General features: G+C 66.6%; 43 protein-coding genes, 4 tRNA genes and 1 pseudogene. 10 read left to right on the top strand and 38 right to left on the bottom strand.

Annotated elements, in window-relative coordinates:
* Nucleotides 1-305 precede the first annotated feature (305 nt).
* The 8 genes from FK527_RS14360 to FK527_RS14395 form a co-directional block, all read right to left on the bottom strand.
* Nucleotides 306-381 (bottom strand) — tRNA-His (locus tag FK527_RS14360).
* A 67-nt stretch (nucleotides 382-448) separates the two neighbouring features.
* Nucleotides 449-2,365, bottom strand: a complete 1,917-nt coding sequence (locus FK527_RS14365; protein ID WP_144735213.1) for a SurA N-terminal domain-containing protein — start codon at nucleotides 2,363-2,365, stop codon at nucleotides 449-451.
* Nucleotides 2,366-2,526: 161 nt separating this feature from the next.
* Nucleotides 2,527-2,602: transfer RNA gene (locus FK527_RS14370), tRNA-Val, on the bottom strand.
* A 61-nt stretch (nucleotides 2,603-2,663) separates the two neighbouring features.
* Nucleotides 2,664-2,936: an HU family DNA-binding protein gene (locus tag FK527_RS14375; RefSeq protein ID WP_144735215.1), complete on the bottom strand. Its 273-nt coding sequence runs from the start codon at nucleotides 2,934-2,936 to the stop codon at nucleotides 2,664-2,666.
* Nucleotides 2,937-3,222: 286 nt separating this feature from the next.
* Nucleotides 3,223-4,326: a tartrate dehydrogenase gene (locus tag FK527_RS14380; protein ID WP_144735218.1), complete on the bottom strand. Its 1,104-nt coding sequence runs from the start codon at nucleotides 4,324-4,326 to the stop codon at nucleotides 3,223-3,225.
* 69 nt (nucleotides 4,327-4,395) lie between these two features.
* Nucleotides 4,396-4,962: a CDP-diacylglycerol--glycerol-3-phosphate 3-phosphatidyltransferase gene (gene pgsA / locus FK527_RS14385; protein WP_144735220.1), complete on the bottom strand. Its 567-nt coding sequence runs from the start codon at nucleotides 4,960-4,962 to the stop codon at nucleotides 4,396-4,398.
* Nucleotides 4,963-5,053: 91 nt separating this feature from the next.
* Nucleotides 5,054-7,150: an excinuclease ABC subunit UvrC gene (gene uvrC / locus FK527_RS14390; protein WP_144735222.1), complete on the bottom strand. Its 2,097-nt coding sequence runs from the start codon at nucleotides 7,148-7,150 to the stop codon at nucleotides 5,054-5,056.
* Between the two features lie 52 nt (nucleotides 7,151-7,202).
* On the bottom strand, nucleotides 7,203-9,671 hold the full coding sequence (locus FK527_RS14395) for a YgiQ family radical SAM protein (RefSeq protein ID WP_144735224.1): 2,469 nt from the start codon (nucleotides 9,669-9,671) through the stop codon (nucleotides 7,203-7,205).
* Between the two features lie 256 nt (nucleotides 9,672-9,927).
* Here FK527_RS14395 and earP point away from each other — a divergent pair, with 256 nt between their 5' ends.
* The gene (gene earP, locus FK527_RS14400; RefSeq protein WP_144735226.1) at nucleotides 9,928-11,283 is read left to right on the top strand and encodes an elongation factor P maturation arginine rhamnosyltransferase EarP; all 1,356 of its coding nucleotides are present in this window, start codon (nucleotides 9,928-9,930) and stop codon (nucleotides 11,281-11,283) included.
* A 604-nt stretch (nucleotides 11,284-11,887) separates the two neighbouring features.
* On the opposite strand, the gene FK527_RS14405 is transcribed toward earP, so the two are convergent.
* The 4 genes from FK527_RS14405 to FK527_RS14420 form a co-directional block, all read right to left on the bottom strand.
* Entirely contained in the window at nucleotides 11,888-12,847 is a 960-nt protein-coding gene (locus FK527_RS14405; RefSeq protein WP_144735228.1) for an alpha-E domain-containing protein, read from the bottom strand.
* A complete protein-coding gene (locus FK527_RS17815) occupies nucleotides 12,841-12,996 on the bottom strand; it encodes an alpha-E domain-containing protein (RefSeq protein ID WP_144735230.1) in 156 nt (51 codons plus the stop codon). Before FK527_RS17815 ends, FK527_RS14405 begins: the two co-directional genes overlap by 7 nt.
* Nucleotides 12,990-14,456 carry a circularly permuted type 2 ATP-grasp protein gene (locus FK527_RS14415; RefSeq protein WP_144735231.1) on the bottom strand — a complete coding sequence of 489 codons (1,467 nt, stop codon included), beginning with the start codon at nucleotides 14,454-14,456 and terminating at the stop codon, nucleotides 12,990-12,992. The genes FK527_RS17815 and FK527_RS14415 overlap by 7 nt, the downstream gene beginning before the upstream one ends.
* Before the next feature lie 136 nt (nucleotides 14,457-14,592).
* A complete protein-coding gene (locus tag FK527_RS14420) occupies nucleotides 14,593-17,196 on the bottom strand; it encodes a DNA internalization-related competence protein ComEC/Rec2 (RefSeq protein WP_144735233.1) in 2,604 nt (867 codons plus the stop codon).
* A gap of 119 nt (nucleotides 17,197-17,315) precedes the next feature.
* On the opposite strand from FK527_RS14420, the gene FK527_RS14425 reads away from it, so the two are divergent.
* Nucleotides 17,316-17,774: a RidA family protein gene (locus FK527_RS14425; protein WP_144735235.1), complete on the top strand. Its 459-nt coding sequence runs from the start codon at nucleotides 17,316-17,318 to the stop codon at nucleotides 17,772-17,774.
* 51 nt (nucleotides 17,775-17,825) lie between these two features.
* Here FK527_RS14425 and FK527_RS14430 read toward each other — a convergent pair whose 3' ends face one another.
* Together FK527_RS14430 and pgeF are read right to left on the bottom strand one after the other, a co-directional pair.
* Nucleotides 17,826-19,526 (bottom strand): PHA/PHB synthase family protein, encoded by a 1,701-nt coding sequence (locus tag FK527_RS14430; RefSeq protein WP_144735237.1) that lies wholly within the window; start codon nucleotides 19,524-19,526, stop codon nucleotides 17,826-17,828.
* Nucleotides 19,527-19,791: 265 nt separating this feature from the next.
* Nucleotides 19,792-20,721, bottom strand: coding sequence for a peptidoglycan editing factor PgeF (gene pgeF, locus FK527_RS14435; protein ID WP_144735239.1), 930 nt, complete (start codon nucleotides 20,719-20,721; stop codon nucleotides 19,792-19,794).
* Nucleotides 20,722-20,850: 129 nt separating this feature from the next.
* Between pgeF and FK527_RS14440 the strand changes: the two genes are divergently transcribed.
* The 3 genes from FK527_RS14440 to FK527_RS14450 all read left to right on the top strand — a co-directional run bounded on the left by FK527_RS14440 (nucleotide 20,851) and on the right by FK527_RS14450 (nucleotide 25,212).
* Nucleotides 20,851-21,549 carry a fumarylacetoacetate hydrolase family protein gene (locus FK527_RS14440; RefSeq protein WP_144735240.1) on the top strand — a complete coding sequence of 233 codons (699 nt, stop codon included), beginning with the start codon at nucleotides 20,851-20,853 and terminating at the stop codon, nucleotides 21,547-21,549.
* A 76-nt stretch (nucleotides 21,550-21,625) separates the two neighbouring features.
* Nucleotides 21,626-22,177 (top strand): NUDIX hydrolase, encoded by a 552-nt coding sequence (locus FK527_RS14445; protein WP_144735242.1) that lies wholly within the window; start codon nucleotides 21,626-21,628, stop codon nucleotides 22,175-22,177.
* Between the two features lie 182 nt (nucleotides 22,178-22,359).
* The gene (locus FK527_RS14450) at nucleotides 22,360-25,212 is read left to right on the top strand and encodes a chemotaxis protein CheW (RefSeq protein WP_144735244.1); all 2,853 of its coding nucleotides are present in this window, start codon (nucleotides 22,360-22,362) and stop codon (nucleotides 25,210-25,212) included.
* A 29-nt stretch (nucleotides 25,213-25,241) separates the two neighbouring features.
* Here the strand turns inward: FK527_RS14450 and FK527_RS14455 are convergent, their stop codons facing one another.
* The 6 genes from FK527_RS14455 to FK527_RS14480 form a co-directional block, all read right to left on the bottom strand.
* Complete coding sequence (locus tag FK527_RS14455; protein ID WP_144735246.1) at nucleotides 25,242-26,069, bottom strand: SDR family NAD(P)-dependent oxidoreductase; 828 nt, start codon at nucleotides 26,067-26,069, stop codon at nucleotides 25,242-25,244.
* A 23-nt stretch (nucleotides 26,070-26,092) separates the two neighbouring features.
* Complete coding sequence (locus FK527_RS14460) at nucleotides 26,093-27,073, bottom strand: aldo/keto reductase (protein WP_144735248.1); 981 nt, start codon at nucleotides 27,071-27,073, stop codon at nucleotides 26,093-26,095.
* Between the two features lie 12 nt (nucleotides 27,074-27,085).
* Nucleotides 27,086-28,099, bottom strand: coding sequence for an NADPH-dependent aldehyde reductase Ahr (ahr, locus tag FK527_RS14465; RefSeq protein ID WP_144735250.1), 1,014 nt, complete (start codon nucleotides 28,097-28,099; stop codon nucleotides 27,086-27,088).
* 301 nt (nucleotides 28,100-28,400) lie between these two features.
* Nucleotides 28,401-29,246, bottom strand: a complete 846-nt coding sequence (locus tag FK527_RS14470; RefSeq protein WP_144735252.1) for an HDOD domain-containing protein — start codon at nucleotides 29,244-29,246, stop codon at nucleotides 28,401-28,403.
* Nucleotides 29,247-29,262: 16 nt separating this feature from the next.
* Nucleotides 29,263-31,710 (bottom strand): Tex family protein, encoded by a 2,448-nt coding sequence (locus FK527_RS14475; protein WP_144735254.1) that lies wholly within the window; start codon nucleotides 31,708-31,710, stop codon nucleotides 29,263-29,265.
* A gap of 144 nt (nucleotides 31,711-31,854) precedes the next feature.
* A complete protein-coding gene (locus FK527_RS14480; protein ID WP_425460453.1) occupies nucleotides 31,855-33,363 on the bottom strand; it encodes an MFS transporter in 1,509 nt (502 codons plus the stop codon).
* 203 nt (nucleotides 33,364-33,566) lie between these two features.
* Between FK527_RS14480 and FK527_RS17620 the strand changes: the two genes are divergently transcribed.
* Nucleotides 33,567-35,264: an NAD(P)H-hydrate dehydratase gene (locus FK527_RS17620; RefSeq protein WP_246072830.1), complete on the top strand. Its 1,698-nt coding sequence runs from the start codon at nucleotides 33,567-33,569 to the stop codon at nucleotides 35,262-35,264.
* 21 nt (nucleotides 35,265-35,285) lie between these two features.
* Here the strand turns inward: FK527_RS17620 and rnr are convergent, their stop codons facing one another.
* Entirely contained in the window at nucleotides 35,286-37,637 is a 2,352-nt protein-coding gene (gene rnr / locus FK527_RS14495) for a ribonuclease R (protein WP_425460454.1), read from the bottom strand.
* 19 nt (nucleotides 37,638-37,656) lie between these two features.
* Between rnr and FK527_RS14500 the strand changes: the two genes are divergently transcribed.
* Nucleotides 37,657-37,741 (top strand) — tRNA-Leu (locus tag FK527_RS14500).
* A 759-nt stretch (nucleotides 37,742-38,500) separates the two neighbouring features.
* Here FK527_RS14500 and FK527_RS17710 read toward each other — a convergent pair.
* The 14 genes from FK527_RS17710 to infA form a co-directional block, all read right to left on the bottom strand.
* Nucleotides 38,501-38,629 carry a hypothetical protein gene (locus FK527_RS17710; protein ID WP_281287835.1) on the bottom strand — a complete coding sequence of 43 codons (129 nt, stop codon included), beginning with the start codon at nucleotides 38,627-38,629 and terminating at the stop codon, nucleotides 38,501-38,503.
* Nucleotides 38,630-39,638: 1,009 nt separating this feature from the next.
* Complete coding sequence (locus tag FK527_RS14505; protein ID WP_144735258.1) at nucleotides 39,639-42,542, bottom strand: DUF927 domain-containing protein; 2,904 nt, start codon at nucleotides 42,540-42,542, stop codon at nucleotides 39,639-39,641.
* 15 nt (nucleotides 42,543-42,557) lie between these two features.
* Nucleotides 42,558-42,839 (bottom strand): hypothetical protein, encoded by a 282-nt coding sequence (locus FK527_RS14510; RefSeq protein WP_144735260.1) that lies wholly within the window; start codon nucleotides 42,837-42,839, stop codon nucleotides 42,558-42,560.
* Nucleotides 42,836-43,057: a helix-turn-helix transcriptional regulator gene (locus tag FK527_RS14515; protein WP_222116163.1), complete on the bottom strand. Its 222-nt coding sequence runs from the start codon at nucleotides 43,055-43,057 to the stop codon at nucleotides 42,836-42,838. The genes FK527_RS14510 and FK527_RS14515 overlap by 4 nt, the downstream gene beginning before the upstream one ends.
* A 228-nt stretch (nucleotides 43,058-43,285) precedes the next feature.
* Nucleotides 43,286-44,209, bottom strand: a complete 924-nt coding sequence (locus FK527_RS14520; RefSeq protein ID WP_144735262.1) for a hypothetical protein — start codon at nucleotides 44,207-44,209, stop codon at nucleotides 43,286-43,288.
* A 41-nt stretch (nucleotides 44,210-44,250) separates the two neighbouring features.
* Nucleotides 44,251-44,565, bottom strand: a complete 315-nt coding sequence (locus FK527_RS14525; RefSeq protein WP_144735264.1) for a hypothetical protein — start codon at nucleotides 44,563-44,565, stop codon at nucleotides 44,251-44,253.
* Nucleotides 44,566-44,592: 27 nt separating this feature from the next.
* Nucleotides 44,593-44,871 carry a hypothetical protein gene (locus FK527_RS14530; RefSeq protein ID WP_144735266.1) on the bottom strand — a complete coding sequence of 93 codons (279 nt, stop codon included), beginning with the start codon at nucleotides 44,869-44,871 and terminating at the stop codon, nucleotides 44,593-44,595.
* A 521-nt stretch (nucleotides 44,872-45,392) separates the two neighbouring features.
* Nucleotides 45,393-45,785 carry a hypothetical protein gene (locus FK527_RS14535; RefSeq protein WP_144735268.1) on the bottom strand — a complete coding sequence of 131 codons (393 nt, stop codon included), beginning with the start codon at nucleotides 45,783-45,785 and terminating at the stop codon, nucleotides 45,393-45,395.
* A gap of 64 nt (nucleotides 45,786-45,849) precedes the next feature.
* Nucleotides 45,850-46,185 (bottom strand): HigA family addiction module antitoxin, encoded by a 336-nt coding sequence (locus tag FK527_RS14540; protein ID WP_144735269.1) that lies wholly within the window; start codon nucleotides 46,183-46,185, stop codon nucleotides 45,850-45,852.
* 274 nt (nucleotides 46,186-46,459) lie between these two features.
* The gene (locus FK527_RS14545; RefSeq protein ID WP_144735271.1) at nucleotides 46,460-46,657 is read right to left on the bottom strand and encodes a hypothetical protein; all 198 of its coding nucleotides are present in this window, start codon (nucleotides 46,655-46,657) and stop codon (nucleotides 46,460-46,462) included.
* A 32-nt stretch (nucleotides 46,658-46,689) separates the two neighbouring features.
* Nucleotides 46,690-47,310, bottom strand: a complete 621-nt coding sequence (locus tag FK527_RS14550; protein WP_144735273.1) for a DNA-binding protein — start codon at nucleotides 47,308-47,310, stop codon at nucleotides 46,690-46,692.
* A 582-nt stretch (nucleotides 47,311-47,892) separates the two neighbouring features.
* On the bottom strand, nucleotides 47,893-49,107 hold the full coding sequence (locus tag FK527_RS14555; protein WP_144735275.1) for a tyrosine-type recombinase/integrase: 1,215 nt from the start codon (nucleotides 49,105-49,107) through the stop codon (nucleotides 47,893-47,895).
* Nucleotides 49,108-49,456: 349 nt separating this feature from the next.
* Nucleotides 49,457-49,533 (bottom strand) — tRNA-Pro (locus FK527_RS14560).
* A 60-nt stretch (nucleotides 49,534-49,593) separates the two neighbouring features.
* Nucleotides 49,594-49,857 carry a translation initiation factor IF-1 gene (gene infA, locus FK527_RS14565; RefSeq protein ID WP_144735293.1) on the bottom strand — a complete coding sequence of 88 codons (264 nt, stop codon included), beginning with the start codon at nucleotides 49,855-49,857 and terminating at the stop codon, nucleotides 49,594-49,596.
* A 361-nt stretch (nucleotides 49,858-50,218) separates the two neighbouring features.
* Between infA and asd the strand changes: the two genes are divergently transcribed.
* The gene (gene asd / locus FK527_RS14570; protein WP_144735277.1) at nucleotides 50,219-51,079 is read left to right on the top strand and encodes an archaetidylserine decarboxylase; all 861 of its coding nucleotides are present in this window, start codon (nucleotides 50,219-50,221) and stop codon (nucleotides 51,077-51,079) included.
* Between the two features lie 39 nt (nucleotides 51,080-51,118).
* On the opposite strand, the gene FK527_RS14575 is transcribed toward asd, so the two are convergent.
* Together FK527_RS14575 and FK527_RS14580 are read right to left on the bottom strand one after the other, a co-directional pair.
* Nucleotides 51,119-51,760: a CoA transferase subunit B gene (locus tag FK527_RS14575; protein WP_144735279.1), complete on the bottom strand. Its 642-nt coding sequence runs from the start codon at nucleotides 51,758-51,760 to the stop codon at nucleotides 51,119-51,121.
* A gap of 11 nt (nucleotides 51,761-51,771) precedes the next feature.
* Nucleotides 51,772-52,473, bottom strand: coding sequence for a CoA transferase subunit A (locus FK527_RS14580; RefSeq protein ID WP_144735281.1), 702 nt, complete (start codon nucleotides 52,471-52,473; stop codon nucleotides 51,772-51,774).
* Between the two features lie 73 nt (nucleotides 52,474-52,546).
* Between FK527_RS14580 and FK527_RS14585 the strand changes: the two genes are divergently transcribed.
* Nucleotides 52,547-53,101 (top strand): LuxR C-terminal-related transcriptional regulator, encoded by a 555-nt coding sequence (locus FK527_RS14585; protein WP_144735283.1) that lies wholly within the window; start codon nucleotides 52,547-52,549, stop codon nucleotides 53,099-53,101.
* Nucleotides 53,102-53,213: 112 nt separating this feature from the next.
* Nucleotides 53,214-53,801: a peroxidase-related enzyme gene (locus tag FK527_RS14590; protein WP_144735285.1), complete on the top strand. Its 588-nt coding sequence runs from the start codon at nucleotides 53,214-53,216 to the stop codon at nucleotides 53,799-53,801.
* Between the two features lie 4 nt (nucleotides 53,802-53,805).
* On the opposite strand, the pseudogene FK527_RS14595 reads toward FK527_RS14590, so the two are convergent.
* Nucleotides 53,806-54,129 (bottom strand): annotated as a pseudogene (locus tag FK527_RS14595) (transposase); the annotation flags it as partial.
* Nucleotides 54,130-54,247: the final 118 nt, after the last annotated feature.

The following is a 54,247-nucleotide window of genomic DNA, read 5'->3' on the forward strand; positions in this document are numbered from 1 at the left end:
CGAGCTCAAGGCGCGCATCTTGAAAGGCATCGATGAAATGAACGCAGCCCCAGTCGTCTTCCGCTGGAAGAAGTTCGATCTGGAACTCGCATGATTCGTAAGCATATTAACGGAACGATCTACTAGTCTACTTTTGCTACAGCCACTCAGTGGCTGGGAGGCTAGAGACCTCGTATCACTGTAGGAAACGCCACCCGGTGGCCACCTACTTGCCACGAAGAAAGCCAGCCAAGAGGCAACTTATCCCCCGCCTATCCCCAGAAATGAATCAAGGCCCGTAGGGCCTTGATTTTGAAGGGAAATTTTGGGGTGGCTGATGGGACTCGAACCCACGACGACAGGAATCACAATCCTGGACTCTACCAACTGAGCTACAGCCACCGTAGCCGCGCATTATAGCCCGCCGCGGCCGCCATGAGCACATTGCGGCGGCGTTTCCTGCGAATTTTCAGCCTTGCGAGAACGTCTCGGGGCGTGGCGCCTTGATTTGCACCTTGAATTTTGTCTTGAGCCATTCGTAGTAGGCCATGCCTTCGGCGCTGCCCCACCATTGGGTGAATTGCGCAAGGAGTTGGCGCGCGGCTTGCGCATCGGCTGGCTCGGGCGGTTTGACCGCGTTGATCTTGACGATCGCGTAGCCTTGCGCCCCCAGAGCTACACCGACCCACGCCGGCAAGGATTCGGCACGCGCGCTGAATATGGCGTCGACGATGGCCTGTGGCTGGTTTTGCGGCTGCTCGCGCGACAGCAGCATGGGTTCGCTTAAACCCGTGGCACCATCGGGCTTGGCTTTCCAGGCGGCAAGGCGGGCCTCCCCTTCCTTGCGAGCGAGTTCGGCCGCCTTGTCGGCGATGTAGCGTTTTTGCACCTGGACGCGCACCTGTTCGAAAGGCAAGGTCTGCGCAGGCGTGTATGTCTGGATGCGGCCCGCAGCGAGCTGGCTCGGGCCGACTTCTATGGCTTCGGTGTTGTGCTTTTTCTCGATCGCGTCCGCAGAGAACAAGGCCGCGAGGAACTTGGCATTCGCGAGCGGTCCGCTCGCACCTGCGGCAGGAGTGCGGCTCAGGCCCGTGGCAGTCTGTATCTTGAGCTTGAGTTTGTCGGCCACCGCTTGCAGGCTGTCGGGTTGTTCATAGACAGTGTTGCTGAAGGTCTCGGCCACTTCGGCGAATTTGCGCTGGGCTTGTTGTTGGCGCAGCTCGGCTTCCAGCTTGGGGCGCAACTCGTCGAAGCTCGGCACCTTGGAAGGTTTGACGTCGGCAAGCTCGATGATGTGGTAGCCGAAGTCGGACTCGACGACGCCACTGATCTCGCCTTTTTTCAGCGCGAAGACAGCATCTTCAAAGGGTTTGACCATGGCGCCACGCGCGAAATAGCCCAGGTCGCCTCCGTTGGCAGCGGAGCTCTTGTCGTCGGAATACTTTTTCGCCAGTTCGGCAAAACCCGCCGGGTTTTGGCGCAGCTGGGCGAGCAGTTCCTCGGCGCGGGCCTTGGCTTTGGCACGCTCGGCTGGCGGTGCGTCCTTGGGCGCCTGGAGCAGGATGTGGCGCGCGCGGCGCTCTTCCTTGCTGCCCAGGCGCGCCAGGTTTTCCTGGTAATAGCTGCGCAGATCGTCTTCGCTGACGCTGATGCTGGAGGCCACGCTGTCGAGGTCCAGCACCACATACTCCACGCTGGCCTGCTCGGGCTGCTGGAATTGGCTGGCGTGCGCTTTGTAGTACGCCTGCAAGTCGGCGTCGCTGGGCGTGACGCGGCTGGCGAAATCGGCGGCGTCTAGGTGCGCGATTTGCACTTCGCGGCGCTGCAGGAGCGCGTCGAGCGCTGGCTTGGCCTGCGCAGGCGTGGCAAAGGCCGATCCCATGACGCCGGCCATCACCTGGTTGACCGAGAGGTCGCGCCGCACCATGGCCTCGAAGCCCTCGGGCGTCATGCCTTGCGCGCCGACCAGGGCACGGTAGGCGGCGGCGTCCAGGCTGCCATCAGGGCGCTTGAGCGCGGCGATCGCGGGGATTTCCTGCAGGCTGCGTGCAAGACGGCTGTCGCTCGTGACCAAGTGCATTTGCTGCGCTGCGGCCTGCAGCACGCGCTCGCGCACAAGGCGCTCGAGCGTGGCATAGCGCGCTTGCGGCGAGTCGAGCAGCTTGGGGTCTAGCGAGGGGGCCTGCGCGCGGATACGGTCGGTTTCGATCTTGTGCGCGTTGTCCCAGTCGGCCTGCGTGATGTCGTGGCCATCGACGCGCGCCACCGCGGGGCTTTTTTCGGAAAAGTAGTCGCGGTTGACGCCCACCAACACGAACGAGGGAATGATCAGCAAGAACAGCAAGAGCATCACGATTTTGGAGTGCTTGCGGATGGCTTCGAGCATGATCGATCTTTCCTGGGGACGCAGCTAAGGAGCAGTGGGGGGTGTGGGCCGGCGCACTGCGCATCTGCGCCCTGTGCTGTTGGCGTGACGGAGCGGGTGCAAACGAAAGGCGAACCCGTGTTCGCCTTTTGCCTGAGGTGGGAGAGGACAGGGGGTTGAAGTGGTGGGTGCTGACGGGCTCGAACCGCCGACCTACGCCTTGTAAGGGCGCCGCTCTACCAACTGAGCTAAGCACCCCACTTGAACCTTGAAACCTTGCGCGCCATGCACGCGCGCGCCGGGTGAAGAACCGTGGCAATCAGTTGATGGCGTCCTTCAACGCCTTGCCTGGACGGAACTTGGGAACCTTGGCGGCTTTGATTTTAATCTCAGCGCCGGTACGCGGATTGCGCCCGATGCGCGCGGCGCGTTTGCCCACGGAAAAGGTGCCGAACCCGACCAGAGACACCGAGCCGCCCTTTTTCAGGGTTTGTTTGACTGCTTCGATCGCCGACTCGAGCGCACGGGTGGCTTCGGCCTTGGAAATATCGGCATCGTTGGCGATGTGATCAATCAGTTCGGTTTTGTTCACGAAAAACCTCTTGCAGAAGATGGGAGAAATGTCCTGTAGCTGGGGAAGCGCCCGGGGCTCGCACAAAGTGTCTTGCGCCACCGGGAAACCGCCCAGACCATCCGGCAGCGCTTACCGGTATTGGATTAAAGCCAGCGATCCACCCAGTGTCAATAAGCAGCCGCTGGCCCGGCTTCACGACCATCGCTCAGGCTTGGGGCGCGATTTTAGTCGCATTTACGGCGGCAAAACGCTGCGGCGGCTCGGCCCGCCGCGGGGCCGCGCATGGGCAAACCCGGATTGACACTCAAGCCAAACCACCGTCAGCAAGCTGCTCGGCAATCGCACGACCCAGGTCTTGCGTGCGGTCCTGGCCGCCGAGGTCGGGGGTGCGCGGGCCGCCGCTGCGCGGGTCGAGCACGGCCTCGATGGCGGCGAGGATGGCGTCGTGCGCGGCGCGGTAGCCGAGAAAGTCGAGCATCAGCGCGCCGCTCCAGATCTGCCCGATCGGGTTTGCGATGCCCTTGCCCGCGATGTCGGGCGCCGAGCCGTGCACGGGCTCGAACAGCGAGGGCGCGGCGCGCGTGGGGTTGAGGTTGGCGCTGGGCGCGATGCCTATGGTGCCGGTGCAGGCCGGCCCGAGGTCGGAGAGGATGTCGCCAAACAGGTTGCTCGCCACGACGACGTCGAAAAAGTCGGGCCGCTGCACGAAGTGCGCGGTCAGGATGTCGATGTGGAATTTGTCCACGCGCACCTCAGGGTAGGCCTTGGCCATTTCGGCCACGCGCTCGTCCCAGTAGGGCATGGTGATGGCGATGCCGTTGGACTTGGTGGCGCTGGTCAGGTGCTTTTTCGGGCGCGACTGCGCGAGCTCGAACGCATAGCGCAACACGCGATCGACGCCGAAGCGGCTCATCACGGTCTCCTGCATGACGATTTCGCGCTCGGTGCCCTCGAACATGCGCCCGCCTATGCTCGAGTATTCGCCCTCGGTGTTTTCGCGCACGATGAGCATGTCGATCTCGCCCGGCAGCCGCGCGCTGCCGTCGCGGCGCACCACGGGGGCGGTGATGCCGGGCATGAGGCGCGCGGGGCGCAGGTTGACGTATTGGTCGAACTCGCGCCGAAACAACAGCAGCGAGCCCCACAGCGAGATGTGGTCGGGAATCTTCTCGGGCCAGCCCACGGCGCCGAAGTAGATCGCTTCGTGGCCGCCGATTTGCTCCTTCCAGTCAGTGGGCAGCATCTGGCCGTGCTTTTCGTAATAGTCCCAGCTAGCAAAATCGAAATGGTCCAGGCGCAGATCGATGCCGAACTTGCGCGCCGCCACGTCGAGCACGCGCAGCCCTTCGGGCATGACTTCTTTGCCTATGCCGTCGCCGGCGATCACGGCAATGCGATGGGTGGGCATGGATACTCCTTGAAAGATAGCTGCTTGTGCAGAACAAATAAGCGCAAACGCGCGAAAAGGCTTGAACCCTTAGCGCACGCGCGCGCGGATTTCGGGCAGGGCTTTTTGCAGGTAATGGACCATGGACCAGACCGTGAGCACGACTGCAAGCCACAGCAGCCAGTGGCCCCATACGCGCGTGTCCAGGCCGCCGGGCAGCGTGCCGTCGTAGAGCAGGAACGGCAGCGCGACCATCTGCACGGCCGTCTTGACCTTGCCCAGCATGTGCACGGCCACGCTCTTGCTCGCGCCGATTTGCGCCATCCACTCGCGCAGCGCCGAGATGGCGATCTCGCGCCCGATGATGATGAGCGCGGCGAAAACGTCGGCGCGCTGCAGATGCACGAGCACGAGCAGCGAGGCGCAAACCAGGAATTTGTCCGCCACCGGATCGAGAAACGCCCCAAACGCCGACACCTGCCCCAATTTGCGCGCGAGGTAGCCGTCCAGCCAGTCGGTGATGGCGAACACGATGAACAGCACGGTGGCGATGAGATTGCGCGTGGCCGGCTCGATGGGCACGTAAAAAACCCCCACGATCAAGGGAATCGCGACGATGCGCGTCCAGGTCATGAGGGTGGGCATGGTCCAGAACATGGCGCCGATTGTGGCATGGCACCATGGCCGCCGCAGCCTGCCCGGGGCCGCATCTGCGTGCGTCAGGCATGGCGGGTTCGTGCGCGCCTTCTCAGCGCAGCGCGTGGTAAATCGTTTCGGCCAGCGCGCGCGAGATCCCCTCGACGGTGCAAAGGTCTGCGACGCTGGCCTCGGCCACACCGCGCACGCCGCCGAAGCGCTGCAGCAGGCGCGCACGTTTTTTCGGGCCCACGCCGGGGATTTCTTCGAGCCGGCCGCCACCCACGCGCACCTTGGCGCGCGCGGCGCGCATGCCGGTGATGGCGAAGCGGTGCGCCTCGTCGCGGATTTGCGCGACCAGCAGCAGCGCCGCCGAATCGTGCCCGAGCGCCACTTTCTCGCGCCCGTCGGCAAACACCAGTTCTTCGAGGCCAACCTTGCGGCCCTCGCCCTTTTCGACGCCGACGATGCGCGCAATGTCGAGCCCCAGCGCCGTGAACACCTCGCGCGCGACGCCGACCTGGCCCTTGCCGCCGTCGATCAGCACCAGATCGGGCAGGCGTGCGCGGGATTTTCCGGGCGCCCCGCCCTGCCCCGCCTCCACGGCGGGCGCGCCCGCAGCGCCTTCTGCCGATGCTTGCGCTGCCGCGCGCATGGCCTCGGCGAGCTTGCCGTAGCGACGCTGCAGCACCTGGCGCATGGCGGCGTAGTCGTCGCCGCCAGTGATGCCTTCGATGCGGTAGCGCCGGTATTCGCTGGGCTGCATCTTGTGGTGCTGGAACACCACGCACGAAGCCTGCGTGGCCTCGCCCGCGGTGTGCGAAATGTCGAAGCATTCGATCGTGAGCGCGTCGAGGTCTTCCGCGGTGAGGTCCAGCGCCTCGGCGAGCGCGCGCGTGCGCGCCTGCTGCGAGCCTTCTTCGGCGAGCAGGCGCGCGAGCTGCAGGTCGGCGTTTTTTTGCGCCATTTCGAGCCAGACGCGGCGCTGCTCGCGTGGCTGGTGCACGGCGTGCACGCGCGTGCCGCTTTGCTCAGCCAGCGCCTGCAAGAGCTGCGCCGAGATGGGTTCGCTGGTCACGAGCACGGGCGGCACGGGCACGCCCAGGTAGTGCTGGGCGATGAAGGCTTCGAGCACCTGCGCCTCGATGGTGTGTGCGGCCTGCTGCGCCGCGCCGCCCTGCCCTGGCGCAGCGGCCTGCGCCGTGGCTTCGGTGACATCTGCATCCTCCGCGGACTCCACGGCTTCCGTCGATTCCCACAGCGCCGCGGCATCTTCGACATGCTGGGGAAAGTAGGCGCGGTCGCCGAGGTGGCGGCCGCCGCGCACCATGGCCAGGTTCACGCAGGCGCGCCCGCCCTGCACGCGCACGGCGAGGATGTCCACGTCCTGGTCGGGCGCCGTTTCCACGGCCTGCTGGTGCAGCACGCGCGCCAGGGCCGTGATCTGGTTGCGCAGTTCGGCGGCCTGTTCGAATTCGAGCTTGTCGGCGTGCGCGAGCATGCGCGCTTCGAGTTCTTGCAGCAATTGCTGCGTCTGGCCGCGCAGCAGCGCCTCGGCGTGCTGCACGTCCTGCGCGTAGGCCGCGGGCGTGATCGCGCCCACGCAGGGGCCCGAGCAGCGCTTGATCTGGTAGAGCAGGCAGGGCCGCGTGCGGTTGGCAAACACCGTGTCTTCACAGGTGCGCAGGCGAAACACCTTTTGCAGCAGCTGGATCGTCTCTTTCACGGCCCAGCCGTTCGGGTAGGGGCCGAAGTAGCGGTGCTTTTTGTCGATGGCGCCGCGGTAGTACGCGAGGCGCGGAAACTGCTGCTCGGGCGCCTGCGCCGGCGCGTCCGCACCTGCCGCAGCCGCCTCGCGCGCCACGCCCGTGAGCTGCAAAAAAGGGTAGCTCTTGTCGTCGCGAAACAGGATGTTGTAGCGCGGGTGCTGCGTCTTGATGAGGTTGTTTTCGAGCAGCAGCGCCTCGGCCTCGGAGCGCACCACGGTCGTCTCCATGCGGGCGATCTTGCCCACCATGTGGCCGATGCGCGTGCCGTCGTGGCTGCGGCTGAAGTAGCTCGTGACGCGATTTTTCAGGTTGCGCGCCTTGCCCACGTAGAGCAGCGCGCCGCCCGCGTCGAAGTAGCGGTACACGCCCGGCAACTCGGGCAGCGCGGCGGCCTGGCTTTGCAGCTGGGCAAACAGTTCTTCGGCAGGCGTGGCTGACATGAAAGGTCAAGCAGTGGCAGTGGCAGTGGCAGTGGCAGTGGCGCCAGGCACGTCAGGGCTTGCCGCGGCGCGGCGCACGCGCGCTCTTGAATGGGCTCTTGCGGGCATCGTCCGAGTTCTTTTGCGAACTCCCCTGCGCGCGCGGCGGCAGCCCCGTATGTTGGGTCAAAATGCGCCCATGTGCAGGAACAGACTGCGCTAGCAGCTTCTTTTTCGGGAGCGCATTCGATGCCGACGCCGGGGCCTGCGCCCCAGCACCCGGCGGCGTCGAATTTTTGCGCCGCGCGCTCTGGTAGCCGCCTTCGGTGGCGGGCTGCCAGGTCGGGATCAGGTGCTGCTTGCCGTTGCCTATCAGGTCGGCGCGGCCCATCTCCTTGAGCGCCTCGCGCAAGAGTGGCCAGTTGTTCGGGTCGTGCCAGCGCAAAAAGGCTTTGTGCAGACGGCGGCGGCGCTCGCCCTTCACGGTATCGACGCGCTCGGCGCGGGCGTCGCGATGCACGCCTTTGAGCGTGTTGAGCCCCGTGTGGTACATGGCCGTGGCGCTGGCCATGGGGCTGGGGTAGAACGCCTGCACCTGGTCGGCGCGAAAGCCGTTTTTCTTGAGCCACAGCGCCAAGTTGAGCATATCCTCGTCGGTGGTGCCGGGGTGCGCGGCGATGAAGTACGGGATCAGGTACTGCTCTTTGCCGGCCTCGCGGCTGTATTGGTCAAAGAGCTGCTTGAAGCGGTCGTAGCTGCCCATGCCGGGCTTCATCATCTTGGACAGCGGCCCCGGCTCGGTGTGCTCGGGCGCGATCTTGAGGTAGCCGCCCACATGGTGCTGCACGAGCTCCTTCACGTATTCGGGCGAACGCACCGCCAGGTCGTAACGCAGGCCCGAGCCGATCAGCACTTTCTTGATGCCCGGCAGCTGGCGCGCGCGGCGGTAGATGCGGATCAGCGGGCCGTGGTCGGTACCGAGGTTCTGGCAGATGTCAGGATAGACGCAGCTCGGCTTGCGGCACGCGGCCTCGATCTCTGGGCTCTTGCAGCCCAGGCGGTACATGTTGGCCGTGGGCCCGCCCAGGTCGGAGATGGTGCCGGTAAAGCCCTGCACCTTGTCGCGCACCTCTTCGATCTCGTGGATGATCGAATCTTCCGAGCGGCTTTGGATGATGCGCCCCTCGTGCTCGGTGATGCTGCAAAAGGTGCAGCCGCCAAAGCAGCCGCGCATGATGTTGACGGAAAAGCGGATCATCTCCCACGCGGGGATTTTGCTTGCACCATCAAAGCGCCCGCGCTCGTCGGCGTAGGCCGGGTGCGGGCTGCGCGCGTAGGGCAGGCCGAACACCCAGTCCATCTCGGCCGTGGTGAGCGGAATCGGCGGCGGGTTGATCCACACGTCGCGCGCCGTGGCGCCCTCGCCGTGCGCCTGCACCAAGGCGCGCGCGTTGCCGGGGTTGGTTTCGAGGTGCAGCACGCGGCTGGCGTGCGCGTAGAGCACGGGGTCGGCCTTGACCTGCTCGTAGCTGGGCAGGCGGATCACGCAGCGCTCACGCGGCACTGCGGACTGGGCGCGCGGCACGAAGCGCAGGGGCTGCTCCTGGGTTTCAGTGTCAAATCGGCCTCTAGCGCTTGCTGTATCAGCATTAGCGGCTATATTTTCAGAAGCATCTGCACCCTGCTCCTTCTCTGAATCCTGCAGCGCCGCGCAAGAAGCCCCTTGCAGCGCCGCCTGCTCGGCCGTGGTCAGGTAAGGATTCAGGTGCGCGTCGATACGGCCGGGCTGATCGACCTCGGTCGAGTCGATCTCGAACCAGCCGGGCTCGCCTGCAAGGGCCGACTGGCGGCGCACGAAGGCCGTGCCGCGCACGTCGGTGATGCGCTCCACGGGCTCGCGCCGCGCCAGGCGGTGCGCCACCTCGACCAGCGCGCGCTCGGCGTTGCCGTACAACAGCAGGTCGCACTTGCTGTCCACGACGATGGAGCGGCGTACCTTGTCGCTCCAATAATCGTAGTGCGCGATGCGCCGCAGGCTGCCTTCTATGCCGCCCAGGATGATGGGCACGTCTTTGTACGCCTCGCGGCAGCGCTGGCTATAGACGATGGCCGCGCGGTCGGGCCGCCGGCCCGCGACGTTGCCCGGCGTGTAGGCGTCGTCGCTGCGGATTTTGCGATCGGCCGTGTAGCGGTTGATCATCGAATCCATGTTGCCCGCCGTCACGCCCCAAAACAGATTGGGCCGCCCGAGCACTTTGAACGGCTCGCAGCTATGCCAATCGGGCTGCGCGATGATGCCCACGCGAAAGCCCTGCGCCTCGAGCACGCGCCCGATCACGGCCATGCCAAAGCTCGGGTGATCGACGTAGGCGTCGCCCGTCACCAGGATCACGTCGCACGAATCCCAGCCGAGCGCGTCCATCTCGGCCCGGCTCATGGGCAGAAAAGGCGCGGTGCCAAAGCGCTTGGCCCAGTACGGCTTGTAGCTGGTCAGCGGCTTGGCCGGGCGCGGGAAAAAGGAGACGTCGATGGGCGCGTTCATGGGGGCAAGATGGGGACGGCGGGGCTGCGGGCAATGGCGGCGCGGGCCACTGCACGCGCGCAAAAAGCGCGCCGCGCACGCAGCCGCTGCGGCGCAGAGGGCGCGAGTGTAAGGTTTTGCCCCTGCCCACGGCGCGGCTGTGGGCTTGCGCGCCCGCCGGGGCCCATCCCTGCTGCCGTCCGCGCGCAAGCATGCCGCCCCCAGCGCATGCAACCCGCTCGGCGCCACGCTGCCGCTGCGGCTACCATCGCCCGCCATGCCAAGCCCCAGCTCCGCCCATTCCACCCCACCCACCCCACCCGCCCTGCAATGGGACATCTTCTGCCGCGTGATCGACAACTGGGGCGACATCGGCGTGTGCTGGCGGCTCGCGGCGCAGCTGGCCGGGCGCGGGCAGCGCGTGCGCCTGTGGGTGGATGACGCCTCGGCGCTCGCGTGGCTGGCGCCCGAGGGCTGCCCTGGCGTGCAGGTGCGCCGCTGGGGGACGCCACCGCCCACGCCAAACGAGCCACCACCCGACGTGCTCGTCGAAGCCTTTGGCTGCGAGATTGATCCTGAATTCATAGCTTATTGTGCACGTGTATCAATGGATAGAGGCCAAAATGACCATGAATCACGCGCCCCAGTGTGGATCAACCTCGAATACCTTTCGGCGCAAAGCTACGTGGCACGCAACCACGGCCTGCCCTCGCCCATCCTGCACGGCCCTGCGGCAGGCTGGACGCGCTGGTTTTTCTACCCCGGCTTCACGCCCGCGACCGGCGGCTTGCTGCGCGAGCCCGATCTACTGCAGCGCCAGGCGCGCTTCGACCGCGCCGCCTGGCGCGCTGCGCAAGCGCCCGATTTGACGCCGGCGCAACGCGACGCGCGGCTGTGGATTTCGCTGTTTTGCTACGAGCCGCCCGCGCTCGCGCAGCTGCTCGCGCAATGCGCGGAGCGCCAAGAGCCGGCCACGCAGCTGCTCGTGACGCCCGGGCGTGCCAGCGCCGCGGTGCGGGCTGCGCTGCAAAATATGCATCAAAATTCCCATGAAGGCGCATCCAGCAAGCGTGGGCAGCTATCGATTCAATACCTCCCGCCGCGCCCGCAAGCCGCGTTCGACGAAATGCTCTGGGCCTGCGACCTGAACCTCGTGCGCGGCGAGGATTCGCTCGTGCGCGCGCTCTGGGCCGGCGAGGCCTTCGTGTGGCAAATCTACCCGCAGCACGACGACGCGCACCACGGCAAGCTGTACGCCTTTTTGGATTGGCTCGACGCCCCGCCCACGCTGCGGCGTTTTCATGCGGGCTGGAACGGCATCGCCGGCACAGACAGCGCGCCACTGCAATTGCCCGACGCGAAGACGCTCGCCGAATGGCGCGCCTGCACCCAAGCCGCACGCGCACGCCTGCTAGGAGCCTGTCGGACTTTGGGCGTCGAAAGCGAGAATGCGCCACGGCGAGGCCAGTTTTTGCCGGATTCGCCGCCTCATAGTGGTGCTATGGGGCAAGAAGACGGTAAAAAATGGGCCGCTGCGGCGCATTCGCAGCCGACGATTCCAAAGTCCGACAGGCTCCTAGAACAGGACGACTTGGTGACGCAGCTCTTGCGCTTCGTGCAGGAAAAACGATAAAAAGGCAGTGGGTAGCATGATTCAGGCGCCAACTATCTTGACTTGCCCCGGTGTCCCATCCTGTGGCGCTCGCGAGGCCAGACCCGGAAACCGCGCCAACACAGGGGGAACGGGCAAAAAAATCCCAACCGATGAGGATTGGGATTTTGGATATTGGTGGCGGACGGTTGACCACGTGCCGGCTGGCCTTCCGAGCTTATGAGCACTTATGCGGGTTGCTTCGAAATGAAGCAAAAATCCCAGTATGAACGCCTTGACCACCTCGCGTTGACTTAAGACCGTCCCTCTTTTGCTCCTGCCAAAAATTCAGCAGTCACCTGATACGCCCTGGTCAGTTTTGAACCCAGATTGTCCATTAGGACACGGGACGATGGCGGCACCTAACTTTTGATGGGGTTTTGCAGGATTTCCCTAATGGACAATCTGGGTTGAAGCGGCACTCACACCTTCAGATGGTCATTTTTCGATCGGCGCCAACAAAGTTGTTGATTTTGTAGTGGATTTTTTGGCAGTTATTGGTTTCCCATCAGCCGCCCAAAATCTCTTCAAACGCCCTCTACGCGGTTGTTTTCATAGGAAAATCAACAAGTTAATCAGACCGCAATCAATCGGCTTCGAGCACCAGAAAGTCCTGGCTGATGCGCGCGCCGAGCTCGTTCACGCGGTCGAGGAACTGCGTCAGAAAGGCATGCAGGCCCGTGGCCAGGATTTCGTCTATGCGCCCATAGCGCAGGTCGGACAGCAGGCGCCCGGCGCGGCGCTGGGTTTCGTCCGATTGCGCGTTGGCGACCGCGGCCAGGTTGTCCACCACCTCGCGCATGCTCGCGTGCAGCGAACGCGGCATGTCGCGGCGCAAGATGAGCAGGTCGGCCACGCGCCCCGGCGTGATCACGTCGCGGTACACCTTGCGGTACACCTCGAAGGCCGAGACGCTGCGCAGCACGGCGCTCCAGTGGTAGAAGTCGCTTTCGAGGTTGCGCTCGCTCGCGCGTCCGAAAAAGTCCTTGGCCGCGGCGTGGAACTTCACGTCGAGCAAGCGCGCCGTGTTGTCGCTGCGCTCCAAAAAAGTGCCCAGGCGCAGAAAATGAAACGCCTCGTCCTGCAGCATGGTGCCCAGCGTGACGCCGCGCGAGAGGTGCGAGCGGTACTTGACCCACTCGAAGAACTGCCCCGGGTCGCGCTCGAGCGCGCCGTCTTCGAGGTGGCGCCGCAGCTCCAGCCAGGTCTGGTTTTGCGTCTCCCAGATTTCGGTGGTGAGCGCGCCGCGCACCGCACGTGCGTTCTCGCGCGCGGCGCGCAGGCACGAGAAGATCGACGAGGGGTTGTCACCATCGCGCACCATGAATTCCAGCACCCTGGCGGGCGTGACTTCGCCGTGCTTTTGCGTGTAGGCCGGCATCAGCTCGCTGATCGAGAGCAGCCCCTGCCAGCCCGCCTGCGCCTCGGCGGCGGACTGCGGCAGCAGCGAAGTTTCGTAGCTCACGCTGAGCATGCGTGCGGTGTTCTCTGCCCGTTCTGTATATCGGGACATCCAGAAAAGATGGTCGGCAGTGCGGCTCAGCATAGGGCCTCCTGTGCAAGGGCGGGCAGAGAACCCCGCACGCGCTGCGCGCGCCGGCGGTATTCTGATGCAAGCCCGCCGGTGGCGGCCTTGTCTGCCCGCTCTGTATATCGGGACATCCAGAAAAGGTGATCGGCAGTGCAGCTCAGCATGGTGCGCCCTCCTGTTCATCTCCGAGCACCCAGGTGTCCTTGGTGCCGCCTCCTTGCGACGAATTGACCACGAGCGAGCCCTCCTTGAGCGCGACGCGCGTGAGGCCGCCGGCCACCATCTGCACCTCGCGGCCGCTCAGCACGAAGGGGCGCAAGTCTATGTGGCGCGGCGCAATGCCGCTGTCGACGAAGGTCGGGCAGCTCGAGAGGCTCAGCGTGGGCTGGGCGATGTAGCGTGCCGGGTCGGCTTGCAGCGCGCGGCGAAAGTCCTCGATCTCGGCTTGGGTGGCCGCGGGGCCGATCAGCATGCCGTAGCCGCCCGCGCCGTGCACCTCTTTCACTACGAGCTCGGGCAGGTGCGCGAGCACGTAGCGCAGGTCTTCGGGGTTGCGGCAGATCCAGGTCGGAACGTTGTTCAAAATGGGCTCTTCCCCGAGGTAAAAGCGCACCATTTCGGGCACGTAGGGGTACACCGATTTGTCGTCGGCAACGCCCGTGCCCACGGCATTGCAGATGCTCACGTGGCCGGCCTGGTAAGCCTCCATGAGCCCCGCGCAACCGAGGATGGAGTCGCTGCGGAACACGCGCGGGTCGAGAAAATCGTCATCGACACGCCGGTAGATCACGTGCACGCGCTGCAGGCCGCGCGTGGTGCGCATGTAGACGAAGCTGTCCTTGACCACCAGGTCTTGCCCCTCGACCAGCTCCACGCCCATTTGTTGCGCGAGGAAGGCGTGCTCGAAGTAGGCGCTGTTGTGCATGCCCGGCGTCAGCACCACGACGGTGGGCTCGGCCGAGGTCGTGGGTGCGCACGCGCGCAGGGTTTCGAGCAACAAATCGGGGTAGTGCGCCACCGGGGCGACCGCGTGCGCGTTGAACAGGCCCGGAAACAGCCGCATCATCATCTTGCGGTTTTCGAGCATGTAGGACACGCCCGAGGGCACGCGCAGGTTGTCTTCGAGCACGTAATACACGCCCTCGCCCTGCGCATTGGCCGCGCGCACGATGTCTATGCCGGCGATGTGCGCATACACGTCGCGCGGCACCTGCAGGCCGATCATCTCGCGCCGGAACTGCACGTTGTTCAGCACCAGGTCGGCGGGCACGACGCCCGCGCGCAGGATTTCCTGCGTGTGATAGACGTCGCGAATGAAGCGGTTGAGCGCCGTCACGCGCTGCACCAGGCCGCGCTGCATGTGCGCCCATTCCTGCGCGGGGATGATGCGCGGGATCAGGTCGAAAGGGATCAAGCGCTCGTTGCCCGCGCCGTCTTCGTCTTTGGCGCCATACACCGCAAAGGTGATGCCCACGCGGCGAAAGATCATCTCGGCCTCGGCACGGCGCGCCTGCATGAGATCCATGGGCTGGCGCACCAGCCATTGCGCATAGCGCCGGTAGTGAGGGCGCACCTCGCTGCCCTCGTAGGGCAGGGATGCGTACATCTCGTCGAATGCTTGCATGCAAAAAGCCTCCTGTATGCCTGGCAAAGCAATTAGCGCGCCATCGGTCTCAGGACTTACGCAAGTCGGGACGCGGCAAGGCGTTCGCCCCATGGCAAAACACCTCGGCGCATCCTTGTTTGTGGAGGCCCAGGTTCTATTCGCGCGGCGGCAGCGCGTGCGCCCAGTAATGCTGCCGTTGCGTGCGCTCGCAGCGTACCTCGTCGGGCGCGGCCGAAGTCCAGCTGGCGGCGCCGCAGCGCGTGGATTCGACCACGCGGATGTGGCGCTCGACATAGCGCGCGAGCACCTCGGGCGCCGGATGGCCGTAGCGGTTGCGGTAGCCGGCCTGCACCATGACGGTGCGCGGATGCACGGCGTCGAGAAACGCCGCGCCTGAAGAACTTTTGCTGCCATGGTGCGCGGCGAGCAGCCAGTCGGCGGCCACGGGCGCGCCGCGCGCGAGCAAAGCCTGCTCTTGCGCAAGCTCTATGTCGCCCACCAGCAAGGCCGCAGCAGATGCGCCCCTTGCACCGCTGCCCACCGCGGCGGCACGGATGCGCAGCACGCAGCTGCTGGCATTGCTGTGCTTGGCGCGCACGGGGGCTGCGGCATCCTGTGCTTGCGGGTGCAGCACTTCGAACGCCACGCCGTCCCACACCCAGCGCTGCCCTGCGAGGCAGGGCGCGGCGGGGCGCAAGGCGAGCAAGGCGAGCAAGGCGGTCTCATCCATGACCGAACCCACGAGCCGCGCCTGCGGCTGCTGCGCCAGCACGGCGGCCGCGCCGCCGATGTGGTCGGCGTCGCGGTGGCTCAGCATGAGCATGTCCAGCCGTTCGCCGAGCGCGCGCAGCAGCGGCACGAGCACGCGCTGGCCCGCGTCGCTCGCCACACCAGCGCGCCCGTAGCGCGGCCCGGCGTCGTAGAGCAGGCTGTGCGTGGCCGTGCGCACCAGCACCGCGCTACCCTGCCCCACGTCGGCCGCGAGCAATTCGAACTGCCCCGGCGCAGGCCGGGCGGGCTGCCAGCACAGCACCGGCAGCAGCAGCGGCAAGGCCAGCGCACGCAAGCCCCAAGGCCCGCGCGTGGCCAGCAGCGCGCCCGCGCCCACCGCGGCCACGCCCGCCCACAGCGGCGCCTGCGGCAAAAACCACTGGGCCTGCGGCCAGGCCGCCAGCCATTGCAGCAGCGCCAGCAAAGGCTGCAGCGCCCAGGCCGCGAGCTGCCACAGCGGCGCCCAGAGCACGCCCGCGAGCGCGAGCGGCGTCACGAGCAGCGTGACCCACGGAATCGCCAGCAGGTTCGCAAGCAGGCCCACGGGCGCGATCTGCCCGAACAGCACCAGCGACAGCGGCGTGAGCGCGAGCGTGACGACCCACTGCTCGCGCAATAAAGCATGAAAATGGCCTCTCACGCCCTTCGCACCTGCATCAGCAGCTCCTACGTTAGAAGCAAACAGCACCCCCACCGCGACGAAGCTGAGCCAAAAGCCCGCCTGCAGCAAGGCCCAGGGATCGACCAGCACCACCGCCGCGCAGGCGAGCAGCCACACCTGCGGCCAGGGCCAGCGCAGGCCCGCGAGGCGCAGCAGTGCGAGCGTGGCGAGCATGGTCACGGTGCGCTGCGCGGGCACGCCCCAGCCGCTGAACAGCGCATACGCCGCCGCGAGCAACACGCCCGCCACGAGCGCCGCCGACTGCGCCGGCACCGCCAGGCACAAGCGTGCCGAGCGCCCCCAGGCCCAGCGCACGAGGCGCGCCGCGAGCCACGCGAACATGGTGATATGTAGGCCCGAGATGCTCATGAGGTGCGCCACGCCCGTGGCACGGAAAATGTCCCAGTCGGCACGCTCGATGGCACGCTGGTCGCCCGTCACGAGCGCTGCCACCACGCCCGCAGCGCGCGCGGCCAGCGGGTTTTCCTGCCCAGCGCCGGCGTCCGCGGGCAGCAGGCGCACAAAAATGGCATCGCGCACGGCCTGGCGCGCCTGCTCGATCGGGTATTGCCAGGTGCGCGCGAGGCGCTGCGGCGGCTCATCGCGCCGCCCCGTGCGCACGTAGCCCGTGGCCTGCACGCCCTGCTCCCAAAACCAGAGCTCGGTATCGAAGCCGTAGGGGTTGCGCGCGCCGTGCGGGGCCTTCAGGCGCAGCGTCATGGCCCAGCGCTCGCCCGCGGCGATCTTTGGCGTGGCGCGCGCGCCCGGCAACGCACTCTGCTCGGCGTCTTCGACCTCGCTGCCTTCGGGTGCGTCGAACAGGCTCGCGCCCCACCAGCTGACTTCGAGCAAAGGCGGCAGCTGCACGGCCTGGCCCGCAAGCTGCGCGGATTCGACTGCAAGGCGCAAACGCAGCCCCACGTCGCTGACCTGCGGCATGGCCGCGACCACGCCCGTGACGCGCACATCGTGCCCTTCGAGCGCAGGCGCCAGGGCGTCGCCCTGGTAGGCTGCGGCGCGCAGCCCCACGCCGGCAAACGCCGCGAGCGCGCCCACCGCCAGCGCCAGCCACCACGCGCCGCGCCGCAGCCAGCGCAGCGCGCGCACCGAGCGCGCGCGCCAGGTGCGGCGCGCGAGCCACGCACCCAGCCAGGCACACAGCAGCGCCAAAAGCAGCAGACCTGCATACGCGCGCCGCTCCCACAATGCCGCCTGCTGCAATTGCAAGGCGCTACCCGCGAGCACGCCAAGCAGCAGCGCTGGCAGGCGCCAAAAGGCGCACTCGGAATCTTCCGCGTAGAGCGGCTCGTCAGCGGGGGACAGCATGCGCGCATGCTACCGGCACCGACAGCAAGATGGGGCGCCCACGCCACGGCATCGCCCGCGCTGTGCAACACTTACACGCTCCCGCATCCCTTACCCATTTCACATCACGAGGAGCACCGATGAACGTCTATGAACAACTGCAAAAACTCGGCATCACCCTGCCCCCCGTCGCCGTGCCCGCGGCCGCCTACGTGCCGTATGTGCAAAGTGGCAAGCTGGTGTTTCTGAGCGGCCACATCGCACGCAAGGACGGCAAAGTCTGGGTTGGCCAGCTCGGGCGCAACCTGGGCACCGAAGAGGGCAAGGCCGCAGCGCGCGCCGTGGCCATAGACCTGCTGGGCACGCTGCAGGCCGCAGCCGGTGGCGACCTGAACCGCGTGCAGCGCATCGTCAAGGTGATGAGCCTGGTCAACTCCAGCCCCGACTTCACCGAACAGCACCTCGTGACCAACGGCGCGAGCGAGCTGCTGGCCGAGGTGTTTGGCGACAAGGGCGCGCACGCGCGCAGCGCCTTCGGCGTCGCGCAAATCCCCATGGGCGCGTGCGTGGAGATCGAGCTGATCGCGGAACTCTCCTGAGAGGCTGAGCCCGCAGAGCGCCGCAAGCCGCAAGGTACCTGCCGCCGGCAGCTACGCTTTTTGCTTGACGTAGCGCCCCGGCGCGGGCTCTATGGGCTTGAATTTGCCCTTGCCATAAGCCTTGGGCGCGGCGATCTGCTTGCCCGCGTGGCCCGCGAGCCACTGCGCCCAGTCGGGCCACCAGCTGCCGGGATGCTCGGTGGCGCCCGCGAGCCATTCTTCGAGCGTGGGCGGAAACTGCCCATCCTCCCGCGACCAATAGCTGCGCTTTTGCTTGGCCGGCGGGTTGATCACGCCCGCGATATGGCCCGACGCGCCCATGACGAAGCGCTTGGGCCCAGGCAGCACCTGCGTGGAGGCGTAAGCGGCGTGGATGGGCACGATGTGGTCCTCGCGCGAGCCGTAGATATACACGGGCAGCTGCAGCGCGTTCAGGTCTATCTTCTCGCCGCACACGGTGAGCGCGCCCGGCTTGACGAGCTTGTTTTCGAGGTAGAAGTTGCGCAAATACCAGGCGTAGAACGGCCCCGGCAGGTTGGTGCTGTCGCTGTTCCAATACAGCAGGTCGAAGGGCGGCGGGGTCTCGCCCTTGAGGTAGTTGCCCACCACGTAGTTCCACACCAGGTCGTTGGGGCGCAAAAAGCTGAACGTCGAAGCCAGCTCCATTCCCGGCAGGACGCCGCCCTGCCCGAACTGCAGCTCGCGCAGGCGCACGAAGGCTTCGTCAATGAACACGTCGAGGATGCCCGTGTCGGTAAAGTCCAGCAGCGTGGTCAAAAAGGTGGCGCTCACCACGGGCTCGTCGCCGCGCGCCGCGAGCACGGCGAGTGCATTGCTCAAAATCGTGCCGCCCACGCAAAAGCCCAGCGCGTTGATCTGCGCCGCGCCGGTGATGTTGCGCACCACCTCGATCGCGGCCATGGCGCCGTCTTCGACATAGTTGTCCCAGGTCTTGTGCGCCAGGCTCGCATCGGGGTTGCGCCAGCTCAGCATGAAGGTGCGGTGCCCCTGCTCTATGGCGTAGCGCACCAGCGAATTGTCAGGCTGCAGGTCGAGGATGTAGAACTTGTTGATGCAGGGCGGCACGAGCAAAAACGGGCGCTCATAGACCTTGGCCGTGCTCGGCTTGTATTCGATGAGCTGGAACAGCTCGTTTTCGAACACCACGGCGCCTTCGGTCGTGGCGACGTTGCGGCCCACCTCGAACTGGCTTTCGTCGGTCATGGACACGTGGCCCTGGCTGATGTCGTGCAGCAGATTCTGCAAGCCTTTGGCGATGCTCTCGCCCTGGGTGGCCAGGGCCTTTTTCTGCGCCTCGGCGTTGAAGGCGAGAAAGTTGCTCGGCGCCATCGCGGCCAGCCATTGGTCTATAGCAAAGCGGATGCGCGCGCGCGTTTTCGCGTCGGCCTCCAGCGCCTCGGCCAGACCCATGAGGGTGCGCGCGTTGAGCAGGTACACGGCCGCGGTGTAGGCCGCCATCGGGTTCTCGGCCCAGCCCGCACCGCTGAAGCGCCTGTCTTGCAGGCTGGGGATGCTGCCCTGCAGGCTCTGCGCCCAGAGCGCGCGCGCCTCCTCCAGGTACTGCTGCTGCAGCGCCTGCAGCTTTTCGGGCGCAAAGCGCAGCGGCGCCGCGCCGGGCACGGGCGCCGGCAGTTTCAACTGCTCGAAAGCCTGCAGCGCCTGTGCCCAGCCCTGCCCCAGCCAGGCGGGCGGCTGGGTGCCAACGCCCCAAAAAGACGCGGGGGAATTCATCGATGCCTCCTCGGAATTGTGCAAAACCATGGACGATAGGGCGCAATCATGCCCGATCTTTACGGCAGCACAGACCTAGGAGCCTGTCGGACTTTGGAATCGTCGGCTGCGAATGCGCCGCAGCGGCCCACTTTTCACCGGCTTCTTGCCCCATAGTCCCGCTATGGGGCGGCGAATCCGGCAAAAACTGGTCTCGCTGGGGCGCATTCTCGCTTTCGACGCCCAAAGTCCGACAGGCTCCTAGCCTTACACAAATCCATAGCGGTCAATCGCGGCGCAGTTCGCCCGCCGCCTCGCCCGGCATTTGGCTTGCCACCTCCGCGCGCCAGATGCACGCGGCGAAGCGGCCGCTGCCGCCTGCAAGCCGCTGGTCACGCCGGTAGGAAAAAAACCGCGCGGCCTGCGTCACCGTGCACCACGCCGGGCTGCCGCCGTTGCCAAAAATCTGCGTGATGCCCAGCGCGCGCAGCCGCTGGCGCGCCAGGCCCGCGAGGTCGGCCAGGAAATGCCCAGCCCCGGAGGGCATGAAAAAACGCTCTGCCGCCGCATCGGCCGCGCAAAAAGCCGCGCGTACTTCGGCCCCAACCTCGAAAGCCTGCGGCCCTATGCAGGGCCCGAGCCAGGCGAGCGTGCCGGCGGCTACAGTTTCCGGCGCTTCACTGTTAATAGCTGCTCGCGCTTGCTGTGACTCGTCTAGAGCACAAAAACGCTCGAAAACCCGCTCCAGCACCCCGACCCCGCCCTGCCCCGCCAGCCCGCGCCAGCCCGCATGTGCCGCCGCGACGACTGCGCCCGAGCGGTGCGCGAGCAGCACCGGCAGGCAGTCCGCGACCATGATGGTGCAGGCAAGCGCAGGCTGCATGCTGACGCAGGCGTCGGCCTCGGCACCGTCGGGCGTGGCGGCGTCGAGCTGCAGCACGCGCGCGCCGTGCACCTGGCGCAGAAACACGGGGCGCGTGCCCGGCGTGATGCGGTGCAGCGCAGCCTGCAGGCGCGCGCGGTTGGCCTGCACCGCGGCGGGGCTGTCGCCCACGTGGTCGCCGAGGTTCAGGCTGTCGTAGGGCGACACGCTCACGCCGCCCGCGCGCGTGCTGCACAGCGCGTGCACGCCGGGCGGCGCCGGCCAGTCGGGGATCAGCCAATCCGCAGGCAGCGCGGTATCGACAGCAGGAGAGGAAGCAAAAGGCGTGGCCATGGCCGGCAGCATAACCGCGCAGCGCCAGCCCGCGCAGGCGGCGGTGCCATGGCACACTGCGGGCTGTGTCGCCAGCCTGCGCGCCGCACACGCAGCCCCCAAATTCCCCGCAGCCCGCCGAGTTTTTGCATGACGCACTACGTTTTCCCTCCCCCCGCCATCGCCAGCGTGCCCATCGTCGGCCGCGCCGAGCGCTTTCCCGTGCACCGCATCTATTGCGTGGGGCGCAACTACGCCGAGCACGCCAAAGAGATGGGCTTCACGGGGCGCGAGCCGCCGTTTTTCTTCCTCAAGCCTGCCGACGCCGTGCTCGCCGTGCCAGCCGGCGATACCGGCGCGCTGCCCTATCCCAGCCTCACGGCCAACCTGCACCACGAGGTCGAACTCGTCGTCGCCCTGGGTCGGGGCGGCAGCAACATCCGTGCGGCTGATGCGCTACAGCATGTGTTCGGCTACGCCGTGGGCCTGGACATGACGCGGCGCGACCTGCAAAACGAGATGAAAAAACAAGGCCGCCCCTGGTCCATAGGCAAGGCTTTCGAGCACAGCGCGCCGATCGCGCCGATCACGCCCGCGCCCCAGGTGGGCGACCTCGCGCAGGCCGCGATCTGGCTGCAAGTGAACGGTACCGAGCGCCAGCGCAGCCAGATCGCGCAAATGATCTGGAACGTGGCCGAAACCATCGAACACCTCTCGGCCGCCTGGACGCTGCAGCCCGGCGACCTGATCTACACCGGCACGCCCGAAGGCGTGGGCGCGGTGCTGCGCGGCGACGTGATCGAATGCGGTGTCGATGGCCTCACGCCTTTGCGCGTGCAAGTCGTCTGAGGAATTGCTATTTTTTAAATAGCTGGTAGCGACCGTCATATAAGCGTAAAACGCGTTTTTCATTCAAAATTTTGGCATGACCTTCCGCAGCCCCATCAAGCATTGCCGCGCCTGCGGCGCCGCCGTGGCGTACCGCCTGCCGGACGACGGCGACACGCGCGAGCGCGCCGTGTGCACCGTTTGCGGCACCATCCACTACGAAAACCCGCTCAACGTCGTGGGCACGGTGCCCGTATTTGCCGATGGCCGCGTGCTGCTGTGCAAGCGCAACATCGAGCCGCGCTGGGGCAAGTGGACGCTGCCCGCAGGCTTCATGGAGCTCGACGAAACCACCGCCGAAGGGGCGGCACGCGAAACCGAGGAAGAAGCCGGCGCGCATATCACGATGGGCCCGCTGTTCAGCCTGCTCAGCGTGCCGCGCGTGGGCCAGGTGCATTTGTTTTACCTCGCCACGCTGCTCAGCGACCAGTTCAACCCCGGCCACGAAACCATAGAGGCGCGCCTGTTCAGCGAAGACGAGGTGCCCTGGGACGAAATCGCCTTTCGCACCGTCAATGAGACGCTGCGCTGCTACTTTGCCGACCGCAAGCGCGGCAGCTTCGGGCTGCACTGCATAGACATCGAATAGCCCCGCGTGGCTGCAGTGGCCGCCACGCTGCACCCGAGCCAGCGCGCTGCGCTTTTCTCTTTTTTGCGCGGCCATACCCGCAGGCTGGCAAGCCTCTTGCATGGGTCGTTTCAAGAAGTAACGACACCTGCCTTAGAACCCGTTCTTACCGCAGGCCCCCAGCGCAAAAAGGAAAGCACACCATGGCCCACGGCAACAGCGACGGCGCGAGCGACCCCAGCGGCAGCAGCGTCAACACCGACACCTTCATCCCCTTCATGCGCGACGTGGTGCGCTGCGAGAGCGCGCTGCGCGAGCTCAATCTGATGTGGCGCCTCATAGAAGCTTCGGCCAAGATGAACTGCCCCGAAGAGGCGCACAGCATCCTGCCCATGATGGCTGCCACGCGCGCGGGCTTTCAGCGCCTCGAGGGCGACCTCGTGCATTCGCTGGTGCAGGAGTCGCTCGGCGAAGTCATGGCCGAAATCGGCACGCACGCGCACCATGTGATCGACATCGTGGTGCGCAACCTCTACGAACGCACGGCCGACGTGGGCTTTCTCGCCACCGACCAGGATTTGTGCCGCTTCGTCGCCGGCATCACCACCGACCCTGGCCCCGTGCTGCAGCGCCTGCGCGAGTACCGCAACAAATACACGGTCTATGACGAAATCATGCTGCTCGACCGCGAGGGCGCCGTGCTCGCGCAGATCGACGAGGACGCGCCCGTCGAAGGCAGCCACGACCCGCTGATCGCGCAGACGCTCGCCAGCGCGGGCCACGTCGAGACCTTCCGCGCCACGCCCTTGCGCCCCGGCAAGGAGCACGCGCTGATCTACTCGCAGCGCATGCTCGACCCGCGCACCGGCCAGCCTGCGGGCGTGCTGTGCCTGAGCTTTGCCTTTCACAGCGAAATGGAGGGCATCTTCCATGCGCGCCAGGGCAGAAACCAGCGCAACATCGCGCTGCTGCTCGACGCCGACGACTGCGTGATCGCGAGCAGCGACGCGTTGTGGATTCCCGTGGGCGCGCAGGTGCCCGTGAACCTCGGCGCTGCGCCGCAGTTGCTGGTGCACGGCGGGCGCACCTATCTGGTGCGCACGGTGGCAGCGCAAGGCTACCAGGGCTACCCCGGCCCGCCGGGCTGGAAGGGGCAGGTCATGGTGCCCGTGGAGCTCGCGTTCTCGGCCAAGCTGCAGCGCACCATCGATGCGCTCGACCCGGCGATTGCGCAGGGGCTGCTCGCACACGCCAAGACCTTCTGCCCGCCGCTGTATGAAATCGTCACCGCGGCCGACACCATACGCCGCGTGGTCTGGAACGGTCAGGTCATGACCGCGGGCAAGCAAGGCGCGGCGCAAAAGCTCAAGGCCGTGCTCGAGCAGATCGGCGAGACCGGCGCACGCACCAACGAGGTGTTCACGCAGTCGATCCGCGACCTGTATGACACCGTGCTGAGCTCGCGCATGCGCGACAGCATGTTCCTCACGCAGCTGCTCGTCGATCTGCTCGACCGCAACCTCTACGAGCGCGCCAACGACTGCCGCTGGTGGGCGCTCACGCCCGAGCTGCGCGCCCTGCTCGCCGACGCCGCGCAGGGCAAGCTGCGGGCCGAAGACGTGACCACGGCCTGCCGCATCCTCGAGCACATCAACAGCCTCTACACGGTCTATACGCGCCTCGTGGTCTATGACCGCACGGGCCGCATCGTCGCCGCGAGCCGCCCCACATGCAAGGACGGCAGCTCGGTGCTAGGAGCCTGTCGGACTTTGGACGTCGATAGCGAGAATGCGCCCCAGCGAAGCCAGTTTTTGCCGGATTCGCCGCCCCATAGCGGCACTATGGGGCAAGAAGCCGGTAAAAAATGGGCCGCTGCGGCGCATTTGCAGCCGACGATTCCAAAGTCCGACAGGCTCCTCGGCACCCGCATAGACCCGGCCACGCTCGCAGCGGTGTTGACGCTGCCCGACACGCAGTCCTACCACGTCTCACCCTGGCAGGCCTCACCGCTCGACGAAGGGCGCCTGACCTACGTTTATCACGCCGCGATCCGCGCGCCCGGCGCCGCCAGCGAAGTCGTGGGCGGCATAGGCATCGTGTTCAACTCCAGCGTGGAGTTCGACGCCATGCTGCGCGGCGCCACGGCCAGCAAGCCGAACACGCACACCGTGTTCGTGCACCGCACGGGCCACGTCATCGCGAGCACCGACCCCGCGCGCCCGCCGGGCCACACCATCGCGCTGCCGGCGGACCTGCTCGCGCTGCCCAACGGCCACAGCACCTCGCGCGCCATGGTGCACGACGGGCACTACTGCATCGTCGGCTGCTCGGCCTCGCACGGCTACCGCGAGTTCAAGCGCAGCGACGGCTACCGCGACGACGTGCTCGCGCTCTCGTTCGAGTCGCTGGGCGCGGTGCAAGCCGGGGCCCTGGACGCCGTGCAGCGCCGCCGCACCGTGCTCACGGCCGACGTGGGCCAGGCCGAGGCGCAGGAAATGGCGACCTTCTTCATCGACGCTGGCCTGTTCGCGTTCAAGGCCGAGGAAGTGCTCGAAGCCCTGCCCGCAAGCGCCATCGCGGCCGTCTCCGCCGGGCGCATGCCCTACTGCGTGGGCACGCTCGCGCGCAAGGCGCACGGCAGCGTCACCGGCTATGTCTGGGTGTTCGACCTGGGCCAGCTGCTGCGCGGCGCGCCCTCCGAGATCACGCCGGACAGCCAGGTCATCGTGCTGGAGCATGCAGGCCGGCGCGTCGGCCTGCTGGTCAACGAACTGCACGGCGTCACGGCCTTTGCGCGCACGCGCATCTTCGACGCGCCCAACGTGCTGGGCAACCAGGCGCAGCTCGTCACCGCGCTGATCCAGCCCGACCCAGCCCCGGGCGAGCCGCCGCTACTCGTGCAGTGCCTGGACGCAGGGCGGCTCCTGCAGGCGCTGCGCAGCAGCACGCTGTCTGCGGTGCAGGATGCGCAAGCCAGCATAAGCAGCATGCCGGAGCAGGCGCCGGCAAGCCGCGAGCGCGGCGTTCAGGGCATGGCTTCCTTGCGCGTGGCCTGAGGTGGCGTGCACAGCCCGCGCGCCTGGCCTCAGCAACCCGCGTCTTCAAGCGCCTCGCGCGCTCGCGCGTCGCCGTCGAGGTCGGCACGCCAGCGGTTTGCAACCACGCGTTTGCCGGTGACGGCATCGGCAGCTGGCGACAGCAGCCAAAGCAGCGGTGGCACCACCACCTCGGGCGCCAGCAAGCCGGCATACACCGACGCCTCCACGCCCTCGGGAATCATGCCCGTGTGCGTTGCGCCACCGGGCAGCAGTGCATTGACGGTGACGCCCGTGCCAGCGAGGTCTTGAGCCCAGATGATGGTCTCGGATTCGAGTGCTGCCTTCGAGGGGCCATACGGCGAAAAACCGCGCCGGCGCATGGTTTCGCGGTTCATCGAGAGGTTGACGATGCGGCCCCAGCCCGCGCGCAGCATGGCCGGCACTGCCGCGCGCGCCATGAAAAACGGCCCGTTTACGTTGGTGTCGATCACCATGCGCCAGACCGCAGGGTCGGTCTGCCAAAAACGCGTGGGCTGCGTCAAAAATTGCGGACTCACGTACTTCATGCCGCGTCCGGCGTTGTTGATGAGCACATCCAGCCGCCCGAAACGCTGCAGCGCCGCCGCCACCACGCGCATGCAGTCGTCCTCGCGCGTGACGTCGGCGCACAAAGGCAGCACACGCGCCTGAGCACATTGGCGCTGTGCCTCTTGGGCTACAGCCTCGACCTCGGTGCGCTCGCGTGCCGCCGTGGCGACCACATGCATTCCCGCCGCGGCGAGGGCGAGGGTCATCGCCCGCCCCATGCCGCGCCCGCCGCCCGTGACGATGGCCACGCGCTCGTGCAAAAAAGCATCCGCCGTGCAAGTGTCCATGACACAACCTTTACGTTGCAAGGTCAGCGATTGAGCGCCTGCATCTGCGCCGCAGCGTAGCGCGTGCCCGCGGCAGCGCCGGGGGGCAGGATACGGTCGATGCGTTCGAGGTCCTGCGGGCTCAAACTCACGGTCAGGGCACCCAGGTTTTCCTCGAGGTAGCGGCGCCGCTTGGTGCCCGGGATGGGCACGATGTCCTGCCCTTGCGCCAGCACCCAGGCGAGCGCGAGCTGCGCGGGCGTGCAGCCTTTTTCGCGCGCCATGGCTTCGATCTCGGCTACCAGCGCCAGATTGCGTGTGAAGTTCTCACCCTGAAATCGGGGGCTGTTGCGTCGATAGTCGTCTGGGGCCAGGTCTTCGATGCGCTTGATCTGTCCGCTCAGAAAGCCGCGTCCCAAGGGACTGTAGGCCACGAAGCCTATGCCCAAGGCACGCACCGTGGGCAAGATGCTGTCCTCAGGGTCGCGGCTCCACAGCGAATACTCGGTTTGCAAGGCGGTGATGGGGTGCACCGCGTGCGCGCGCCGAATCGTCTCGGGCGCGGCCTCGGACAGGCCGAGATGGCGTACCTTGCCTGCGCGCACGAGCTCGGCCATCGCACCCACCGTGTCCTCGATCGGGGTGTTCGGATCGACACGGTGCTGGTAGTACAGATCGATGGTTTCCACGCCGAGGCGGCGCAAACTCGCCTCGCAGGCGGCGCGCACGTACTCGGGGCGACCGTCGATGCGCACAAAGCTGCCATCGGGCGCACGCACGTTGCCAAACTTGGTCGCCAGCACCACCTGCTCGCGCCGCCCACGGATGGCCCGCCCCACGAGCTCCTCGTTGCGCCCGACGCCGTACATGTCGGCGGTGTCGAGCAGCGTCACACCCAGGTCGAGCGCGCGGTGGATGGTGGCGATGGCCTCGGCCTCGTCGCCCGCGCCGTAAAACTCGGACATGCCCATGCAGCCAAGCCCAAGCGCCGAAACTTTCAATGTACCCAATTGACGTTCTTGCATTGCCATTGCCTTTCAAAAATCATTGCGCAACACCGCGCGGTAACGCACCTTGCCCGAGCGCAGGCGCTCCAGGGCTTGGTTGACCTGCGACATGGGAAACAGCTCCACCATGGGCTCGATCGCATGGCGCGCACAGAAGTCGAGCATGCGTGCAATCGCGGTCGGTGAACCCGAGGGCGATCCCGACACCTGCTTTTGCCCGAAGATCAGCGCAAACGCCGGCACGGGAATGGGCTGTGGCACCGCGCCCACCACATGCAACCGCCCGCGCGGCCCAAGCGCCGTGAGCACAGCGTCCCAGTCGAGCGCAGCATTCGCGGTCACGAGGATCAGATCGAGCTGCCCCGCGATGGCGCGGATTGCGGCACCGTCGCGGCTGGAGACGACACGGTGGGCACCGAGTTGCTGCGCTTCCTGGGCCTTGTCCGGGCTCGAGGTAAAGGCCGTGACCTCGCAGCCCCAGGCGCGCGCAAAGCGCAGCGCCATGTGGCCCAGGCCGCCTATGCCGGCCACGCCCACGCGGCTCGTGGGCAGGATGTTGAATTCGAGCAGCGGGTTGAACACCGTGATGCCGCCGCACAGCAGCGGCCCGGCCACTTCGGCGCGCACCCCATCGGGCAACGGCACGACCCAGGCCCAGTGGCCGCGCACCCGGTCGGCGAAGCCACCGTGGTGCCCCACGATGGTGGGTTTTGCGTGGGCGCACAGATTGTGGTCGCCGCCCAGGCAACTGTGGCAGTGCATGCAGCTTTCGGCCGTCCAGCCTAAGCCGACGAGTTGGCCGACCTGCAAGCCCTTGGTCTGGCTGCCCAACGCCGCCACACGGCCCACCACCTCGTGGCCAGGCACCAGCGGGAAGCTGGCCATGCCCCATTCGTTGTCGATCATCGACAAGTCCGAATGGCAGACACCGCAGTATTCGACGGCGATTTCTACCTCTTCGGCGCCGAGCGGGCCGGGATCGTAGTCGTAACGCTCGAGCGCTTGTCCGGCGGCCTTGGCGGCCCAGGATTTGATCATGCCCATTATGAGACTCCACAAGAGTTATGGATAAGGGAAAACCCTTGATACGATAACCGAGCACGAGGGATGTTGGCATGTGCAGTCGCGAAGACTTCACTGCTCCGTAGGGTATTCGCCGCCGCCCGTTGCAAGCGGGCCCGCGGTCAAAGGGTTCATTAGGACATGGGATGATGGCGAGGCAGTTTGGTTGCGGCTGAGGAGTTCGTGGTGGTGCCACGAACAACGAAGCCGCGGCCAAAATGACCGTCAGACGTCCGCCAGCACCCGCGTAGGTGCGCAGCACCGCCTAATGGACAATCTGGGTTCAAACCACCACATCCTCCGCCGATTGCCCGCGCCGCCAGTCGAAAGGGTCCTGCTGCAACACCATGTCTATGTCCAGGCCCAGGATGACTCCCACGTCGCCCGGAAAGCTGTCCGCCATCTGCTTTTCGTCCAGCTTCGCCAGGTGCGCGCGCATGCGCCAGGAGGCCAGGTGGACGATGGCCGCGAGCGGCTCGCAGGCGTTTTCCGCAAGCGGATCATTCTGGTAGCGCAGCGCTTCGACCACCCGCGCGGGCAAGCGCCAGCGCTCGGCCAGGCGCGCGCTCACTTCCTCGTAGCCGTAGCCGAGGATCTGCTGCTCGACCAGGCTGCGCCGCGCATCGAGTGGCGGCACCAGCGCATCGATGGCAGCCATTTCTTGCGGGATGCACAGGTGCAAAAGCAGCTCGCCCAGGCCGTGCAGCAGGCCCACGGTGTAGGCGGCAACCTGGTCTTGCAGCAACACGCCCGCCAGCGCACGCGCCAGGCGCGCCGTCAGCTGGCTGTAGCGCGCGAACTGCGCCAGGCTGACACCAGGCATGGCCTGCGCCGCGGTGCCCAGCGGGGCCGCGGCCACGAGGGTGCGCAGCTGCTGCGCGCTCGCCAGCGCCAGCGCCTCGGGGATGCCGGATACCTGACGCGCCATCTGGAACGCCGGGCCATTGGCCAGCGCCAGCAAGCGCGCAGCCAGCACCGGGTCTTGCCCGAAGTGCAGGTTCAAGCGGCGCAGTTGGGGCTGCACGTGCGCAAGCTCGGCCAGCAGCAGCGCCGCGCTGCGCGGCAGTGCGGGCAGCTGGGCGCTACTGGCCAGCAGCGCATCGAGCTCGGGCAAGGCATCGTCAGACATGGGCTAGCGGCCGGCCTCAGCGGCCCTTGCCCTGCTGCAGCTTGGCAAAGGCTGCGGCCATGGCCGAGGGCGCTGCGGGTTCTGCATTGCGCGGCGTGTAGCGGCTGGGGCCGGCGGAGCGCGGGCCGCTTTGGCTGTTTGGACCGTTGCGGCTGTTTTGACTGCCTTGGCCGCTTGCGGCGCCCGACGCATGCGGCTCGGCGCCACGCCTTGCGCCCGGCTGCGCAGGGGCAGCGTCCAGCTTCATCGTCAGGCTGATGCGCTTGCGCGGCACATCGACTTCAAGCACGCGCACCTTCACGATGGCGCCGGTCTTGACCACCTCGCGCGCGTCGTGCACGAACTTGTGCGCGAGCTGGCTCACGTGCACCAGGCCGTCCTGGTGCACGCCCAGATCGACGAAGGCGCCGAACTGCGCCACGTTGCTCACCGTGCCCTCGAGCACCATGCCCTCGCGCAGGTCGGTGATGTCGTGCACGCCCTCTTGCAGACGCGCCACCTTGAAGTCCGGGCGCGGGTCGCGGCCGGGTTTTTCGAGCTCCCCGAGGATGTCGCGCACCGTGATGACGCCGAAGCGCTCGTTCGCGAACAGCTCGGGGCGCAGGCTTTGCAGCAGTTCGGCGCGCCCCATCAATTCGGCCACGGGTTTGCCGACACGCGCGATGATCTGCTCGACCACGGGGTAGGTTTCGGGGTGCACGCCGGTCATGTCGAGCGGGTTGTCGCCGCCGCGGATGCGCAGAAAGCCCGCGCTTTGTTCGAACGTCTTGGGGCCCAGGCCCGTGACTTCGAGCAGCTGCCGGCGGCTGCGAAACGCCCCATGCGCCTCGCGCCAGCGCACCACGGCACCTGCCACGCTGGGCGAGAGCCCCGAGACGCGCGCGAGCAGCGGCATGCTCGCCGTGTTCAAGTCCACGCCCACGGCGTTCACGCAGTCTTCGACCACCGCGTCCAGCGTGCGCGCGAGTGCGCTCTGGTTCACGTCGTGCTGGTACTGGCCCACGCCTATGCTCTTGGGGTCTATCTTCACGAGCTCGGCGAGCGGATCCTGCAGGCGCCGCGCGATGCTCACGGCGCCGCGCAGGCTCACATCGACGTCGGGCATCTCCTGCGCGGCGTACTCGCTGGCCGAATAGACCGATGCGCCGGCTTCGCTCACGACTATCTTTTGTAGAGCTGCTTGCGCACTCCCCACCTGCGTTTGCGCCTGTTTTTGCATCAAGGCGATGAGCTCTGCCGCGAGCTTGTCGGTCTCGCGGCTCGCGGTGCCGTTGCCGATCGCGATGAGCTGCACCCCGTGGCGCTGGCACAGCTGCGCGAGCGTGTGCAGCGCGCCGTCCCAGTCGCGCCGCGGCTCGTGCGGATACACCGTGGCGGTGGCGACGAGCTTGCCCGTGGCATCGACCACGGCCACCTTGACGCCCGTGCGTATGCCCGGATCGAGCCCCATGACCACGCGCGGGCCCGCAGGCGCGGCGAGCAGCAGGTCGCGCAGGTTGTCGGCAAACACCTTGATCGCCACCTGCTCGGCCTCTTCGCGCAAGCGTGTGAACAGGTCGCGCTCCAGCGCCAGGCTGAGCTTGACACGCCAGGTCCAGGCCACGCACTTGCGCAGCAGGTCGTCCGCGGCGCGCCCGCTGTGGCTCCAGCCCAGGTGCAGCGCGATGCGCCCTTCGGCCAGGCTCGCCTGGCCGGGCGCGGGCTCTGCGGGTTGCAGCAGCTTCACGTCCAACACTTCGAGCGCGCGCCCGCGGAACACGGCCAGCGCGCGGTGCGAGGGCACGCGGCGGATCGGCTCGGCATAGTCGAAATAGTCGCGGAACTTGGCGACCTCGGGGTCGTTTTCATTCTTGCCCTCGATCTTGCGGCTCGCGAGCACGCCTTCGTCCCAGAGCCAGGCACGCAAGGCCTGCACGAGCGCCGCGTCTTCGGCCCAGCGTTCGCTCAGGATGTCGCGCACGCCGTCGAGCACCGCCGCCACGCTGGAAAAATCCGGCCCCGGTTTGCCGTCTTCGAGCAGCTCGGGCGCGCGCAAAAAGGGCTGCGCGGCCACCGCCGGGTCGCGCGTCGGGTCGGCCCAGAGCAGGTCTGCGAGCGGCTCGAGCCCGCATTCGCGCGCGATCTGTCCCTTGGTGCGGCGCTTTTGCTTGAACGGCAGGTACAGGTCTTCGAGCTCCTGCTTGGTCGGCGCGGCGGTGATCGCGGCGCGCAGCGCGTCGGTGAGCTTGCCCTGCGCGTCTATGCTCTTGAGCACGGCGACGCGCCGCTCGGCCAGCTCGCGCAGGTAGGCCAGGCGCGCGTCGAGTTCGCGCAGCTGCACGTCGTCGAGCCCGCCCGTGGCCTCTTTGCGGTAGCGCGCGATGAAGGGCACCGTGGCCCCGCCGTCGAGCAAACCGACGGCGGCGCGCACCTGCGCCTCGGAAATGCGGATTTCTTCGGCAAGCTGCCGGACGATGGATTCCATGGTTCTGTAACGAAAACGGACACGGGAAACGCGCGAGTGTGCCACACGCCGGCACCATCAGGCACGCGCGAAACGCTCTCAAAAGCATATCTGCAAGCGCTTTTATCTTCTCAACAAAAGCCGTTTTTTACCCAGACTCTTTGCTCATGCGTCGCGCACGCGCAGCGTGCTCGTCACGCCCGCCAACGCCGCAAAGCCCGCAGCCACCCACAGCGCCGCGATGGGCGCACGCCCGAGCTGCGCAGGCCACAGCGAAAACAAAGCCGCGAGCACCACCGCGCCCAGCGTCTGCCCCGTGAGCCGTGCCGTGCCCAGCATGCCGCTGGCCGCGCCGCTGCGGTGCAAGGGCGCCGAGGTCACGATGGTGTGGTTGTTGGGCGACTGGAACAGCGCAAAGCCCGCGCCGCACAGCGCCAGGCGCCAGACCATGTCCAGATTCGTCGGCTGCGCCGGCAGCAGCGCGAGCAGCAGCAGCCCGCCGGTAAACACCGCCATGCCTATGCCGCCGAGCAGCCCGCCGGGGTAGCGCCCTATCAGCCGCCCAGCCAGCGGCGCCACCGCCACGATGGCCAAGGGCCAGGCCGAGATCAGCAAACCCGCCTGCAAATGCGTGCGCCCGAAGGTGTCGAGCAGCAAAAAAGGCAGCGCTACATACGCCAGCGTCTGCGCGCAGAACGCCCCTACGGACGAAGCCATGGAAAGCGCAAACACCCGGATGCGCAGCAAGTCGATCGGAAACAAGGGCGCGGCAAGCTGGCGCTGGCGCCGCAGGTACACCCAGCCCACCAGCACGCCCGCGGCGAGCAGCATCCAGCCCAGCCCGGCGTCCACACCTGCCGCCTGCTCTCTGCGCACCCCCAGTTGATCGACGCCGAGGAACACCAGGCTGAACATCAACACGTTGAGCAGCACGTCGAGCCAGCCCAGGCGCTGCGCGCTCGAGAGCGGGTGCGGGTGCGGGTGCGGGTGCGCATTGAACGGCAAAGCGCGCCGCCCCAGCCACAGCACGAACGCCCCTAGCGGCAGGTTGAGCGCAAACAGCCAAGGCCACGAGGCCACCGACAAAATCGCCGCCGCCACCGCCGGCCCGGCCACGGACGACACCGCCACCACCATCGAATTGATGGCCATGCCCCGCCCCAGCAGCGTGCGCGGGTAAATGAGCCGCACCAGCGCCGAATTGACGCTCATGATGCCGGCGGCCCCCAGGCCCTGCACGGCACGCGCCAGGATCAGGGCCCAGAGCGAATGCGCGAGCATCGCCCCCAGCGAGGCCAGCGTGAACAAGACCACCCCGCCCAGGTACACGCGCCGGTAGCCCAGCCGCTCGCCCAGCGCCGCCAGCGGCAGCAGCATCACCAGCGTGGCCATCTGGTAGGCGTTGAGCACCCAGATGGCCTGCGCCGCGTCGGCCTGCAATTGCTGCGCGATGCCGGGCAGCGCCAGATTGACGATGCTCGCGTCGAGCACCGCCGCGGCGATGCCACAGACCACCACCAGCATGGCAAGGCTGCTCGCGCGCTCGGGTTCGTCGGGCTTGTGCGGCAATGCCCCGGTCGGCTTGGAGGCGGAAGTATTTTCAGGGCTAGAAGTGGCGACGGCCGCGGCAGCGGTGCTGGCCGCCCCTGTGGCATGGGCAGGAAAAAAACGCATAGCCGCGGATTGTCACCACGCCCGCCCGATCGCGTGCGAAAAACTTGCAAACCCGCATGCGTCGCTGTGCGTTTCGCATGCTTTTGCGCCAGCCTTTGGTCTGCAACAGGCTTGCAGGCAAGTCCAGGGTGCTCGTGGCGGCGCAAGGCAGCGCACAATCCCAACCGCCGACTTTTCCCTCCCATTGCCTTCTTTGCTCCGCCATGCTGCGCATTACACCGTCCGCCCCCTACCCGCTGCACGACACCGCCGCCACGCGCCGCATCGAACAAGCCGCTGCCGCCGCGCTGCCGCCGCACACCCTGATGCAGCGCGCAGGGCTGGCCGTGGCGCGGCTGGCGCTGGCGCTCGCGCCGCACGCGCGCACCGTGTGGGTCGCCTGCGGCCCTGGCAACAACGGCGGCGACGGGCTCGAAGCCGCCATGCACCTGCGCCAATGGGGGCTCGCGCCCGTGGTCACCTGGCTAGGCGACGAAGCCCATGCGCCCGCCGACGCGCGCGCCTCGCTCGCACGCGCGCGCGCTGCCGGCGTATGCTTTGCCGAAGAGCCGCCCGCGTTGCTGGCGCAAGACTTGTGCATAGACGCCTTGCTCGGCATCGGCGTCACGCGCGCGCCCGAAGGGCGCATGGCCGCATGGCTCGCACACATGGCGGCAAGCCCCGCGCCCTGCCTGGCCGTCGATCTGCCCACGGGCCTGAACGCGGACACGGGCCGCTGGCTGCGCCCGGAAGCTATTCTTTCAGAAGCTCCTAGCGCTTATTCCACGGGCATAAAAGGCCATTTTGATGCTGAAAACCGGCGCCACACGCTGAGCCTGCTCACGCTCAAACCCGGCCTGTTCACCTGCGAAGGCCGCGACGCCTGCGGCACGCTGTGGTTCGACGATTTGGGAGCCTGTCGGACTTTGGGCGTCGAAAGCGAGAATGCGCCCCAGCGAGGCCAGTTTTTGCCGGATTCGCCGCTCCATAGTGGTGCTATGGGGCAAGAAGACGGTAAAAAATGGGCCGCTGCGGCGCATTCGCAGCCGACGATTCCAAAGCCCGACAGGCTCTTAGGCGTGGCGCCCAACGATGCCAGCGTGCCCGCGAGCGCCTGGCTCAGCGGCCCGCCCGCACCCGCGCCGCGTGCGCACGCGAGCCACAAGGGCAGCTATGGCGACGTGGCCGTGGTGGGCGGCGAAGGGCTCGCGCGGCGCGGCCTGGGCATGACGGGCGCCGCGCTGCTGGCCGCCTCTGCCGCGCTGCACGGCGGCGCCGGGCGCGTGCTGCTCGCGCTGCTCGACGACGCAGGCCTGGCCGTCGATGTGCAGCAGCCCGAACTCATGCTGCGCCGCTTCGAGGCGCTCGCGCTCGAGCAGCTCAGCGTGGTGTGCGGCTGCGGTGGCGGCGAAGCCGTGCGCGCCGTGCTGCCCGCGGTGCTCGAACGCGCCGCGCGGCTCGTGCTCGACGCCGACGCGCTCAATACCATTGCCGCAGCGCCGCCGCTGCAGGCGCTGCTCGCCGCACGCGCGGGCCGCGGCCAGCCCACCATATTGACGCCACACCCGCTCGAAGCCGCGCGCCTGCTGGGAATCAGCGCCGCGCAAGTCCAGGCCGACCGCCTGCGCGCCGCGCGCGAGTTGGCCGAGCGCTTTCAGTGCGTGGCCGTGCTCAAGGGCTCGGGCACCGTCGTCGCAGCACCCGGCGCAGCGCCCAGCATCAACCCCACCGGCAATGCACGCCTGGCCACCGCCGGCACGGGCGACGTGCTCGCGGGCCTGATCGGTGCGCGCCTTGCCGCCGGACACGCGGCCTTGCAAGCCGCGTGCGCCGCCGTGTACCAGCACGGCCAGGTCGCCGACCAGTGGCCCGCGGGGCGCACGCTCACGGCAGGGGCTTTGGCGCGCAGCCTGGGTGTTTGAGCCGCTCCGGGCAGCGTCACGTCAGCGCCGCGGGCTGCGTTTTCCCGCAGTGTCTTTGCCGGTCTTCTTCGTGGTCTTGCGGCTGGTGCGTGCTGCGGGCCGTTCGAGCCCTGACGCTTCGGGCTCTTTCTCGCGCTTGCGCGGCGTGCGCCGACCTGATTCGTTCGCTGCATGGGGCGCCCCATCGGGTGCGGCATCGGGCGCGGCATTGGGTACTTCGCGCGCCGTGGCTTTGTCGGCGCTTTTTTCGCTTTTGTCCTTGGCGCTGCGCGCCGGGCGATCCTCACCCTCGCGCACGAGACGAAAGTCGATGCGGCGCCCGTCCAGATCGACGCGGCTGACCTGCACACGCAAGCGCGTGCCTATGCCATAGCGTATGCCCGTGCGCTCGCCGCGCAGTTCCTGGCGTGCCTCGTCGAAGCGGAAATACTCGCCGCCAAGCTCGGTGATGTGCACCAGCCCCTCGACGTACAAGGCGTCGAGCGTGACGAAGATGCCAAAGCCCGTGACCGCGCTGACCACGCCGCTGAACTCCTCGCCCAGGTGCTCGCGCATGTATTTGCACTTGAGCCAGGCTTCCACATCACGGCTGGCCTCATCCGCACGGCGCTCGTTGGCACTGCAGTGCAGGCCCGCGGCCTCCCAGGCGAGCAGCTCCGGGTCTATGCGCACCGGCGCCTCGGCCTGCGCGCCCGCTGCCGCACGCCCTGCGAGGCGCTTGGCGAGCTTGAACTGGGCTTCGCCCGGCGTGGGCAAAGCAGGCAGACGGTATTTTTTGCCCGCCAGGATAGCCTTGATGACGCGGTGCACCAGCAAATCGGGGTAGCGCCGTATGGGGCTCGTGAAATGCGTGTAGGCCTCGAACGCCAGGCCGAAGTGGCCGCTGTTGTAGGGCGTGTAGATCGCCTGCTGCATGGAGCGCAGCAGCATGGTGTGGATCTGCTGCGCATCGGGCCGGGCTTTGGTGGCCTCGGCGATGGCCTGGAATTCCGCGGGGCGCGGGTTCTCGCTGATCGACATGCCCACGGCCATGGCCTTGAGGTAGTTGCGCAGCACTTCGAGCTTTTCCGGCGTGGGGCCTTCGTGCACGCGAAACAGGCTGGCGTGCCCGCCCTGGGCGATGAAGTCGGCGCTGCACTCGTTGGCCGCGAGCATGGCTTCTTCGATCAGGCGGTGCGCCTCGTTGCGCGTGCGCGGCACGATTTTTTCGATGCGGCCGTTTTCGTCGCAAATGATCTGCGTCTCGGTGGTCTCGAAGTCCACCGCGCCGCGCGCCTGGCGCGCCTGCAGCAGCGCCCGATAGACGTCGTGCAGGTGCAGCAAGTCCTGCACGCGCTCGGCGTATTTCGCGGCCTCGGGCCCGCGCGTGTTGGCCAAGATCGCCGCCACCTCGGTATAGGTGAAGCGCGCATGGCTGCGCATCACCGCAGGGTAAAACTGGTAGGCGTGCACCTCGCCCTTGGCTGTGATGAGCATGTCGCAGACCATGCACAGCCGCTCGACCTGCGGGTTGAGCGAGCACAGCCCGTTGCTGAGCTTTTCGGGCAGCATGGGGATCACGCGGCGCGGGAAATACACGCTCGTCGCACGCTCGTAGGCGTCGGTGTCTATGGCGCTGCCGGTTGTGACGTAGTGGCTCACGTCGGCGATCGCCACAAGCAAGCGCCAGCCCTTGCTGCGCCCCACGCGCGCAGGCTCGGCATAGACCGCGTCGTCGAAGTCGCGCGCATCTTCGCCGTCTATGGTGACCAGCGGCACGTCGGTCAGGTCTATGCGATTGCGCTTGTCCTGCGCGCGCACCTTGTCGGGCAAGGCCTTGGCTTCGGCCAGGCACTCGGGCGAAAACACATGCGGCACGCCGTATTTGCGCACGGCGATTTCGATTTCCATGCCCGGGTCATCGACCTCGCCGAGCACCTCGCTCACGCGCCCCACGGGCTGGCCAAACAACGCCGGCGGCTCGGTCAGTTGCACCACCACCACCTGCCCCGGCTTCGCGCTGCCCGTCGCGCCCTTGGGGATCAAAATGTCCTGCCCGTAGCGCTTGTCCTCGGGCGCGACGAGCCACACGCCGCTTTCTTGCAGCAGGCGCCCGATGATGGGCTGCGGCGGACGCTCGATGATCTCGAGCACATGCCCCTCGGGGCGGCCGCGCCGGTCGTGGCGCGCAATGCGCACGCGCACCCTGTCCTTGTGCAGCACAGCGCGCATTTCATTCGGCGGCAGATAGATGTCGGGCTCGCCATCGTCGCGGATGACGAAGCCATGGCCGTCGCGGTGCCCCTGCACCGTACCCACGATCTCGTCGGTCAGGCGACTTTGTATGGCGCCCGCGCTCGAGGTGGTGACTGAAGCGGTTTTTTTCGTGTACAATTTCATTCTTTCCTGAAATGCCCAGGTGGCGGAATTGGTAGACGCACTAGTTTCAGGTACTAGCGAGTAACATCGTGGAGGTTCGAGTCCTCTCCTGGGCACCAAAATAGCGCCCGCACGCTTCCAAGAACGTGCGGGCTTTTTTCTTTTTCCCTTGAAAATCAATCATTTAGCGTCCGTGTGTGTCCGCTGAAGTATAGGGGCATCCGGCGCAATGTGGGGGCATTTTTGGGGGCATTTTTTTCGGGTGCTTTTTGGGGGCATCGCGCGCAGCCAAGGCGCGGGCGGTGGTGCGGCGCAAGGCTGCACGGTGCGGCAGTCTGCGGGCTAGGTGCGCAGGGCTGCGGCCTGGTGCGGCTGCCGGATGCCTGGGCCTGCCCTGCGCCCGGCTCTGGCGCTTGCGGCTGGGCGGCGGTTGTCTGGTGCAGCAAGCGGCGGCCGTGGCATGGCGTCAAAGGGGCGCAGCGGGCTTGGGCAGGGTGCGCCAGGGCGGGCGGCGCTGGGGCCTTTTTGGGGGCAAAAAAATGCCCCCAGCTCGTGCAGAAAATCGGCGCTTTTGGGGCGAAAAAGGTGCCGCAACGGATGCGGCCGGCGGGGCCGGGCAGAAAGGGCTTGCAGAAATTTTTTGTTTTCTTATCCCGGTATCGTTAAAAAAAACTGGGGACACTGGGGACAAACCCGAAAAACGCTTGCAAGTCTTTGATTTATAAGGCGAAATTTGTCCCCAGTTGCGTTTGGGGACAAGCGTTTTTTACTGGGGACACTGGGGACAAAATCCCGCTTTTGGTGCACGCCGCTGGGGCGTGAATTTTTGCCCTTCGCTGCGTCGATTTTTTCGCAACCCATTGAATTTCAAGCGTTTTTCATCGAATCCGTGGCGCCGCGGCGATGATGCTCGCGGGTTTTTGGGGTTCGCCGGCCACGCGCAGGCCGAAAACGCTTGCAGAAATTTCGCCCGCGGGCTGCGGGAATTTGGGCCTCGAAGGGGTCATGCGCGGGGGCTTTTGGGTGGGTGCGGCGGCCTGTTTTTGCCGCACTCTGATTCGATTCCCGATTTTGCGATTTTTGGGGGTTCCGTGCGTCCTTTGCGTGCGCGCTAACCTGCCGGCCGGCGCTCGATTCACGCGGGCGGCGCAGGGCTAGGCGCAGGGCTGGGCGGCGCGGCGTGGTGGCGCAACATCCGGCAGGCGCCGGGCCGTGCGGGCATGGTTGCGGGCCTGGTGGCCGGCTCTGCCCGGTGCGCGCGGATCATGCGGCGCGGTGGCGCGCAGGGCTGGGCGGATTCTCCAAGCAAAGACGCGGGCGGGCCGGCGCTGCGCATGGGTAGGGGCCGGCGCGATCAGGCTGCGGGCATGGTGGCAGGCGCTCGATTCACGCGGGCGGCGCGGGGCTGGGCGCGGGGCTGGGCGCCGGGCCTGGGCGCCGGGCCTGGGCGCAGGGCTGGGCGGCGTGGTGTGGTGGCGCAACATCCGGCAGGCGCGGGCCGTGCGGGCATGGCTGCGGGCCTGGTGGCCGGCTCTGCCCGGTGCGGCGGATCATGCGGCGCGGTGGCGCGCAGGCTGGGCGGATTCTCCAAGCAAAGACACGGGCAGGCCGGCGCTGCGCATGGGTAGTGGCCGGCGCGATCAGGCTGCGGGCCTGGTGGCCGGCGCTCGATTCACGCGGGCGGCGCAGGGGCTGGGCGCAGGGCTGGGCGGTTTGGCACTGGCGCGGGTGCGGGGGTGCGGCGCTGCGGTTTCGATAGTGAAAACTTATCGCCGCGGCTCGAATTCGTCAGTACCCGGAAAAAACCACTATCTACAAAACCCAAGGGGGTCGAATTACCCTCAGCCCAGATAGGGGGGAAGTACCTTTTTCACCTGGTGCGCACGCCTTTGGACTTGCGCGCGAAGGCGGTTTCCCCCGTGCCGCGCCCCTACCGGCGGGCGGGCGGCGGGGGGATTTTTCTGCAAGGGTTTGGGCTGAAGCCGCGGCGCATGGTGGGCAAGGCCGGGCGCGGCGTCAAAGGTCTAGCTCGAAGATGGCGGGCGGTATGCGGTAGCACCACGCTAGGCCAATGCCCGGCAAGCGCGGCTTGCAGTCGTATCGGCGCCCTTTGTCGGGCACCAAGCAACCATGATCGAGCAGCACGGCGGCCACTGCGCGCGGGTCGAAGCCCGCGCAAACCTCGTTCGTGAACACTTCGCGCAGGATGAAATACTCCACGCTTACGCTTTCGCCCAGCGCAGCCGGCATGCGGGCACCGAATTCGACTTCAAACTGCGAATCGTTTTTGATGGGCTGCCCATGCTCACCCAGCATGCGCCGCAAGCCGGCGCGGTTGAGGGTTTTGCTTGCGTGATCGTCCGCGGCGCGGTGCCACCACGCAAAGCGGCCTTCGCCGTTCGCCTCGAGAAAGCGCCGCACTTGCCGCAGAATTTGCTGCACCTCGGCATTGCCGGCGCCGCCACGTGCCGCAAGCCACGCTTCGAAGCAAACGCGGGCCGCCTCTTCGGCCTCGCCCGGCTCCCAGCCGGTCAGGCCGGCTTCAGTGGCAAGCTCGCCCGCGGTGCCCACGAGCGCAAAGCGGGCGCCCACGCGCTGCGCCTGCCCGGCCGCGCCAGCGGGCACGAGCGCGGCTTGGAGCGATGCCAGCCGCTCTAGCAGCGGGCGGCGCAATTCTGCCCAGCGGGAAGCTATCCATTCAACCCATGCCATCCCTGGGGCGCCATAGTTTGCGGCCGCGGCGCGCTGAAGTTCGTTTGCAAACGCGGCGGCGCTCGGGCGGCCGTGCAACTCTTCGAAAAGGCCCAGCCCGGCGCCGGCATCGGCTTCGATTGTCACCATGCGCGCTTCTTGCCCTGCGCGTGGGCGGCGGCCGGCCTCGGCTAGGTGGTCGGCAAGCCCCACTTCGCCCGCGCTCAGGAACAGCAAACGCCAGCTCAGGCGCTGGCGCGCGCCTCCGTTGCGCGTGGCGCGGGCCTTGGATTGTTCGTTTGCGAGCATGTAGGCCGCCTCGCCCGCCTCGCGCGGGTCAACCTGGGCCAGTTCGTCGAGGATCAGCAGCGAATCGCAATGCTGCGCAGCTATGGATTCGAGAGCGTTTGCGGTGGCGCGCCAGCGTTGCAGGTAGGCGGGTGGGCCGAAAACGCTTGCGGCCACGCGCAGCGCGGTCGTTTTGCCGCAGCTCGAATCGCCGCGAACGTGAACGCCTCCACTATCAACGCCGGCAAGCCGCAGCAAGGGGGCGGCGAAGGCGGCGGACACGGCGAAGGTTAAGCGCGAATTGCCTCGGCAAAGCGCGCCCACGCGCTCGCGCCAGGCGGCCACGTCGCCGCGTTGCTTGAAATTGCTTTCGGTGCCTGCGTCCGACTGAAAAATCACGCGCTCGCCGGGCGCGTCGGGCGCGCATATCGTGCGCCGGGGCAACACGAAAACGGCGCCGGATTCGCCCGATGGATGCCATCCGCAGCGCTCGGTGCTGGTGGCGAGTTCGGCAGGCCGGCGGGTTTGGATGTATTCGGCCAATTTTGCGCGTGCGGCGGGGCTTGTGGAAATTGACAAGCCCATATCCAAAAGGCGCGCGCGCAACTCCGCGCCATCGCCTGCGAGCATGCGGGCCGGGGCCGCCCATTCGCGGGGTCGGCCTTCGCCATCGGCAAAACTCAGCAAAAAGCCCCAGCCGGAGCCGTCCAGGGCGCGCGAGCGGGCGCACACGAATAGCGAGCCGCAAACCCAAAGGGGCTTGGTGGGGTTTCCGTCGCGGTCGCGCCCTTGGTAGTAAACGCCTTTTTCATCAACGAAAAACGGATCAAACGCGGGCGGCTCTGTGGACTCGGGCGGCGCTTCGGCGTCGGGTGCTGCGGGTGGAGCCAGGGCTGCGCGCGGGGCGGCGCGGGCAACCTCGAAGCGCTCAAGGGCGGCCTCAATTTGCGCGCGCACGGCATCAAGGCCGCGGGCGGCGTGCAGGTCGTTGAAATCGGTTTGGCCGGCGGCAAGCCCGGCGGGTAGAACGCTGAAGCCTCGCACGCGCGCGGCGGCGGTGGCGGCGGCTTGGGCGCCGGGGTTTCGGCCGCTGCGCAACTCGGTTTGGCGATCATCGTCGCCACAAACGCCAATGATTGCGGCCGGGAAACTTTGGCGCAAGGCAAGGGCGGTTTTTTTGAGATTCGCGCAATTGAAAGCAACGGCCACGGGCCGGCCGGTGGCCTCGTGAATGCTTGCGGCCGTCGCGAAGCCCTCCGCGAGCAAAATCACGGGCGCGCCCGTTGGGTCGCCTAGCATGCACCAAAGGCCAGCGACTTTGCCGCCTTTCAGGAAAAACTTGTCGGGGCCGGAATCGGGCTTTTGCGGCAGGATGCGCTGCAAGTTCCATAGCGCGCCATCGGCATCGCGCAAGGGAATCAGCAGCTCGCCCGTTTCCGCGTCAACGCGGGCGCCGTAGGGGCGAACGCCCTTTTTTTTGACGTAGGGGTGATTTTCGGCCGCGGATTCGTCGGCAGAATCCCAAAGCTCGCGGGCGCGCTCGGCTGCGGCCGCTTGGGCCGCTTCCTGGGCTTCGGACGCGGCGCGCTCCGCGGCTTCGCGCTCGGCGCGCTGTCGCGCAAGCGCCGCGTGATCCAGCGGGGGCGCGGCGCGGCGCTCTTCGGCGGTTGGCATGAAACCATGCTTTTGCGCTTCGTGAAACAACGTTCCAATGCCAATTCCCCCGCTGGCCTTGACACTGCGCCAGGTCGCGCGGGTGGCCCTGGGGTCATAACCTTCGGCGTCGGTTTGGCTCCAAGCGTCGAAAATTTCGTAGCCGGTTTCGTCGGGAAATTCGGCCTTGATCGCCATCGCCAGGCGCGCCCATTCTTCGCGCGGCAGGCCCGCGGGGATGTGCGTCAAGGCGCGCCGGATCGTTTCGGTTGATACGCGGTTTTGCATGCACTTGTCCGGCTTTCAAAAGTTTGTTGAATCGAGCGACTCGCGGGCTTTCGCGGTGGCGTCGGCAATGTTTTCGCCGGCGGCGGTCAGGTCGCGCAGAGCGGAAGGCAGCGGCGCCAGGGCCTCGAAAATCCCTCCAAGCTCGGTGCGCAAAGCGGCGGCTATCTCAGCGAGCTGGCGCGCGACTTCGAGCGTGGCGGCGGCCGAAACAAGCTGCCCGTCGTGCTCGGTAAGGCGGCGCCCAAGGGCGGCGGCGAGCGCTTCGGTGAGGGTTTGGAGTTCGCGGGCGGCGTTCATTGCTGGGCCTCCGCGACTTTGGCGTTGACCCAAGCAAGCACGGCCGATTCCGGCCACGCGGCGCAGCGCTGCGATAGGCGCACCTGCCGCGGGAATGTTCCGGCGCGCGTCATGGCGTAGATCGAGGACTTTTTCAGCCCGGTGAGGGCTTCTACCTGCGGCAGGCGAAGCAAGCGCTCGCGCGGCTGCACGGGGGCGGTGGAATGGACAAGCATCATGGTGCGGGTTTCCTTCAAAAGTTCGTTGAGTTCCGGGCGCGCTCACGATGGTTCGTTTGCGCCCGGTTGGAACTTTGAAACTCACGCCATGGCGCCGTGAAGGCGCAGCTTTCCGCGGGCGTTTCATGGCTTGAAGCGCGCTTGAATGCTTGGCTTTGTGCTATCGGAACGAAAGCGGCGGCGCCGTGCCTGCGCCATGCCTGCGCCATGGGCGCGCGGGCTGGGCGGTCAGTAGCGGCGTTTGCGCAAGACGGACTCGAAGGCGTTTTCAACCCTGCCGGGCGCCGGGCGGCGCTCGGTATGGGTGGGGCCTTCATCGCCGGCTTGGTCGCCGCTGGACAAAACCTTGTTCAGCCGCGCCGGCTCAATTCCCAACTCTGCCGCAACCCCAGCCGCAACCCCAGCCGCGCCGCGCCCGCCTCGGGCCTGGACTTCGGCCGCGAGAATCGCCCGGTGCGCCGGCTCCCACGGCGCCCGCGGGTTTGCTTTGCGGTGCGCGATCAAGTCGGCAAAGGTTCGAATTTCCGGGGCTAGCTCTGCGGCCATGCTGTATCCCCAAAACGCAACGGCATCGCTCAGTCGCACGCAAAGCGCGGCGGCCTTGTCGCTTGGGCCGCCCATGAACGGCTGCGCTTGCGCGGGCGCGCCGGGCGCGGCGCCTGGTGGGCGCGCGTGCACGGTGCGGGGCCAGTTTTCCAAGATGAACCGGGCGGCCTTTTGGGCTGCCGACTCGGGGCCTGGTGGCGTGGGGGTGGCCCACTTTTCAGGCACGGGCACGGGCACGGCCGGGCGGTCGCCTTGCCAATCGCTCGCCCAGCTCGGGCGGCGCAGCACGGTTTGGGCCTTTTGGATCAGGCGGCACGAGCCCAGCACGTTTCCACTTGTGCAGGGCTGGGCGTAGTCGCCCGGCTGCGCCCGGAAAAGCGGCAGTTTGGCGCCCTGCGTTTCGAGCGTGTGGGCCACGCTCTGCACGGCGGCGGAGAGGGGTAATTCGCGGGTTTGAGCGAGCCAATGCACCACGTCCGCGAGGAGCACAAGGCGCCCGGCCGCACCTGGGGCGCTGCGCATGTGCAGGCCGGAGGATTCTGCCCGCCATGCGGCGGGCGCGGGTGCGGGTGCGCTGGGCGTGGCGGGGGGCTTTTTGGCTGGCATGGGGGCGGCTGAGGGTTGCGGGCCTTCGTTCCGGGTGCGGGTCAAGCGTCGAGGGCGCCCTCCGCGTCGAAAGCGGCCTTCAACGCGACGGCGCGGCTTGCGGCGCGCAGGGTGGCTTGGGCCAGCGGTGGCGCAAGCTCTGCCGGCTGAAGGGCGTTGATGGCCTCGTTTGCGCGAAAGGCAATTTCGCCCAGCATGCGCACCACAAGCCGGGCATTGACCCTGCCGCGGCCGCGGTCGCACTCGCGGGCGGCAATGTCTGCCATGGCTTCGATGCCTTGGAGGGCGTCGATTGCGATGATCTCGAGGCCCTCCAAAGAAGCGGGGGTTATGGCGCCGGCCGTGGCGGCAGGCATGGCCTGAGGGGGGTTTTCGCTCATGGCTCAGGCCCTCCCGTCATTGCCGGGGGTGGCGGCCGCGGCATGGGCGGCGCTTGCGGCTTTGAGCAGCGTTAAAGCGCGGTTTGCGCGTGCGGTGGCGGCCCATAAATTCGCGCCTTGCTCGGCGTGACCGGCGCAGGGCTGGCGCACGAAATAGAGCGCGGCGGCAAGCGCGTTTTGAATGGCGCCGAAGCGCTGCACGGGGTCAAGCGGGGCGGCGGCGCGGTTTGCGCGTGCCAGGGTGCGGGGCGCGGCGCCCGTGGGGGTGGTGGCGGTTGCCATGGTTCAAATTCTCCTGCTTCGAACTGAAAGCCACCTTCGCCGGTTTTGAAGCCGGTTGCGGGTGGGCGGGATGTTCAAAACACGCAAGCAGGGCGTGCGGGCGGCCTTGCGGTGCGCCCCATCCCGCCCAAACTGTGCGCCGGCAGCCCTTGCGGCGGCTGCGCGGCAGTGTCCAGACGTGACGAAAGCCCACTATCGGGGGGCTTGCTCCGCTGCTTTCCTTGGGTGTTTTGAAGCACCAGCCCCTTTTGTGGGGCCGGGCGCGATTGTGGCGGCTTGTGCGCTGCGCGTCAAGCGCCTGGGTGCGGGTGCCTGCGGGGCGCGGTGCAGTGTGCCCATGGGCGCGGTGCCGGCGTGCGCGCGGCCTGCGGGCGCTGGCGCGGCCTGGTGGTGCTGGCGCGGCCTGGTGGTGCTGGCGCGGCCTGGTGGTGCTGGCGCGGCCTGGTGGTGCTGGCGCGGCTTGCGGGCTGCGGTTCAGGGGTGGCGCCTGGGTGGTGGCGCTGGGGGTTGCGGCGCCGCTTTCAGGGGGTGGGCTTGTCCCCAAGGAATCCGAGTTCGCGCAGGCGTTGCACGGTTTGGGCGTCGGCTTTTTGGGCCAGGGCTTTTGCTTCGGCGGTGGGCGGGCGCAGCAGCAGGGCGGCGGGCATTTCGGCCTCAAGGCATGCCTCGATTCGCGAATGCGCGCGCACGAATTTTCGGGGGCAGGGCTGGCCTTGCTCGGGTGGCTGCGCAAAGCAGTAGATCGGGGTGCCGTGCCCCCAGTAGGCGCCGCCTTGGTCGTACCCGCCAGAATCGAGCGGCACGCGAAAAAGGTGCACGCTGCGCGGCTCATTGCGCAAAGGCTCTTCGGGGCGGCCGTGGGGCGCGCCGAAGCGGCTTGAGACTTTTTCGATGGCAAGGGCTTCGATGGTCATGGGGATGCTCTGCGGTTTGGCCTGCGGGCGGGCGGTGGGCGCGGCGCGGCGGCGCCTGGTGGGCTCATGGCGCGGCGGTGGGCGCGCGGTCAGGCGTGGTCGGTGCGGTGGCCGGCGCGGCGGGCTGGGAAAGGGGTTCGATGGCGGGCAGGCGGCGCTTTGATGCGCGCCATAGGTCGAATTGGCTTTGCATGCCCATCCAAACATCGGGGGACGTGCCCAGCCATTGCGCCAGGCGCAAGGCCATGGGCGCAGATACGGCGGCGCGGCCGTTCAAAACCTTGCTGAGGGTGGCGCGCGCAACGTGCAGCGCTGCCGCGGCCTGGGTGACGGTGAAGCCTTCGGGCAGGCATTCGCGCAGCACTTCGCCGGGGTGTGGGGGTTTGGGCGTGCGGGCCATGGGGCGCAGTGTAGCGCGTAACGTTTCGCCGCGCACATTGCCGGCCGTGCGCCAGTAGCCGGCGCCGCATGGAAGTTTGAGCTTTGTGCGTTTGCCCGGCGCCGGTAGGGCGCGCGCGGCGGGAAACCCTTTTCGCGCGCGCGTGCGCCAGGGTGCGGGGTGGTTTTCCAAGGAAAGGGGGTGCGGGCGCCCTGCCCTGCCCTGCCCTACCCTGCCCGGCCGCAGGCGCAGGCGCAGGCGCAGGGGTGGGCGTGGGCGCTGGCGCGGGTTGCCCTCATGAAAAAACCGGAAGCCCTGCCTCGGCTCGCACCGCGGCGAGCGCCTGAACGTCGCCGCGCGCGGCGGCCTCGAGCAGCTCTAACGGGTAGGTGCGGTTTGCGAGCCAGTCGCTCAGGTCTGGGTCTGCGTCGCCTTGTTCGCGAGCGATGCGCAGAGCAAGCGCTTGGGCTTTGGGTGAAAGCTGGGGTTCCATGGGACGGCTCCTTTCTGGGGTGGTGGGGTTTTTCAGTGTGGCGCAAGCCGGGCCAGCAGGGCGGCGCTTTGTTCGGTGGCGGCTTGCAGGCGGCCTTGCAGTGTGGCGGCTTGCTCGCGGGCCTGCGCGGCTTGGGCGGTGGCGGCGTCGCGCTCGGCAAGCAAGGCATCGGCGCGGGCTTGTGCGGCTTGCGCTTTTTCCGTGGTGGCGGCAAGGGCGGCGCGCAGCTCGTGGGCCTGGGCCTGCGCGGCCTGCACGGCGGCTTGCAGCTCGGCAATGTGCGCGCGGGCTTGGTCGAGTTCGGCGGCCATGGCGTCGGCTGCGGCTGCGGCTTCAGCGCGGGCGGCCTCGGTGGCGGCGCGCTCTGCGGCAAGGGCGGCGCGCTCGGCTTGCATGCGGGCGCCGGCATCTTCGAGCGCGGCCGCCCAAAGCGCGGCGGCAAGCCCTTGCGCGCGCTCGGCAATGGCTGCGGGCACGGGTTCGGGCGGCGCTTCGGCGGGCGTTGCGCGGCTGCGCCATTCGGCCATTGCCTCTTGGATCGTGGAGAAGCTGCCGCCTCCCAGCTCGCGGCGCACGGCGGCAAGGGTGGGCTTTTGGCCGGCGGCGGCAAGGGCATCGGCCACTTCAAAAATTCGGGCTTTGGTGACGGTCATTTTTTGCCTTTCTGTAGCGTGTAGTTTGTAGTGCGTAGTATTGTATCGCTACATTCTCCGATTCGCTACAAACCCGGCGCGCGGCGCTGGCACGGATTCGGGCGGCTGGGCATGGTGGCGCGGCACGGCGCGGGCGGCGCGGTGCACTGGGGCGGGCCGGCAAGCCGCGGGCGCCAGGGCCGGGCGTCGATTCAAAGGGCGGCAGTGCGGCAGGCGGCGGCAGGCAGGCGGCAGGCAGGCGGGCGGCGGGCGGCAGGCGGCGGGCGCTGAGGGGTTTTCCCAAGGGAAAGCGGCAGGGCGCGGCAAAAAATGAGCGGGGAGCGCTATCTATAGAAGAGAAAGAGAGATTTTTTCATTCTCACTATATAAAAACGTCCCCATTCTGTCCCCACTTTGTCCCCATTTTGTCCCCACTAGCCAAACTGCCCGCAAACCCGCATGCTTTCGTGTTTTTGTGCTCTTTTTGGTGGGTGTGTCCCCACGTCCCCAGCAAAAAATGATGCCAAGGTCGCATGATTTTTCTTGCGGGCGCAAAAAAGCCGCCTTGCTGGGCGGCTTGCTGGGTGGGCTGCGGGGCTGCGTTCAGGCTTTGGCGGTGCGCGCGGGCAAGGGCAGCACGTTCGACCCTTCGCGCTTTTGGTCTAGGGTGTCTGCCCACCATTGCAGCAGGCGGGCGCGCTCTGTCATGTACGCGGCGCGGTTATAGGCGGCGCGCACTTTGTTTCCTGGGACGTGGGCAAGGGCGCGCTCGATTACATCGGCAGGCCAGGCGGCTTCGTTTGCCATGGTGGAAAACAGCGCCCGAAAGCCGTGCGCCGTGGCAACGTCGCCAAAACCCATGCGGCGCAGCATCAGATTCAAGGTGTTTTCGCTGATGGGCTTGCGCGGGGCCTGCGGGCTGGGAAAAACCAGCTCGCGGCCGGCTGATAGCGGTTGCATGGCGCGCAGCACTTCGAGCGCCTGCCGCGATAGGGGGATGCGGTGCTCTGCGCGCATTTTCATGCGCTCGGCGGGGATGATCCAAAGGGCTTCATCAAGGTCAAACTCAGCCCAACGGGCAAAGCGCACTTCGCCGGGTCGCGTGGCGGTCAAAAGCAGCAAGCGCATGGCGCCGATGGTGGAGGGGTCGCCTTGGTAGGCGTCGAGTTTGCGCAGGAACTCGGGCAAGTCGCGCTCGGGCAGGGCGGCGCGGTTTGTGACGTTGCGGGGCTTCAGCACTTCGGCCGGCACAAGGTCAACCATGGGATTGCTGGCAAGCCGGCCATGCGTCGCTGCCCATCGAAAAATCGCCTTCAGGCGCTGAAGCACGCGCCCGGCCATATCGCCCGCGCCGGCCGCCTCTACAGCCTGGGCGGTGCGGCGCAGCTCCGCGGGGGTGATTGTTTCGAGCGGTCGATTGCCCAGCTTGGGGAAGGCGTGCAGCTCCAAAGAGCGCAGGATGCGCCCAGCGGTGCCTTCATCCCATCGGGCCTTTTGGTGCGCCATCCAATCGAGCGCCACGGCGCGCAGCGTGTTCGCGGATTCGTGCCGGGCCTTCATCTTTGCGGCCTTGCGCAGGGCGCCGGGGTCTTCGCCATTTTTGAGCGCCTGCCGGGCCTGGGCGGCAAGGTCGCGGGCTTGGCTCAGGGACGTTTCGGGGTATATCCCAAGGGCAAGGCGCTTTTCCTTGCCGGCGAAGCGGTATTTCAGGCGCCAATATCGCCGGCCGGCGGCGGTGACTTCGACATACAGCCCGGCGCCATCAAAATGCTTTCCGGGTTTGGTGAGGGTGCGCAGCTTGGCATCGGTAAGGGTCATTTTGAGCAGGGTACCGAAACGAATGTGGGGGCATTTTTGGGGGCATTTTCGGAACGCTCAAGAAAAAAATCAAGGCTTTTCAATGACTTAGGCGAGAGGTTCGAATCCTCTCCTGGCACCAATCAAAGACTCTTGCGCGGTCCACAGACAAGCCTGCGAACAAGCCTGCAATACCAAGCGATTGCAGGCTTTTTTGTTGCCTGCCGCAGCGCACATTTCGTCAGCATTTGGTGCATGCATGGTACGGCGCCCCAGAATTCCAAATGCGCCATGTGCGCAAAAATAGCGCAAACGGCAAGTCCCAAACCAAAAAGGGCTTGCAGCGCACGCCACAAGCCCCTTCAAACATTGGTCGGAGCGGCGGGATTCGAACTCGCGACCCTCTGCTCCCAAAGCAGATGCGCTACCAGGCTGCGCTACGCTCCGACAAACTACAATTTTACCGCGCAAAATGGGCCTTCCGAGCCGGCAAGCGCAGTCTTTTGTTCAACGGCCCGATCCCGACGCTCCACCAGGTGCCGGCCCACGTCCGGGCAGATGGCGGAAGGTGATGCGGCCCTTGGTCAAGTCGTAAGGCGACATTTCGAGCGAAACCCGATCCCCCGCCAGAATGCGGATATGGTGCTTGCGCATCTTGCCCCCGGTATAGGCAATCAGCTGGTGACCGTTGTCGAGCGTCACCCGAAAGCGCGAATCCGGCAGCACTTCGGTAACGACGCCCTGCATTTCGATCAGTTCTTCTTTGGCCATGTTTTTTGGTTTTCGACAAATATTTTGCGTTGATTGCGCCAGCACATACAACAACTGCCACTTGGGCGCGGCAAACAGGATGTGGACGGAGACGGACTGTTGCAAGACCCCGGCACAGGTCTTTGCCCCTGATGGGTACGCCACAGTTGCGGCCCCTAGCGGCCCCCAATACCCGTTGAGATCGGGCGGCAAGGCCATGTGGTCTCGCCGTTTGTGGCCCTTTATGGACAGGCGTCGCGCGCTGTGCACAAGCTGACCATTGTAGCGCGAGCCGCGCCGGGATGGGTGTTCTCCTTTGTATTCCATTGCGCGGCAGGTTTGCTGCGGCGCCTACAATGCGTTTTTTTTCGAGGCATGCCCCTTGCACGACCGCCTGTTTGTCGCCCTGCAATATTTTTTGCCCAAGCAGGCCCTCACGGTGCTGGCCGGTCGCTTTGCCAGTGCCCGATGGGGGGCAGTGACGCAATTTGCCATCCGCCGCTTCGTCGAGCGCTACCAGGTGGACATGGCCGAGGCGGCGCAGCCCGACATTGCAAGCTACGCGAGCTTCAATGAGTTCTTCACGCGCGCTTTGCGCGCCGATGCGCGCCCTTTGGCCACAGCCGACTGGATCTGCCCGGTCGATGGTGCGATCAGCCAGTTTGGCGCGATCGAAGCGGGGCAGATATTCCAGGCCAAAGGCCATGCGTACAGCGCAACGGCCTTGCTCGGCGGCGATGCCGCGCTTGCGGCGCAGTTCGCGCAGGGCCACTTTGCCACGCTGTACCTGAGCCCGCGCGACTACCACCGCATCCACATGCCCTGCGCCGGCGAGCTCCAGCGCATGGTGCATGTGCCGGGCGCGCTGTTTTCAGTCAACCCGGCCACGGCACGCGGCATCCCCGGGCTTTTTGCACGCAACGAGCGCGTGGTCTGCGTGTTCGACTCCAGCCACGGCCCCTTCGTGCTCGTACTCGTGGGCGCGACCATCGTCGGCAGCATGGCCACGGTGTGGCATGGGCAGGTGAATCCGCCACGCCCCGGCGTGGTGCGCCGCTGGGATTACGGCGCGGGTGAGGTTCGTCTGGAGCAAGGGCAGGAGATGGGCCGTTTTCAGCTCGGCTCGACCGTGGTGTTGTTGCTGCCACGCAAAGTCGGGCAGACACTGCGCTTCGCGGCGCGCTGGCAAGCCGGCCAGGGTGTGCGGCTCGGCGAAGCCATGGCGTCGTATTCGGCAAGCTGAGTCCACCCCGGGCCGCTGCACGCCGGCTTCGCCCATCGCTCAGGCGATCACTGGCACACCTGTCTTGGCGCGCAGCGTGTCCATGGTCACGCCCGGTGCGAGTTCGACGAGCTTGAGCCCCTGCGGCGTGACGTCGAGCACGCCCAAGTCGGTGATGATGCGATCGACCACGCCCACGCCCGTGAGCGGCAGCGTGCACTGCGGCAGGATTTTCAAGTCCTCGCCGCCATCCTTGCGGCGCGCCACGTGCTCCATGAGCACGATCACGCGCGGCACACCGGCCACCAAGTCCATGGCGCCGCCCATGCCCTTGACCATCTTTCCGGGGATCATCCAGTTGGCCAGATCACCCTTCTCGCTGACCTGCATGGCGCCCAGGATGGACAGATTGATCTTGCCGCCGCGGATCATCGCGAACGACTGGTCGCTGCTGAAAATCGACGAGCCCTTGATCGTCGTCACGGTCTGCTTGCCCGCGTTGATCAGGTCGGGATCGACCTCGTCTTCATAGGGAAAGGGCCCTATGCCGAGCATGCCGTTTTCGCTTTGCAGCCACACTTCGACGTGGTTGGGCACATGGTTGGCCACCAAGGTGGGGATGCCAATGCCAAGGTTGACATAAAAGCCGTCTTGCAATTCCTGCGCTGCGCGCGCAGCCATTTGGTCATGGTTCCAGGGCATGACGATCTCCTTTACTTGCGGTTGCGCGTGGTGAGTTTTTCGATGCGTTTTTCGGGCGTGGGGTTGTGCACGATGCGGTGCACGTAAATACCCGGCAAGTGGATGTCGTCGGGGGCCAGCTCGCCCGTGGACACCACACGCTCGACTTCAACGATGCAGATTTTTCCGGCCATGGCTGCGGCCGGGTTGAAATTGCGCGCCGTCAGGTGAAAGCGCAGATTGCCCGCACGGTCGGCAATGTCGGCCTTGACCAATGCCACGTCGGGCACGAGCGAGCGTTCCATGACGTAAGTCTCGCCATCGAACTCGCGCAGTTCCTTGCCCTCGGCTACGAGCGTACCCACGCCGGTCTTCGTGAAAAACGCCGGGATGCCTGCGCCGCCCGCACGCAGCTTTTCTGCGAGCGTGCCCTGTGGTGTGAATTCAAGTTCGAGCTCGCCCGCAAGGTATTGGCGCTCGAATTCCTTGTTTTCGCCCACGTAGGACGAGATCATTTTCTTGATCTGGCGCGTCTCGAGCAGTTTGCCCAAACCGAAACCATCGACCCCGGCGTTGTTCGAAATCACCGTGAGGTTCTTCACGCCCGAATCGCGCAGCGCGTCGATCAGGGCCTCGGGAATGCCGCACAAGCCAAAGCCGCCCACAGCGAGCGTCTGGCCATCGGCCACCACGCCGCGCAAGGCTTCGGCAGCGGAAGGAAACACTTTGTTCACCATTACCTCCTTACATAAGGGAATTCGAAGATACTACGTATTTTTATAAGTAGTACTCCGTAGAGAAAATCCCATGAATGACCCGAGCCCCGATTATCGATTGGCCTTCGAGATGGCGCCCGTGGGTCTGGTGCTCTCGCGCAACCGCACCATGGTGGACTGCAACCGCCTGGTGTGCGAGATGTTTGGCGCCTCGCGCGAAGTCTTGATCGGCCAGTCTTTTCAGGTGCTCTACCCCAGCGCCGACGAATACGAACGCCAAGGTGCGCGCATGGCGCCGATCTTGAACGCCAGGGGCCACTACGCCGACGACCGCATCATGAAGCGTGCCAGCGGCGAATTGTTCTGGTGCCACGTGGCTGGCCGCGCGCTCAACCGCGCCGCGCCGCACGAATCGGGCATCTGGAGCTTTGAAGACCTGAGCGCACAGCGCCCTGTGCACGCCCAGCTCACAGGCCGCGAGCGCGAAGTCGCGGCCCGCCTGCTCGAAGGGCTCACATCCAAGGAGATCGGCAAGGCACTGGGCATCAGCCACCGCACGGTGGAAATCTACCGCGCCCGCCTCATGCGCAAATACGGCGCGTCCACGGCCGCTGATCTCGTACACAAACTGCTGGCGGGAACTTGATGCGGGCGCTGCGCAAGCCCGGTTCAGGCACTGCGGAAAACGGCTGCTAACTGCCAACCATAGGGCTGCCGCGTATCATCAGCCAAGACAATCGCATGCTGGAGACAGTGCCATGACCCCCCGTTACCCCATCCCCGACCTCGACACCCTGCCGCAGGACATCCGCAGCCGCATCCTCGAAGTGCAGGAAAAAACCGGCTTCATCCCCCACGTGTTTCTGGCATTTGCGCGCCGACCGGCCGAGTGGCGCGCCTTTTTTGCCTTTCACGATGCCTTGATGCTCAAGGAGGGCGGCAACCTGAGCAAAGGCGAGCGCGAAATGATCGTCACCGCGACGAGCGCTGCCAATCAATGCCTTTACTGCGTGGTCGCGCATGGAGCGATTTTGCGCATCTATGAGAAAAAGCCAATGCTCGCGGATCAACTCGCCGTGAATTACCGCAAAGCCGACATCACGCCGCGCCAGCGCGCCATGCTGGACTTTGCGATGAAAGTCTGCCAGCGTGCACAGGCGATCGAAGAAGCCGATTTTGCCGCCCTGCACACGCATGGCTTTGACGACGAGGACATCTGGGACATTGCCGCCATCACGGCCTTTTTCGGCTTGTCAAACCGCATGGCCAACTTTACCGGCCTGCAGCCCAACCCCGAGTTCTACCTGATGGGCAGAGTGCCACGCGCTATTGCTCCGGCCCCATAAAGTTTTAATCGGGATACCGTACGCCGGGGTCCTGGAAGTAGCTCATCACACGCTCGGGGTTTTGCTGCAGCATCGCCATGTGCTCATTGGCCGCATCGCGTAACTTGGCCTTGGTCCTGACGAGCACACGTTTGCCCATCGCCTGCTTGAGGTCTGCAGTGAGTCTTTCCTCCGGGTTGAGTTCGGGGCTATAGCTGGGCAGATAGAACAGCTCGATCTTTTCTTTGTGCTCTGTCACCCACGCCTTGACTGGCTTGCTGTGATGAACCCGCAAGTTGTCCAGAATCAGGAACACTTTCTTGCCCGCGTCCTTGATCAGGTGTCGCATCCCTGACGATTGTATAGACTCCCGCCGCTACCCCCTGTTCATGGCTCGTGCCGTTTTGCAAGCCCTGATTGAGGAACATGAGCAAGCCAGCAAAGGAGCCCGTACACCATGATGATCG

Source organism: Extensimonas perlucida (assembly GCF_007655255.1).
GTDB classification, from domain to species: domain Bacteria; phylum Pseudomonadota; class Gammaproteobacteria; order Burkholderiales; family Burkholderiaceae_C; genus Extensimonas; species Extensimonas perlucida.

Bases quoted from the DNA above. Each gene is read 5' to 3' on its own strand.
- uvrC (WP_144735222.1), bottom strand. From the start codon at position 7,150: ATGTCAGCCACGCCTGCCGAAGAACTGTTTGCCCAGCTGCAAAGCCAG.
- FK527_RS14455 (WP_144735246.1), bottom strand. From the start codon at position 26,069: ATGGACACTTGCACGGCGGATGCTTTTTTGCACGAGCGCGTGGCCATC.
- FK527_RS17815 (WP_144735230.1), bottom strand. From the start codon at position 12,996: ATGCTGAGCTGCACTGCCGATCACCTTTTCTGGATGTCCCGATATACA.
- FK527_RS14440 (WP_144735240.1), top strand. From the start codon at position 20,851: ATGACGCACTACGTTTTCCCTCCCCCCGCCATCGCCAGCGTGCCCATC.
- FK527_RS14510 (WP_144735260.1), bottom strand. From the start codon at position 42,839: ATGAACGCCGCCCGCGAACTCCAAACCCTCACCGAAGCGCTCGCCGCC.
- FK527_RS14365 (WP_144735213.1), bottom strand. From the start codon at position 2,365: ATGCTCGAAGCCATCCGCAAGCACTCCAAAATCGTGATGCTCTTGCTG.
- FK527_RS14520 (WP_144735262.1), bottom strand. From the start codon at position 44,209: ATGCCAGCCAAAAAGCCCCCCGCCACGCCCAGCGCACCCGCACCCGCG.
- FK527_RS14380 (WP_144735218.1), bottom strand. From the start codon at position 4,326: ATGCCCACCCATCGCATTGCCGTGATCGCCGGCGACGGCATAGGCAAA.
- infA (WP_144735293.1), bottom strand. From the start codon at position 49,857: ATGGCCAAAGAAGAACTGATCGAAATGCAGGGCGTCGTTACCGAAGTG.
- earP (WP_144735226.1), top strand. From the start codon at position 9,928: ATGCCAAGCCCCAGCTCCGCCCATTCCACCCCACCCACCCCACCCGCC.
- FK527_RS14395 (WP_144735224.1), bottom strand. From the start codon at position 9,671: ATGAACGCGCCCATCGACGTCTCCTTTTTCCCGCGCCCGGCCAAGCCG.
- FK527_RS14415 (WP_144735231.1), bottom strand. From the start codon at position 14,456: ATGCAAGCATTCGACGAGATGTACGCATCCCTGCCCTACGAGGGCAGC.
- FK527_RS14535 (WP_144735268.1), bottom strand. From the start codon at position 45,785: ATGACCATCGAAGCCCTTGCCATCGAAAAAGTCTCAAGCCGCTTCGGC.
- FK527_RS14545 (WP_144735271.1), bottom strand. From the start codon at position 46,657: ATGGAACCCCAGCTTTCACCCAAAGCCCAAGCGCTTGCTCTGCGCATC.
- FK527_RS17710 (WP_281287835.1), bottom strand. From the start codon at position 38,629: ATGACCCCTTCGAGGCCCAAATTCCCGCAGCCCGCGGGCGAAATTTCT.
- FK527_RS14530 (WP_144735266.1), bottom strand. From the start codon at position 44,871: ATGGCAACCGCCACCACCCCCACGGGCGCCGCGCCCCGCACCCTGGCA.
- FK527_RS14425 (WP_144735235.1), top strand. From the start codon at position 17,316: ATGAACGTCTATGAACAACTGCAAAAACTCGGCATCACCCTGCCCCCC.
- FK527_RS14525 (WP_144735264.1), bottom strand. From the start codon at position 44,565: ATGCCTGCCGCCACGGCCGGCGCCATAACCCCCGCTTCTTTGGAGGGC.
- FK527_RS14480 (WP_425460453.1), bottom strand. From the start codon at position 33,363: ATGCGTTTTTTTCCTGCCCATGCCACAGGGGCGGCCAGCACCGCTGCC.
- pgeF (WP_144735239.1), bottom strand. From the start codon at position 20,721: ATGGCCACGCCTTTTGCTTCCTCTCCTGCTGTCGATACCGCGCTGCCT.
- FK527_RS14420 (WP_144735233.1), bottom strand. From the start codon at position 17,196: ATGCTGTCCCCCGCTGACGAGCCGCTCTACGCGGAAGATTCCGAGTGC.
- FK527_RS14445 (WP_144735242.1), top strand. From the start codon at position 21,626: ATGACCTTCCGCAGCCCCATCAAGCATTGCCGCGCCTGCGGCGCCGCC.
- FK527_RS14460 (WP_144735248.1), bottom strand. From the start codon at position 27,073: ATGCAAGAACGTCAATTGGGTACATTGAAAGTTTCGGCGCTTGGGCTT.
- FK527_RS14475 (WP_144735254.1), bottom strand. From the start codon at position 31,710: ATGGAATCCATCGTCCGGCAGCTTGCCGAAGAAATCCGCATTTCCGAG.
- FK527_RS14555 (WP_144735275.1), bottom strand. From the start codon at position 49,107: ATGACCCTTACCGATGCCAAGCTGCGCACCCTCACCAAACCCGGAAAG.
- ahr (WP_144735250.1), bottom strand. From the start codon at position 28,099: ATGGGCATGATCAAATCCTGGGCCGCCAAGGCCGCCGGACAAGCGCTC.
- FK527_RS14430 (WP_144735237.1), bottom strand. From the start codon at position 19,526: ATGAATTCCCCCGCGTCTTTTTGGGGCGTTGGCACCCAGCCGCCCGCC.
- pgsA (WP_144735220.1), bottom strand. From the start codon at position 4,962: ATGTTCTGGACCATGCCCACCCTCATGACCTGGACGCGCATCGTCGCG.
- FK527_RS14470 (WP_144735252.1), bottom strand. From the start codon at position 29,246: ATGTCTGACGATGCCTTGCCCGAGCTCGATGCGCTGCTGGCCAGTAGC.
- FK527_RS17620 (WP_246072830.1), top strand. From the start codon at position 33,567: ATGCTGCGCATTACACCGTCCGCCCCCTACCCGCTGCACGACACCGCC.
- FK527_RS14575 (WP_144735279.1), bottom strand. From the start codon at position 51,760: ATGCCCTGGAACCATGACCAAATGGCTGCGCGCGCAGCGCAGGAATTG.
- FK527_RS14450 (WP_144735244.1), top strand. From the start codon at position 22,360: ATGGCCCACGGCAACAGCGACGGCGCGAGCGACCCCAGCGGCAGCAGC.
- FK527_RS14585 (WP_144735283.1), top strand. From the start codon at position 52,547: ATGAATGACCCGAGCCCCGATTATCGATTGGCCTTCGAGATGGCGCCC.
- FK527_RS14590 (WP_144735285.1), top strand. From the start codon at position 53,214: ATGACCCCCCGTTACCCCATCCCCGACCTCGACACCCTGCCGCAGGAC.
- FK527_RS14540 (WP_144735269.1), bottom strand. From the start codon at position 46,185: ATGGCCCGCACGCCCAAACCCCCACACCCCGGCGAAGTGCTGCGCGAA.
- FK527_RS14550 (WP_144735273.1), bottom strand. From the start codon at position 47,310: ATGACCGTCACCAAAGCCCGAATTTTTGAAGTGGCCGATGCCCTTGCC.
- FK527_RS14505 (WP_144735258.1), bottom strand. From the start codon at position 42,542: ATGCAAAACCGCGTATCAACCGAAACGATCCGGCGCGCCTTGACGCAC.
- FK527_RS14515 (WP_222116163.1), bottom strand. From the start codon at position 43,057: ATGATGCTTGTCCATTCCACCGCCCCCGTGCAGCCGCGCGAGCGCTTG.
- FK527_RS14405 (WP_144735228.1), bottom strand. From the start codon at position 12,847: ATGCTGAGCCGCACTGCCGACCATCTTTTCTGGATGTCCCGATATACA.